At 65.4% G+C, this 48,652-nt stretch carries 52 protein-coding genes and 1 pseudogene; 28 read left to right on the forward strand and 25 right to left on the reverse strand.

What is annotated here, in order from left to right; all coding sequences use genetic code 11:
- The 3 genes from IT472_RS10310 to IT472_RS10320 all read left to right on the forward strand — a co-directional run.
- On the forward strand, positions 1–2,928 hold a 2,928-nt coding region (locus tag IT472_RS10310), incomplete at its 5' end, for a hybrid sensor histidine kinase/response regulator (protein WP_297181410.1).
- Complete coding sequence (locus IT472_RS10315) at positions 2,925–3,899, forward strand: chemotaxis protein CheB (RefSeq protein WP_297181411.1); 975 nt, start codon at positions 2,925–2,927, stop codon at positions 3,897–3,899. The genes IT472_RS10310 and IT472_RS10315, both read left to right, overlap by 4 nt.
- Positions 3,900–3,907: 8 nt before the next feature.
- Positions 3,908–4,381, forward strand: a complete 474-nt coding sequence (locus IT472_RS10320) for a chemotaxis protein CheW (RefSeq protein WP_297181412.1) — start codon at positions 3,908–3,910, stop codon at positions 4,379–4,381.
- Positions 4,382–4,396: 15 nt separating this feature from the next.
- Here IT472_RS10320 and IT472_RS10325 read toward each other — a convergent pair whose 3' ends face one another.
- Both IT472_RS10325 and IT472_RS10330 read right to left on the reverse strand, forming a co-directional pair.
- Positions 4,397–5,128 (reverse strand): 16S rRNA (uracil(1498)-N(3))-methyltransferase, encoded by a 732-nt coding sequence (locus IT472_RS10325; RefSeq protein WP_297181413.1) that lies wholly within the window; start codon positions 5,126–5,128, stop codon positions 4,397–4,399.
- On the reverse strand, positions 5,119–6,555 hold the full coding sequence (locus tag IT472_RS10330; protein ID WP_297181414.1) for an adenosylmethionine--8-amino-7-oxononanoate transaminase: 1,437 nt from the start codon (positions 6,553–6,555) through the stop codon (positions 5,119–5,121). The genes IT472_RS10325 and IT472_RS10330 overlap by 10 nt, the downstream gene beginning before the upstream one ends.
- 29 nt (positions 6,556–6,584) lie before the next feature.
- Here IT472_RS10330 and nudE point away from each other — a divergent pair, with 29 nt between their 5' ends.
- The 14 genes from nudE to IT472_RS10400 all read left to right on the forward strand — a co-directional run bounded on the left by nudE (position 6,585) and on the right by IT472_RS10400 (position 18,485).
- The gene (gene nudE / locus IT472_RS10335) at positions 6,585–7,139 is read left to right on the forward strand and encodes an ADP compounds hydrolase NudE (protein WP_297181415.1); all 555 of its coding nucleotides are present in this window, start codon (positions 6,585–6,587) and stop codon (positions 7,137–7,139) included.
- The gene (cysQ, locus tag IT472_RS10340; protein ID WP_297181416.1) at positions 7,126–7,914 is read left to right on the forward strand and encodes a 3'(2'),5'-bisphosphate nucleotidase CysQ; all 789 of its coding nucleotides are present in this window, start codon (positions 7,126–7,128) and stop codon (positions 7,912–7,914) included. The genes nudE and cysQ overlap by 14 nt, the downstream gene beginning before the upstream one ends.
- A complete protein-coding gene (gene mazG / locus IT472_RS10345) occupies positions 7,911–8,750 on the forward strand; it encodes a nucleoside triphosphate pyrophosphohydrolase (protein WP_297181417.1) in 840 nt (279 codons plus the stop codon). The genes cysQ and mazG overlap by 4 nt, the downstream gene beginning before the upstream one ends.
- The gene (locus IT472_RS10350) at positions 8,747–9,052 is read left to right on the forward strand and encodes a DUF962 domain-containing protein (protein ID WP_297181418.1); all 306 of its coding nucleotides are present in this window, start codon (positions 8,747–8,749) and stop codon (positions 9,050–9,052) included. Before mazG ends, IT472_RS10350 begins: the two co-directional genes overlap by 4 nt.
- Positions 9,053–9,305: 253 nt before the next feature.
- Complete coding sequence (locus tag IT472_RS10355; protein ID WP_297181419.1) at positions 9,306–10,016, forward strand: response regulator transcription factor; 711 nt, start codon at positions 9,306–9,308, stop codon at positions 10,014–10,016.
- Positions 10,017–10,032: 16 nt separating this feature from the next.
- Positions 10,033–11,106: a HAMP domain-containing sensor histidine kinase gene (locus IT472_RS10360; protein ID WP_297181420.1), complete on the forward strand. Its 1,074-nt coding sequence runs from the start codon at positions 10,033–10,035 to the stop codon at positions 11,104–11,106.
- Between the two features lie 149 nt (positions 11,107–11,255).
- Positions 11,256–12,821 (forward strand): efflux RND transporter periplasmic adaptor subunit, encoded by a 1,566-nt coding sequence (locus IT472_RS10365; RefSeq protein ID WP_297181421.1) that lies wholly within the window; start codon positions 11,256–11,258, stop codon positions 12,819–12,821.
- Positions 12,821–13,540 carry an ABC transporter ATP-binding protein gene (locus IT472_RS10370; protein WP_297181422.1) on the forward strand — a complete coding sequence of 240 codons (720 nt, stop codon included), beginning with the start codon at positions 12,821–12,823 and terminating at the stop codon, positions 13,538–13,540. Before IT472_RS10365 ends, IT472_RS10370 begins: the two co-directional genes overlap by 1 nt.
- Positions 13,537–14,772, forward strand: a complete 1,236-nt coding sequence (locus IT472_RS10375; protein ID WP_297181423.1) for an ABC transporter permease — start codon at positions 13,537–13,539, stop codon at positions 14,770–14,772. Before IT472_RS10370 ends, IT472_RS10375 begins: the two co-directional genes overlap by 4 nt.
- Before the next feature lie 170 nt (positions 14,773–14,942).
- Positions 14,943–15,323 (forward strand): diacylglycerol kinase, encoded by a 381-nt coding sequence (locus tag IT472_RS10380; protein ID WP_297181424.1) that lies wholly within the window; start codon positions 14,943–14,945, stop codon positions 15,321–15,323.
- A 34-nt stretch (positions 15,324–15,357) separates the two neighbouring features.
- The gene (locus IT472_RS10385) at positions 15,358–16,107 is read left to right on the forward strand and encodes a TerC family protein (RefSeq protein WP_297181425.1); all 750 of its coding nucleotides are present in this window, start codon (positions 15,358–15,360) and stop codon (positions 16,105–16,107) included.
- Positions 16,108–16,152: 45 nt separating this feature from the next.
- Positions 16,153–17,034 (forward strand): prolipoprotein diacylglyceryl transferase, encoded by an 882-nt coding sequence (gene lgt / locus IT472_RS10390; RefSeq protein ID WP_297181458.1) that lies wholly within the window; start codon positions 16,153–16,155, stop codon positions 17,032–17,034.
- Positions 17,034–17,828: a thymidylate synthase gene (locus IT472_RS10395; protein ID WP_297181426.1), complete on the forward strand. Its 795-nt coding sequence runs from the start codon at positions 17,034–17,036 to the stop codon at positions 17,826–17,828. The genes lgt and IT472_RS10395 overlap by 1 nt, the downstream gene beginning before the upstream one ends.
- A gap of 225 nt (positions 17,829–18,053) precedes the next feature.
- A complete protein-coding gene (locus IT472_RS10400) occupies positions 18,054–18,485 on the forward strand; it encodes a dihydrofolate reductase (protein ID WP_297181427.1) in 432 nt (143 codons plus the stop codon).
- Here the strand turns inward: IT472_RS10400 and IT472_RS10405 are convergent.
- The 12 genes from IT472_RS10405 to IT472_RS10460 all read right to left on the reverse strand — a co-directional run bounded on the left by IT472_RS10405 (position 18,470) and on the right by IT472_RS10460 (position 31,015).
- Positions 18,470–19,396 carry a symmetrical bis(5'-nucleosyl)-tetraphosphatase gene (locus tag IT472_RS10405; RefSeq protein WP_297181428.1) on the reverse strand — a complete coding sequence of 309 codons (927 nt, stop codon included), beginning with the start codon at positions 19,394–19,396 and terminating at the stop codon, positions 18,470–18,472. The genes IT472_RS10400 and IT472_RS10405 overlap by 16 nt on opposite strands.
- Before the next feature lie 13 nt (positions 19,397–19,409).
- On the reverse strand, positions 19,410–19,790 hold the full coding sequence (gene apaG, locus IT472_RS10410) for a Co2+/Mg2+ efflux protein ApaG (protein WP_297181429.1): 381 nt from the start codon (positions 19,788–19,790) through the stop codon (positions 19,410–19,412).
- A 56-nt stretch (positions 19,791–19,846) separates the two neighbouring features.
- Positions 19,847–20,656, reverse strand: coding sequence for a 16S rRNA (adenine(1518)-N(6)/adenine(1519)-N(6))-dimethyltransferase RsmA (gene rsmA, locus IT472_RS10415; protein ID WP_297181430.1), 810 nt, complete (start codon positions 20,654–20,656; stop codon positions 19,847–19,849).
- On the reverse strand, positions 20,656–21,630 hold the full coding sequence (pdxA, locus tag IT472_RS10420; RefSeq protein WP_297181431.1) for a 4-hydroxythreonine-4-phosphate dehydrogenase PdxA: 975 nt from the start codon (positions 21,628–21,630) through the stop codon (positions 20,656–20,658). The genes rsmA and pdxA overlap by 1 nt, the downstream gene beginning before the upstream one ends.
- Positions 21,631–21,635: 5 nt before the next feature.
- The gene (locus IT472_RS10425; RefSeq protein ID WP_343231830.1) at positions 21,636–23,045 is read right to left on the reverse strand and encodes a peptidylprolyl isomerase; all 1,410 of its coding nucleotides are present in this window, start codon (positions 23,043–23,045) and stop codon (positions 21,636–21,638) included.
- Between the two features lie 8 nt (positions 23,046–23,053).
- Positions 23,054–25,354, reverse strand: coding sequence for an LPS assembly protein LptD (gene lptD, locus IT472_RS10430; RefSeq protein ID WP_297181433.1), 2,301 nt, complete (start codon positions 25,352–25,354; stop codon positions 23,054–23,056).
- Between the two features lie 76 nt (positions 25,355–25,430).
- Positions 25,431–26,360, reverse strand: coding sequence for a histone deacetylase family protein (locus IT472_RS10435; RefSeq protein WP_297181459.1), 930 nt, complete (start codon positions 26,358–26,360; stop codon positions 25,431–25,433).
- A gap of 11 nt (positions 26,361–26,371) precedes the next feature.
- Positions 26,372–26,938: a cob(I)yrinic acid a,c-diamide adenosyltransferase gene (locus tag IT472_RS10440; RefSeq protein WP_297181434.1), complete on the reverse strand. Its 567-nt coding sequence runs from the start codon at positions 26,936–26,938 to the stop codon at positions 26,372–26,374.
- Between the two features lie 9 nt (positions 26,939–26,947).
- Complete coding sequence (locus IT472_RS10445) at positions 26,948–27,517, reverse strand: DUF6580 family putative transport protein (RefSeq protein WP_297181436.1); 570 nt, start codon at positions 27,515–27,517, stop codon at positions 26,948–26,950.
- 131 nt (positions 27,518–27,648) lie between these two features.
- Positions 27,649–28,701: a 23S rRNA (cytidine(2498)-2'-O)-methyltransferase RlmM gene (rlmM, locus tag IT472_RS10450; protein ID WP_297181461.1), complete on the reverse strand. Its 1,053-nt coding sequence runs from the start codon at positions 28,699–28,701 to the stop codon at positions 27,649–27,651.
- Positions 28,697–29,260 (reverse strand): nucleoside deaminase, encoded by a 564-nt coding sequence (locus IT472_RS10455; protein WP_297181437.1) that lies wholly within the window; start codon positions 29,258–29,260, stop codon positions 28,697–28,699. Before IT472_RS10455 ends, rlmM begins: the two co-directional genes overlap by 5 nt.
- 9 nt (positions 29,261–29,269) lie before the next feature.
- On the reverse strand, positions 29,270–31,015 hold the full coding sequence (locus IT472_RS10460; RefSeq protein ID WP_297181438.1) for a glutamine--tRNA ligase/YqeY domain fusion protein: 1,746 nt from the start codon (positions 31,013–31,015) through the stop codon (positions 29,270–29,272).
- Between the two features lie 95 nt (positions 31,016–31,110).
- Between IT472_RS10460 and IT472_RS10465 the strand changes: the two genes are divergently transcribed.
- From IT472_RS10465 to IT472_RS10475, 3 genes are read left to right on the forward strand one after another with little or no spacing between them, the layout of a single operon-like run.
- Complete coding sequence (locus IT472_RS10465) at positions 31,111–31,461, forward strand: hypothetical protein (RefSeq protein WP_297181440.1); 351 nt, start codon at positions 31,111–31,113, stop codon at positions 31,459–31,461.
- Between the two features lie 54 nt (positions 31,462–31,515).
- A complete protein-coding gene (locus IT472_RS10470) occupies positions 31,516–31,782 on the forward strand; it encodes a DUF2007 domain-containing protein (protein ID WP_297181441.1) in 267 nt (88 codons plus the stop codon).
- On the forward strand, positions 31,779–32,693 hold the full coding sequence (locus IT472_RS10475; RefSeq protein ID WP_297181442.1) for a DMT family transporter: 915 nt from the start codon (positions 31,779–31,781) through the stop codon (positions 32,691–32,693). Before IT472_RS10470 ends, IT472_RS10475 begins: the two co-directional genes overlap by 4 nt.
- A 1-nt stretch (position 32,694) precedes the next feature.
- Here the strand turns inward: IT472_RS10475 and IT472_RS10480 are convergent, their stop codons facing one another.
- The 4 genes from IT472_RS10480 to ahpC all read right to left on the reverse strand — a co-directional run bounded on the left by IT472_RS10480 (position 32,695) and on the right by ahpC (position 36,547).
- The gene (locus IT472_RS10480) at positions 32,695–33,342 is read right to left on the reverse strand and encodes a hypothetical protein (RefSeq protein WP_297181443.1); all 648 of its coding nucleotides are present in this window, start codon (positions 33,340–33,342) and stop codon (positions 32,695–32,697) included.
- Positions 33,343–33,349: 7 nt separating this feature from the next.
- The gene (gene oxyR, locus IT472_RS10485) at positions 33,350–34,261 is read right to left on the reverse strand and encodes a DNA-binding transcriptional regulator OxyR (RefSeq protein ID WP_297181444.1); all 912 of its coding nucleotides are present in this window, start codon (positions 34,259–34,261) and stop codon (positions 33,350–33,352) included.
- Positions 34,262–34,264: 3 nt separating this feature from the next.
- Positions 34,265–35,845: an alkyl hydroperoxide reductase subunit F gene (gene ahpF / locus IT472_RS10490; protein ID WP_297181445.1), complete on the reverse strand. Its 1,581-nt coding sequence runs from the start codon at positions 35,843–35,845 to the stop codon at positions 34,265–34,267.
- A 138-nt stretch (positions 35,846–35,983) separates the two neighbouring features.
- A complete protein-coding gene (gene ahpC, locus IT472_RS10495) occupies positions 35,984–36,547 on the reverse strand; it encodes an alkyl hydroperoxide reductase subunit C (protein ID WP_297181446.1) in 564 nt (187 codons plus the stop codon).
- 202 nt (positions 36,548–36,749) lie between these two features.
- On the opposite strand from ahpC, the gene prmC reads away from it, so the two are divergent.
- Both prmC and pip read left to right on the forward strand, forming a co-directional pair.
- The gene (gene prmC, locus IT472_RS10500) at positions 36,750–37,583 is read left to right on the forward strand and encodes a peptide chain release factor N(5)-glutamine methyltransferase (protein WP_297181447.1); all 834 of its coding nucleotides are present in this window, start codon (positions 36,750–36,752) and stop codon (positions 37,581–37,583) included.
- Between the two features lie 70 nt (positions 37,584–37,653).
- On the forward strand, positions 37,654–38,598 hold the full coding sequence (gene pip, locus IT472_RS10505) for a prolyl aminopeptidase (RefSeq protein WP_297181462.1): 945 nt from the start codon (positions 37,654–37,656) through the stop codon (positions 38,596–38,598).
- Positions 38,599–38,600: 2 nt separating this feature from the next.
- On the opposite strand, the gene IT472_RS10510 is transcribed toward pip, so the two are convergent.
- From IT472_RS10510 to IT472_RS10520, 3 genes are all read right to left on the reverse strand, one after another.
- On the reverse strand, positions 38,601–39,143 hold the full coding sequence (locus IT472_RS10510) for an NUDIX hydrolase (RefSeq protein ID WP_297181448.1): 543 nt from the start codon (positions 39,141–39,143) through the stop codon (positions 38,601–38,603).
- Between the two features lie 100 nt (positions 39,144–39,243).
- On the reverse strand, positions 39,244–40,146 hold the full coding sequence (locus IT472_RS10515) for a 5'-3' exonuclease H3TH domain-containing protein (protein ID WP_297181449.1): 903 nt from the start codon (positions 40,144–40,146) through the stop codon (positions 39,244–39,246).
- A 16-nt stretch (positions 40,147–40,162) separates the two neighbouring features.
- Positions 40,163–40,732, reverse strand: coding sequence for a nitroreductase (locus tag IT472_RS10520; protein ID WP_297181450.1), 570 nt, complete (start codon positions 40,730–40,732; stop codon positions 40,163–40,165).
- 78 nt (positions 40,733–40,810) lie between these two features.
- Here IT472_RS10520 and IT472_RS10525 point away from each other — a divergent pair, with 78 nt between their 5' ends.
- Both IT472_RS10525 and IT472_RS10530 read left to right on the forward strand, forming a co-directional pair.
- The gene (locus IT472_RS10525) at positions 40,811–41,896 is read left to right on the forward strand and encodes an NAD(P) transhydrogenase subunit alpha (protein WP_297181451.1); all 1,086 of its coding nucleotides are present in this window, start codon (positions 40,811–40,813) and stop codon (positions 41,894–41,896) included.
- Complete coding sequence (locus IT472_RS10530; RefSeq protein WP_297181452.1) at positions 41,893–42,651, forward strand: alpha/beta hydrolase; 759 nt, start codon at positions 41,893–41,895, stop codon at positions 42,649–42,651. Before IT472_RS10525 ends, IT472_RS10530 begins: the two co-directional genes overlap by 4 nt.
- Before the next feature lie 323 nt (positions 42,652–42,974).
- Here the strand turns inward: IT472_RS10530 and IT472_RS10535 are convergent, their stop codons facing one another.
- Genes IT472_RS10535 through IT472_RS10545 form a run of 3 tightly spaced genes read right to left on the reverse strand, consistent with a single transcriptional unit; the run spans position 42,975 to position 44,375 of the window.
- A complete protein-coding gene (locus IT472_RS10535; protein WP_297181453.1) occupies positions 42,975–43,418 on the reverse strand; it encodes a DUF3106 domain-containing protein in 444 nt (147 codons plus the stop codon).
- Between the two features lie 4 nt (positions 43,419–43,422).
- Positions 43,423–43,800 (reverse strand): hypothetical protein, encoded by a 378-nt coding sequence (locus IT472_RS10540; RefSeq protein ID WP_297181454.1) that lies wholly within the window; start codon positions 43,798–43,800, stop codon positions 43,423–43,425.
- Entirely contained in the window at positions 43,797–44,375 is a 579-nt protein-coding gene (locus IT472_RS10545) for an RNA polymerase sigma factor (RefSeq protein WP_343231829.1), read from the reverse strand. The genes IT472_RS10540 and IT472_RS10545 overlap by 4 nt, the downstream gene beginning before the upstream one ends.
- A gap of 146 nt (positions 44,376–44,521) precedes the next feature.
- Here IT472_RS10545 and IT472_RS10550 point away from each other — a divergent pair, with 146 nt between their 5' ends.
- Both IT472_RS10550 and IT472_RS10555 read left to right on the forward strand, forming a co-directional pair.
- Entirely contained in the window at positions 44,522–44,818 is a 297-nt protein-coding gene (locus IT472_RS10550) for an NAD(P) transhydrogenase subunit alpha (RefSeq protein ID WP_297181455.1), read from the forward strand.
- Positions 44,815–46,236, forward strand: coding sequence for an NAD(P)(+) transhydrogenase (Re/Si-specific) subunit beta (locus tag IT472_RS10555; protein ID WP_297181456.1), 1,422 nt, complete (start codon positions 44,815–44,817; stop codon positions 46,234–46,236). The genes IT472_RS10550 and IT472_RS10555 overlap by 4 nt, the downstream gene beginning before the upstream one ends.
- A gap of 81 nt (positions 46,237–46,317) precedes the next feature.
- On the opposite strand, the gene IT472_RS10560 is transcribed toward IT472_RS10555, so the two are convergent.
- Positions 46,318–46,791 carry a hypothetical protein gene (locus IT472_RS10560; RefSeq protein WP_297181457.1) on the reverse strand — a complete coding sequence of 158 codons (474 nt, stop codon included), beginning with the start codon at positions 46,789–46,791 and terminating at the stop codon, positions 46,318–46,320.
- Between the two features lie 269 nt (positions 46,792–47,060).
- On the opposite strand from IT472_RS10560, the gene sufT reads away from it, so the two are divergent.
- Both sufT and IT472_RS10570 read left to right on the forward strand, forming a co-directional pair.
- Positions 47,061–47,615 carry a putative Fe-S cluster assembly protein SufT gene (sufT, locus tag IT472_RS10565; RefSeq protein ID WP_297181463.1) on the forward strand — a complete coding sequence of 185 codons (555 nt, stop codon included), beginning with the start codon at positions 47,061–47,063 and terminating at the stop codon, positions 47,613–47,615.
- A 628-nt stretch (positions 47,616–48,243) separates the two neighbouring features.
- Positions 48,244–48,652, forward strand: a pseudogene (locus IT472_RS10570) (hypothetical protein); the annotation flags it as partial.

Genomic DNA, 48,652 nt, shown 5'->3' on the forward strand with positions numbered 1-48,652 from the left:
CAGGCGGAAGCCGAGCGCGTTGCCGCAGAACAGGCGGAAGCCGAGCGCGTTGCCGCGGAACAGGCGGAAGCCGAGCGCGTTGCCGCGGAACAGGCGGAAGCCGAGCGCGTTGCCGCGGAACAGGCGGAAGCCGAGCGCGTTGCCGCGGAACAGGCGGAAGCCGAGCGTGTTGCGGCAGAACAGGCTGCAGCGGCGGAAGCGGCGCGTCTGGCCGCAGAGCGCGAGGAAGTCGAGCGCATTGCGGCGGCGCGTGCCGAAACCGAACGCCAGGAAGCCGCACGTGTGGCAGCCGAGCGGCGTGAAGCCGAGAGGAAAGATGCCGAACGTCGCGCTGCCGAGTCGGCGGCGATCGCCAAGGCGCGCGAGGAGGCCGCACTGGCTGCCCTGCTCGCGACCGCGACTGCGGCCGAAGACCCGGATGCGCCACTCGATACCAGTGATCTGGACGTCGAGTTGCTCGACATTTTCATCGAGGAAGGCAACGACCTGCTCGATCACTCCGATGGCCTGCTTGCGCAATTGCGTGACAACCAGGACGACAACGAGCTGATCGTCGGGCTGCAGCGCGACCTGCACACCTTCAAGGGTGGCGCGCGCATGGCCGGCATGATGTCGGTCGGTGAGTTGGGCCATGCGATGGAATCGCTGTTGGAAGGCGTGGCCCTCCAGCGTGCAGAACTTGGTGGCGATGGCGTGAAGCTGCTCGAACGCGGCTTCGATCGATTGCGCGACATGGTCACCCGCATCGCGGCACGCCGCGCTGTCGGCCTGCCGGCCATGCTGATCGAGGAGTTCGTTGCGCGCTCCGAAAATCGAGTATTCGAAGCCCCGGAATCGGTTGCTCAGGCTCCCGCGGAAATCGAAACCGGAGGCGAAGCGGCGGCACCGGCAGATCTCGAATTGCCTGCAGCAGGAGCCGAGGCAACGTCGGAACGCGATACGGTTGCCGCGGTCGAATCTACCCCGGAGCCGGCACCTGAAAGCCAGCCCGAGGCAACGAGCGTCCCGGTGCCGAGCAGGGTTGCGGCGCTCAAGCCGTTGTCGGCACCGATCGAAGATCGCACGTTTGCCGCGGACGACGATGCCTCCGTGCGTGCGCCGCAGGAACAGGTGCGCATCCGCGCAGACTTGCTCGACCGGCTGGTGAATTACGCCGGCGAAGTGGCGATCTACCGTGCGCGTCTCGAACAGCAGCTTGCCGCCTTCCGCGCCACCGCGCAGGAAATGGAGCGCACCAACATCCGTTTGCGCGACCAGCTGCGTCGCCTCGACTCCGAGACCGAAGCGCAGATCATGGCGCGCTACCAGCGCCAGAACGACGCCGGCGACGAATCCTTCGATCCGCTGGAGCTGGACCGTTTCAGCACCCTGCAGCAGCTGTCGCGCGGCTTGGCCGAATCGGCCGCCGACTTGCAGAGCCTGCATGATTCGATGGACGACCTCACGCGCCAGTACGAGACGCTGCTGACGCAGCAGTCGCGCGTGAGCTCGGACCTGCAGGAAGGCCTCATGCGCACGCGCATGTTGCCGCTGGATTCGCTGCTGCCTCGGTTGCGCCGGGTGGTTCGCCAGTCGGCTGGCGAGACCGGCAAGCAGGCGGTGCTCAAGGTCGACGGTGCGCAGGGCGAACTCGATCGCAACGTGCTCGAGCGCATGACGGCACCGCTGGAGCACATGCTGCGCAACGCGGTGGCCCATGGCTTGGAGGCCCCGGACAAGCGTGCGCAGGCCGGGAAGTCCCTGGAAGGAGCGATCCGCATCGCGGTCCGCAACGAGGGATCGGAAGTCGTGCTCGAAGTGGGCGACGATGGCGCCGGCCTCAACCGCGAGGCGATCAGGGCACGTGCAGTCGACCGTGGGCTGATCCAGCCGGACACGGTGATGACCGATGCCGAACTCGATCGCATGATCTTCGAGCCTGGCTTCTCAACCGCCGAGACGGTCAGCAGGCTCGCCGGTCGCGGCGTCGGCATGGACGTGGTGGCGAGCGAAGTCCGCCAACTCGGTGGCTCGATCGAAATCCAGTCCAAGCTGGGCGAAGGCACCAACTTCGTCCTGCGCCTGCCGCAGATGCTGGCGGTGACCCAGGCAGTGTTCGTCAAGATCGGCGAAACCGAGTACGCGGTGCCAATTGCATCGGTTCGCGGCGTCGGTCGCATCCCGCGCGAAGACCTGGCAAAGCCGGACGCGGTGTATCGCTACGGTGGCGAAGACTACGCGTTGCATGATCTCGGCGCGCTGGTCGGGGCACCGACGGCGAAGGCGGAAGGTCACTTGCAGATGCCGCTGCTGTTGATCGGTTCGGGTGAGTTGCGCGCGGCGGTGGCGATCGACCAGGTGGTCGGCAGTCGTGAAATCGTGGTCAAGGACGGCGGCCCGCAGCTGTCGTCCCTGCCTGGCGTGTTCGGTGCAACCATCATGGGCGATGGCCGCGTGGTCATCATCCTCGACATCGCGCCGATGGTGCGTCGCTACGCATCGATGGCCCACTTGGAGGCCCCGGTATCGGAGGCCCCGGCCGAAGACCAGCGCAAGGTTCCACTGGTCATGGTGGTGGACGACTCGGTCACCATGCGCAAGGTCAGCGGGCGCGTGCTGGAACGCCATGGTTTCGAGGTGGCGACGGCGAAGGATGGCCTCGACGCGCTGGAGCACATGATCGATCTGGTTCCGGACCTGATGCTGCTCGATATCGAAATGCCGCGCATGGATGGCTACGAGTTGGCCACGGCGATGAAGGCGGATCCGCGTCTGCGCAACGTGCCGATCATCATGATCACCTCGCGCACCGGCGACAAACATCGCCAGCGCGCGGTCGACATCGGCGTCGAACGCTACCTCGGCAAGCCGTACCAGGAGGTCGAGCTGATGCGCAACGTGTTCGAGCTGCTCAAGCTGGAGCGCGTTGGCGACGGTAGCCTGCAATGACAGGCGCAAGGGTGGTCGTGCTGGCCAAGGCCGGTGCTGCGTGTGACCGTGCCGAAGCTGCGGTACGGAAGACTGGCGCCGAGCTGGTTGCCACCTTGGATCCGACCGCGGCTTCGGAAGGCGATGTCAGGGCAAGGGCGCCCGGCGCATTGCTGGTCCTGCTGGATTCGGCAACCGAAGCTGCGCTTGGCAAGTTCGATGATCTGTTCGCCGATCCTGCGTTGGAAGTGCTGTTCGACGATGCTGATGTCGCGGCCCGTCGTACTGGCTGGGAGGAGGCACGGTGGGAGCGGCACCTCAACGCCAAGCTCTCCGGGAGCGATGATGTGCTTCCCGGGATTGCGAGCAAGGATGGGGCTGTCGATTTCGAGGCTGAAATGCGCGAGCTGACGCTGGCGGTTGCCGCGCTTCCCGAAGAACCCCGGGCCCCGGCACATGCACCCGCGCAGGTTCCGGGTGCGGTTGTGATCGTTGCCGGCGTGGGCGGTCCGGATGCCGTGCGCCAGTTGCTCGGCGCACTTCCGGCGGCTTTCCCGCGCGCAATCCTGCTGCGGCAGCGCATCGAAGGGGCGCAATACGATCGATTGGTGCGGCAGATGCAGCGATCTACGCCCTTGCAGGTCGTCCTTGCACAGGCAGGCGATTCGCTCCAGCCGGGAACCGTGTACGTTCTTCCAGACGGTCTTGACGTGGAATCCGGGGACCGTGGCCTGGTGTTCAGTGCGGCCACCGGAGAACCCCGGTTTGCCGCCCTGCGCGCTGCGGACAGTGCGCTGCTTCTGCTCAGCGGTGCGGAATCAGCAATGGTCGACGTCGGCATGACCATGTCCTGGGCGGGCGCCATGGTTCTGGGCCAGGCGCCGGAAAACTGCTTTGATCCCGCCGCGAGTCAGGCGCTGGTTGCGCGCGGCGGGGATTCGCGCAGCCTTGCGATCATGGCGCGCCAACTCCTTGAACGCTGGACCCCCTGAGGTAGCTCATGGCCGACATCTCCCACATCATCCGCGGCGTCCTGATCCAGGTGGCGGGGACGCGCCTGTTGTTGCCCAATGCCGCGATCGCTGAAGTGCTTTCCTACCCCACGCCAGAACCCGTTCCTGGTGCACCGGATTGGCTGCTTGGCCGCATCCGCTGGCGCGGTTGGCGCTTGCCGCTGGTCGCGTTTTCCCGTTTCGCCGGGATCTCCGAGGAGCAGGGTGGATTGGGCAGCAAGGTGATCGTGCTGAAGGCGATGGGCGGTGATACCAAGCGCCCGTACTTCGCGGTGCTGACCCAGGGCTTCCCGCGTCTGGTGACGGTGACTGATGCTGCGCTGTCTCGTTTGGACGAGAGTGGTGATGAGTTGCCGGACGGCGTGCTGTCGCGGGTACGGCTCAACGATGACGAAGCCGTGGTCCCGGATCTCGACGACTTGGAATTGGCCTTGCGCGAAGTGCTGGCTGAAGTGGCCTGACAGCAGGGTTCTGGTTCAGGTCAGGTCGCCGGTCAGGGCTTGCAGGGCGGCCAGCGCAGCAAGCCCGGCAGTTTCCGTGCGCAGTACCCGGCGGCCGAGGCGGATGCCCTCGAATCCCGCAGCGTGCAGCAACTCGAGATCGCGGGGTGACCAGCCGCCTTCCGGACCGACGGCCAGCGTGCAATCACCCGGGGTCGCTGGAAGACTCTCGCGCAGGGAATGTCCGCAACATGGGTCGAGGACGTAACCCCGGCCGGAGCGAAGGCCGGCGGCCCATTCCAACGGCTGGGGAATGGCAACGACCGGCACCTGCGCCCGGCCGCTTTGTTCGCAGGCTGAGATGGCAACTTCGCGCCAGTGCGCAAGGCGCTTGCCAGCCCGCTCTGCGTCCAGTCGCACCTCGCAGCGTTCACTGACCACCGGAAGGATGTGAGCCACGCCCAGTTCGGTGGCCTTCTGGATGATCCAGTCCATCTTCTCGCCGCGCGCGAGCCCCTGCAGCAGGGTGACGCGAAGCGGGGATTCGTTGTCGATGTGCCGGCGAGCGGTGATCTCCGCCTGAGCTCCGCGCTTGCCGACCGCCACGATGCGGGCATCGCAGTCGTGGCCATCGCCGTTGAACAACACGCAAGAATCGCCCACACCCAATCGCAGGACGCGCAGCAGGTGCTGTGCAGTTTGCTCGGTCAAGTTGACCGTTGCTCCAACGGCCAGCGGCTGGTCGAGGTGGCAGCGGGTCAGGCGCATCGGGCGGCCTCGTCCAGGGCGACAGCGGTCGCGTTGGCCAGCAGTGCCAATTGCGCGTGGTCGACGCAATAGGGTGGCATCCAGTACAGCACGTCGCCCAGAGGGCGCAGCAGGACGCCATGATCCAGTGCAGCGCGGTACATGCGCAGGCCGCGGCGCCTGGCAATTTCGACCGCATGTCCATCCTCGCGGTTGTCCGATGCCGGGTTCAACTCGATAGCGAGGATCATCCCTGCTTGGCGCACTTCTCGAACCAACGGGTGGCTGGCCAGTGGTGCGGCCAGTTCGGCCATCCGTGTCGCAGTTGCCCGGTTACGCACGATCACGCCATCGCTTTCGAAGATGTCCAGCGACGCCAACGCCGCTGCGCAAGCGAGCGGATTGCCGCTGTAGCTGTGCGAATGCAGGAAGGCACGTTCGCGTGAGTCGTCGAGGAACCCGTCATAGATCGCTTGGGTTGCCAGGACTGCGCAGAGTGGCAAGAACCCGCCAGTCAGCCCCTTCGACAGGCACAGCAGGTCGGGCTGGATGCCGGGGCCGCTGCAATCGGCCGCGGGAGCCTGTTCGCAGGCGAACAGGGTGCCGGTGCGGCCGAACCCGACCGCGATCTCATCGGCAATCAGGAAAACGCCATGGGTATCGCACAGTTCGCGCACCCGGCGCAGGTAGGCCGGGTGATGCATGCGCATGCCCCCGGCGCATTGCACCAGTGGCTCCAGGATGAAGGCACAGACTTCACCTGGGTGTTCCGTCAGCAAGCGCTCCAAGGCATCGGCGGCGGCGTGGGCGCGCTCGCTCGCGGTGGCCTCATCCGGCGCCCCGAAAGCGTCAGGCGAGGGCGCGAACAGGACCTCCAGCAGCAACGGTGCGTACACCCGGCGATACAGCGGGATGTCTCCCACCGACAGCGCGCCGAGCGTTTCGCCGTGATAGCTGCCGGTCAGCGCGACGAACCGGGTGCGGTTGCGGTCGCCACGATTGTGGAACCAGTGGTAGGCCATCTTCAGTGCGACCTCGACCCCGGACGAGCCGTTGTCGGCATAGAACACCTTGGCCAACGGCGCACGGCCCGGTTCGCGGGGAATGATCGCGAGCAGGCGCTCGGCCAGTTCCACTGCCGGTGCATGCGAACAGCCGGCAAGGATGACCTGCTCCAGGGTCTGGGCCTGGCGTGCGATGGCATGGGCGATCCGCGGCTCGGCGTGGCCGTGCAGGTTGGTCCACCAACTGCTGATGGCATCGAGCACGTGGCGCCCGTCGTGGCCAACCAGCCACGCGCCTTCCGCGCGTGCCACCGTCAGTAGCGGCAATGCCCCTCCACTGGTGTGTTCGCGCATCTGGGTGCACGGATGCCACAGGACCGCGAGGTCGCGCGCGCGCCAGCGCTGCTCCACCGTTATCATGTCGGTATCGTGACCTGCCTTCATCCCGCCATTATCGCCTTCGTTGCGACCCCATGAGCCATCGCCTGCCGATCATCCACGGCATCACCGAGCACGATGCCGGCCCGTACCGGATGGAGCGGCTCGACCTCGAATTCGGCAATGGCGAACGCCGTCGTTACGAGCGTCTGCACGGGCGTGGCCACGGCGCGGTGGCGGTGGTGCCGATGCTGGACGAGGCGACCGTGCTGCTGATCCGCGAATACGCGGCTGGCGTGAACCGTTACGAGTTGGGTTTGGTCAAGGGGCGCATCGATGCCGGCGAGACTCCAGAGCAGGCTGCCAATCGTGAGTTGATGGAGGAGGCCGGCTACGGTGCCCGTGAGCTCCGCGTCTTGCGCAGCCTGACCCTGGCCCCCACCTACATGAGCCACCAGACCCATCTCGTGCTGGCGCGGGACCTGTATCCGCAGCGCTTGCCAGGCGACGAGCCCGAGCCGCCCGAACTGGTGCCGTGGAAGCTGGCCAACCTGGGGGAACTGATCCTGCAGGAAGATTTTTCCGAAGGCCGCACGATTGCCGGCCTGTTCATCGCACGCGAATGGATGCAGCAGCATGCCGATCGTTGACGGACTGCGGGAAGGCGTGATCCGGTTGGCGCGTGAGGCCGCCGCCGAGATCCTGGCAATCTATGGGCACGATTTTGCGGTCGAGGAAAAGACCGACCATTCGCCGCTGACCGCTGCCGACCTGGCCTCCCATCGCTGCCTCGTTGATGGCCTGAGGTCGTTGACCCCGGATATCCCGGTGCTGTCGGAAGAATCCCGCGACGTGGAGCTTGCCGAACGCCGGCAGTGGCGCCGACTGTGGCTGGTCGATCCGCTCGACGGCACCCGCGAGTTCGTGAAGCGCAATGGTGAGTTCACCATCAATATCGCCTTCGTCGAGGATGGCGTGGCGCGCTTCGGCCTGATCCAGCAACCGGTTACCGGCGGACTTTGGCATGGCGACGCGCGCGGCGCGTTCCGTCGGGAGGGCGATCGCGATGTCATCATCCAAACCCGTCGGCCTGCGGTTGCACCGCTGCGTGTGGCCGCCAGCCGTTCGCACCGGGATGCGCGCACTCAGGCCATGCTCGATGCGTTGCCCGGGGCCGAGGTGATCGGTTGCGGTTCGGCGCTGAAGTTTTGCCGGATCGCCGAGGGCGCCATCGACCTGTACCCGCGCTTTGGCCCGACCAGCGAATGGGACACCGGTGCCGGGCAGGCCATCGTGGAAGCTGCCGGCGGGGCAGTACTCGATCCGCAGGGGCGTCCTTTCCGTTACAACCAGCGCGACATCCTGCTCAACGGGGATTTCCTTGCGCTGGGGGATCCCACCCAGTGGGAACGGTTGCAGGCATGAGCCAGACACGCACGATCGATGACCTGCTGGCGATCATGGCCAGGTTGCGTGATCCCGATGGCGGCTGTCCGTGGGATACCCAACAGACATTTTCGACCATCGCGCCGTACACCATCGAGGAGGCCTACGAGGTCGCCGATGCGATCGACCGCGGTGACATGGTGGACCTGAAGGACGAACTGGGTGACCTGCTGTTGCAGGTGGTGTTCCATGCGCGGATGGCGGAGGAAGACGGAGCATTCGCGTTCGCCGATGTCGTCGAGTCGATTTGCGACAAGATGGAACGTCGGCATCCGCACGTGTTCGGTGATGCCAGTTTCGAGGACGCCGAAGCACAGTTGGCCGACTGGGAGGCGCGCAAGCGCGCCGAACGCATCGCCAAGGGCGAGCAGGATGGTTCGGCCTTGGCCGGGATCTCGCGCGGCCTGCCGGAATGGCAGCGGGCGGTGAAGCTGCAGCACAAGGCGGCCAAGGTCGGCTTCGATTGGCCGGGCCCCGGGCCGGTGCTGGAAAAATTGCGTGAGGAAATCGACGAAGTGCGTGCCGAGTTCGACGCAGTCGCGGCCGCGCCCGGAGATGCCGCTGCGCGCGATCGACTGGAAGACGAGATTGGCGACGTGCTGTTTGTCTGCGCCAACCTGGCGCGCCATGCAAAGGTCGATGTGGGCGGCTCGCTTCGACGGGCGAACCTGAAATTCGAGCGCCGGTTCCGGGCGATGGAGGCGCTTGCAGCCGGCGATGGAGGTTTGGCGGGCAAACCACTCGAGGCGCAGGATCGCTATTGGGAGCGGGCCAAGCTGGCCGAGCGCGAGTCCTTGAAGCAGGGCATTTCGTGAGCAAAGGCTACTCAAGCTTCAGCGAGTTCTATGGTTTTTATCTGGGCCAGCATCGCAACCGCACCTGCCGGCGGCTGCATTTCTTCGGCACCAGCCTTTCCATCGGCTTCATCGTGCTGGCGGTCAAGGCTGCGAATCCATGGTGGCTGCTGGCATCAGTGGTCTGCGGCTATGCGTTTGCGTGGGTCGGGCATTTCTTCTTCGAGAAGAATCGTCCGGCCACGTTCAGGAACCCCTTCTATTCCTTCGCCGGCGACTGGGTGATGTACAAGGACATCTTGGTCGGACGGATTCCGTTCTAGGGCTCACGCGAATCAATCACCCGCATGATTGATTCGTGGCCCGCCATCCTTGGCGGGCGGGCGCTGTCTGGGGCTGCACTGAACAAGTCCATCCGGGGCTTGTCAGCGGCCGACCGGCCATGGTCGGTAGACAACGCCAAATTAAGCGTTGCCCTGGGCCAGTGCTGCCCTGGGCGGTGACGGGATGTCCCTTCACGCAGCTTCGACCATGGAGGCAGCATCCTGCAGGGACAGGGACGCCGGGACGACACGCATGCAGGAAAAACAGCAAAGTGGGTTGGTGCTGATCATCGAGGACAACCGCAACATCTCCGAGATGGTTGGGGAGTTCCTCGAAAGCTGCGGCTTCGAGATCGATTACGCCGCCGACGGCGTCGATGGCTATCGCTTGGCTTCGGAGAACACCTATGACGCCATCGTGCTCGACCTGATGTTGCCGCGCATGGATGGGGTCGAAGTCTGCAAGCGACTGCGTGGCGAGGCCCGCAAGGCGACCCCCATCCTGATGCTGACCGCGCGCGATACCCTCGACGATAAGCTGACCGGGCTGTCTTCAGGAGCAGACGATTACCTGACCAAGCCGTTCGCGATTCGTGAACTGGAAGCGCGGTTGCACGCGCTGATCCGCCGTGATCGCCGCCAGATCGGCGCGGAGGCTCTGCGCGTCGGGGATCTGGAACTCGACCCCGGTGCGATGCGTGCCACACGTGCCGGCATCGAACTGCAACTGTCGCCGATCGCCCTGCGCCTGTTGTCGATCCTGATGCGGGAATCGCCCAAGGTGGTGAGCCGGCAGGAGATCGAACGCGAGATCTGGGGCAACGACATGCCCGATTCAGACACCCTGCGCAGCCACCTGTACAACCTGCGCAAGGTCATGGACAAGCCGTTCCCGCATCCCCTCCTGCACACGGTGCAAAGCGCCGGCTACCGGATTGCCGATTTGTCCGGACAGCCGGGCTGAATTCCGGACCGCAGCCATGTCGACTTGGCAATTCCAAGTCCGCAGGATCTTCCTGCTGCAACTCGCCCTGCTCTGTGGGGTGGCTGCCTGCGGGCTGATCGTGCTTGCGCATTACGACGATGTCACCGGGGCATGGTTTCCGCCCGCGGTCTTTGCGGCCGTGGCTCTGGTCATGCTGGCGGTGATCTGGCTTGGGGACCGTGCGGGTCGCCGGGCCATCGCGCCGGTCTGCTGGATCCTGCGTGCTGTCGCGGCCTGGGATCCGCGTCGTCCCAATCCCGATGTCCTCTCGCCTGAGCACCTGCCAAGGGAAATCCGTGGCGACGTGCGCAAGCTTGCCGATGCGCTGCATGGATTCGGCCTGCGCCTTCGCGAACACGCGGTGCGCGAACGCGAGTTCACCCGTGCGGCCAGCCACGAACTGCGTACGCCGCTGACCGTGATCCGGGTTGCAAGTGACCTGATCGGCAACGACTTGGCGTTGTCGGAGACCTCGCGGCGTTCGTTGGAGCGGATCCGGGTCGCAGGTGCAGGCATGGAGGCGATCATCGATGCCCTGCTGCTGCTGGCGCGCAGCGAAGAGACCGAGCCCGAATGCGAGGAGTTTGCGGTCGGTGATGTCCTTGAGCGCGAATTGCAGAGGATTCGCCCGCAACTGGAACAGAAACTGTTGCAACTGAAGGTGGTGCACCATGCCGGTCCGGAACTGCACGCGTCTCCACGGATGCTGCAGGTCGTGTTGGGCCAACTGCTCGACAACGCAGTCCGTTTTACCCCTGCTGGCGAAGTGCGGGTGCACCTGCATTCAGATCGACTGCAGGTCGAGGACACCGGACCTGGCATGGATGCGACGGCGCTGGAACATGCCACTGAACCGTTCTTCCGCGGCAGCGACCTTGGCGAGGGTTCCGGGCCGGGCCTCGGGCTGACCATCGCACATCGGCTTGCACTCCGTTGCGGCTGGCATCTCGTGCTCGAGCGCATGCAAGAGCGTGGCACCCGCGCCAGCCTCCTGTTCCGGCCCGAGACACGGTGCGAGATTTCCCAAGGGCATGCGCCCTGTCAGGAATTGGGCCCGCTTACTGACTGAACGAAGAGCGAAGCGACGCTCTGGACCATTCCTTCCGGCACGGTGCCCGGAAGCAAACGGCAGGTAGCATCCGTGGCCTTGTCAACCTAAGGCGCCCTCGTACGCTACAAGGGGTTTGCCGCCTGTCGTCCGGGAGCCGTGTTTACGTCATGAACAAAGTGCAACGATCCAGCAGCCTGTTCAGCCCGCGTCGGCTAGGCATCCTTGGTTTGGCCGCTGTCGTCCTTGCGGGCGGATGGTACATCTGGCATCGGCGCGCCGATGCTGCCGCGGAAGACGGCTACCGCACCGAGGCGGTGCAGCGCGGCAACATCCGGGTGACGATCTCCTCGACCGGCACCCTGAGCGCGATCTCCACCGTCACCGTCGGCAGCCAGATCTCCGGTCAGGTGACCGATGTGCTGGTGGATTTCAATTCGCCGGTGAAGAAGGGTGACGTGCTGGCCCGGATCGACCCGTCCACCTATCGTGCCCAGCTGGAGCAGGGTGATGCCGCGATCGCCAGCGCACGTGCGCAATTGGCGCAGGCGGAAGCGAGCCTGCGCAATGCCAGCCTCGACTTCCAGCGCAAGCAGGACCTGGTGCAGCAGAAACTGATTGCCCGCAGCGATTTCGATCTTGCCCGCGCTGCGCTTGACCAGGCGCGTGCGCAGGTGAGCTCGGCGCAGGCGCAGATCCGCCAGCAGACGGCTTCGGTGAAGAACACCCAGGTCAACATCAGCCGCGCCGTGATCACCTCGCCGGTGGATGGCGTGGTGCTGACCCGCAAGATCGATCCGGGCCAGACTGTTGCGGCCAGCTTCTCGGCACCGGAGTTGTTCACCATCGCCGAAGACCTGTCGAAGATGCAGATCGAGCTGGCGGTGGACGAGTCCGATATCGGCCAGGTGCAGGTGGGCCAGAACGTCAGCTTCACCGCCGATGCCTTCCCGGATCGCCAGTTCAAGGGCGTGGTCAAGCAGGTGCGGATGGCGGCCACCACCACCAACAACGTGGTCACCTATCCGGTCATCGTCACCGTCGACAACAGTGACGGCACCTTGCTGCCTGGGCTGACGGTGAATGCCGAGATCGAGGTCAGCAGCCGCGAAAACGTGTTCAAGCTCGGCAATGCCGCGCTTCGCTTCAAGCCAAACGAGGATTCCCCGCTCGCCGAGTTGCAGCCGGAAGGTGCGAGCGGTGGCCCGCCGGGTGCAGGGGGTGGCGCCGGCATGGGTCAGGATCTGCAGACGTTGGCGGCGACCTTGGGCCTGAATGCCGAGCAGAAGGCGAACTTCGAGCAGGCACTCGAGGAAATGAAGCAGCGCCAGGCCCAGCGTGCGGCGCAGTTCCAGCAGCCTGGTGGTGGCCAGCAGGGCGGTGGCAATCGCTTGTTCGGCGGAGGCCGTGGCTTCGGTGGGCGCTCCGGCGGCGGCAGCGCCGATCCCAGCATGCTGGCGCAGATGCGTGCACGCATGCGTGATCGCATGAACCAGCAATTCGCCGCGTTCACCGCGGGCCTCGATGCGGCCCAGCGGGGCAAGTGGAGCGCGGGCGTCGATGCACTGCTCAATGCGCGCCGTGTCACCGTTTATCGCCTGGCGAACGGCAAGCCGGAAGCGATTTCGATCAAGATCGGTGCCAGCGACGGCAGCAGTACCGAGGTCTCCGGGCGCGATCTGCACGAGGGCGATCAGATCATTTCCGGTGAGCGCGCGGCAACGGGAGCCAAGTGATGGTTGCCGATGCCACGGTGCCGGTGATCCGCACGCAACGCCTCGGCAAGATCTATTCCGCCGGGACCGAGGCGGAGGTGGTGGCGCTGCACGGCGTCGATTTGACCATCGAGCGCGGCGGCTTCGTGGCGATCATGGGGCCGTCCGGCTCGGGAAAGTCGACCTTGATGAACTTGCTTGGCTGCCTCGACAAGCCGACCTCGGGCAGCTACGAGTGCGATGGTGTCGATGTGTCAACCCTCGACGCGGAACAACTGGCGCAGTTGCGACGCGAGAAGATCGGCTTCGTGTTCCAGGGCTTCCATCTGTTGCCGCGGATGGACGCCACCGACAACGTGGCAATGCCGCTGGGCTATGCGCAGATTGCCCATCACGAGCGCAGGACGCGCGCGCTGGCGGCGCTGGAGGCGGTTGGCCTGGGTGGGCGTGCCGACCATTTTCCGAACGAACTTTCCGGCGGCCAGCAGCAGCGCGTGGCGATCGCGCGTGCCTTGGTCAACCATCCGCCGATCCTGCTGGCGGACGAGCCCACCGGTGCGCTCGACAGCAAGACCGGCGAGGAAATCCTTGCCTTGTTCAAGCGCCTGCGCGATGACGGCCACACCGTGATCCTGATCACCCACGATGCCCACGTGGCGGCGCATGCCGACCGCACCTATGTCATGCGCGACGGCGAGTTGCATGCCATGACCGCAGCGTCGACGGAGCCGCAGCCATGACCCTGCTGGATATCCTGCGCACCGCGTTCTTCGCCCTGCGCGGCAACTGGATGCGCAGTGCGCTGACCTCGCTGGGCGTGATCATTGGCATTGCCGCGGTGATCGTGATGGTGTCGATCGGCCAGGGCACCCAGGCCGAGATTGACAAGATGGTGTCCGGCCTCGGGTCACAGCGCCTCGACATCGGCAGCTCCGGCGGCATGGGACCGGGCGGGGCGCGGATGGCGCAGGGCAGTCGCTGGTCGCTGAACGTCGGCGACGTGGAGGCGATCCGCAACGAGGTGCCGGAGGTGCAGTACGCCGCCGGTTCGCTGCGCGGCGGCGCGCAGATCGTCTACGGCGTCAACAACACCTCGACCCAATGGCAGGGCGTGCAAGCGGATTGGTTTCCGATCAATGACTGGCAGATCGCGCAGGGCAATGGCTTCGACGCGGCCGACTACGGCGGTGGCAGCAAATCGGTGTTGATCGGCGAGACCGTGCGCAAGACGCTGTTCGGTGAGGACAGCGGAATCGGGCAGGCGATCCGGATCGGGCGGGTCCCGTTCACTGTGGTCGGCGTGCTCGGTTCGAAAGGCCAGGGCGGGTTCGGCCAAGACCAGGACGACATCGTGGTGGTGCCACTGGAAACGGCGCGGCGGCGGCTTTCGACCTCTCAGGACATGCCGCCAGGCGCGGTCCAGCAGATCGCCGTGGGTGTCGATGACGCCCGCAACCTCGACAGCGCGCAAAGCGAGATCGAAGGCCTGCTGCGGCAACGGCACAAGATCGAACCGGGTGCTGATGACGACTTCTCCGTGCGTAACATCGCCCAGATCGTCGCCACCCGCACCGCCACCACCAACCTGATGTCCAAGCTTCTCGGCGCGGTTGCCGGCATTTGCCTGATCATCGGTGGCATCGGGATCATGAACATCATGCTGGTCTCGGTGACCGAGCGGATCCGCGAGATCGGCTTGCGGATGGCGGTGGGTGCCGGGCCGTCCGATGTGCGTCGGCAGTTCCTCGCCGAGGCAATGCTGATTTCGCTGGGCGGCGGCGTGATCGGGATCGGGATCGGGGTCGCCGGCGCGCTGATCGTCGGCAAGATCGGCGACCTGCCGGTGCAGCTCGACACCCAGGTGGTGCTGCTGGCCGCCGCATTTTCGATCTGCACCGGCTTGTTCTTCGGCTATTACCCAGCACGCAAGGCCTCGTTGCTGGATCCGATCGAGGCGCTGCGGTCGCAATAGGGCGGGTCTCGATCCGTCGCTCACGCCGCGCCACCACCAGCGGGACGCCGGGTGCCGGGGGCTGGCTTGTGGCAGAATTGCCACGACGACGCGGCTTTCGCCGCCGGTTGCGACCTGTTTGATGCCCTCCCGAACGCCCAACACGCCTTCTGATCGCAGGGTCACCCTGGATGGCTGATGTTCGTGGGCACCTCCCGCGCGGGCCTGCGGGCGTCGTGCGGGCCGCCAAATGGTCGCTGTTGGGCTTGCGTGCGGCATGGCTGCACGAATCCTCATTCCGGCTGGAGGTCTACCTGCTCGCCGTGCTCGGGCCGCTGGGCTGGTATCTGGGGCAAACCGGGGTTGAGCGCACCCTGCTGATCGGCAGCTGCCTGCCGGTGCTGGCGATGGAATTGATGAACTCCTCGATGGAAGCGGTGATCGAGCGGTTTGGCCCGGAACGCCACGAGCTGGCCGGGCGCGCGAAAGACATGGGCTCGGCGGCCGTGTTCGTCCTGATGATGAACGTGGTGCTGGTGTGGGCCTTGCTGTTGCTGCCGCGCTGGACGTGAGGAACACGGTCCGGCGTGCCATGACGAGAATGAAATGGACCTGAGTTTCCTGACCAGCGCCGACGCGTGGCTGACCCTGTTCACCCTGAGCGCGCTCGAAATCGTGCTCGGTATCGACAACCTGGTGTTCATCTCGATCGCGGTCGGGCGCCTGCCGGAACATCGCCGCCCGTTTGCGCGCAAGCTCGGCATCGCCGCTGCCTGCATCACCCGGGTGCTGTTGCTGGTGACGCTCGCCCATCTGGCGCGGATGCAGCAGGATATTTTTTCAGTCGCCGGGATGGGCGTCTCGATCCGCGACATCGTGCTGATCCTTGGCGGCGCCTTCCTGCTCTACAAGGGCACCGCCGAGATCCGCGAGTTGATCAGTGGTGGCGAAGACGAAGATCCCAGAACCACGCAGGCCTCGGCGGTGTTCGGCATCGTGATCCTGCAGATCGCGATCATCGACATCGTGTTTTCGCTGGATTCGGTGATCACCGCGGTGGGCATCGCCGACCACGTGGTGGTGATGGTGCTGGCGATCCTGTCGGCGGTCGCCATCATGTTGCTGGCCGCCAATCCCCTCGGCATCTTCATCGACAACAACCCGACCGTGAAGATGCTGGCGCTGGCCTTCATCCTGCTGGTCGGCGTGGTGCTGATCCTGGATGGGCTCGATGTCCACGTGCCCAAGCCCTACATCTATTTCGCGATGGGCTTCTCGGTGCTGGTGGAATGGCTGAACCTGTTGATGCGGCGCCGAGCCAAGGCCAATTACATCCCCGGTGCCGGTGATTGGTGAGCCGCGCGGCTTACACTATGCGCTGATTCGAACCATTGACGCATGATGCCGATCCTGGACCAGATCGACCCGATCGCCGTTTCGCTTGGGCCGTTGAAAGTGCACTGGTACGGGGTGATGTACCTGCTGGGCTTCGCCGTGGCCTGGTGGCTGGGCGCGCGGCGTGCGCGCGCGGGCCGACTGCCCGGCGTGAACGAGGCGGGCTTCTCCGACCTGATGTTCTACACCATGCTGGGCGTGGTGCTGGGCGGGCGCATCGGCTACATGTTGTTCTATGGCTTTGCCGATCTGATCCGCGACCCGCTGTCGCTGTTCCGGGTTTGGGAAGGCGGCATGAGTTTCCACGGCGGATTGCTGGGCGTGCTGGCGGCGGTCGCCTGGTGGTCGCGCAAGCACCGCCTGCACTTCTTCGACACGGTGGATTTCATCGCCCCGCTGGTGCCGGCCGGGCTGGGGTTTGGCCGGATCGGTAACTACATCGGTGGCGAGTTGTGGGGCAAGCCGACCGCAGGGACCGCCTTCGACGGTTGGGGCGTGGTGTTCCCGCGCGCCTTGCCGGAACCGTTCGCCTCGATGGACCCGGCGGCGCTGAAGGCGCAGTTCGACAGCGGCGTGCTGAACAGCTTCGCCCGTCATCCTTCGCAGCTGTACCAGGCCACGCTGGAAGGTTTGGTGCTGTTCTGCGTGCTGGTCTGGTACTCGCGTAGGCCACGCCCGCGCTATGCCGTGTCCGGCCTGTTCGCGCTGCTGTATGGCTGGTTCCGCTTCCTGGTCGAATTCGTGCGTGAACCCGACGCACAGCTGGGCTATCTCGCCTTCGGTTGGCTGACGATGGGCCAGCTGCTGAGCACGCCGCTGATCCTGCTCGGGCTGTTCTGGCTGTGGAAATCGCGGTCCAGCCCGACCCTGGAGCCGGAGTCGCGCTGATGCAGCAGTACCTGGACCTGCTGCGGCATGTGCTGGAGCACGGCACCGAAAAGGGCGACCGCACCGGCACCGGCACCCGCAGCGTGTTCGGCTATCAGATGCGCTTCGACCTGGGCAAAGGCTTCCCGCTGGTCACCACCAAGAAGCTGCACCTGCGCTCGATCATCCACGAACTGCTGTGGTTCCTGCAGGGCAGCACCAATGTCGCCTACCTCCGCGATCACCAGGTCAGCATCTGGGACGAGTGGGCCGATGCCGATGGCGAGCTCGGTCCGGTCTACGGCAAGCAGTGGCGCAGTTGGCAGGGCGCCGACGGCACGACGGTCGACCAGATCGCCTGGCTGATCGAGGAAATCAGGCGCAACCCCGATTCGCGGCGCCTGATCGTCTCGGCCTGGAACGTGGCCGAGTTGCCGAAGATGGCACTGATGCCCTGCCACAGCCTGTTCCAGTTCTACGTGGCCGACGGCAAGCTCAGCTGCCAGCTCTACCAGCGCAGCGGCGACATCTTTCTCGGCGTGCCGTTCAATATCGCCAGCTACGCCCTGCTCACCCACATGGTGGCGCAGGTCTGCGGGCTGGGCGTCGGCGATTTCGTGCACACGCTGGGCGATGCGCACCTGTATTCGAATCATGACGCGCAGGCGCGCACGCAGCTGGCGCGCGATCCCAGCGCCTTGCCGGCCTTGCGCTTGAACCCGGCCGTGCGCGACATCTTCGCGTTCACTGCTGATGACATCACGATTGACGGCTACCAGCCACATCCGGCGATCAAGGCGCCGGTGGCGGTGTGAGGAGTGGGGATTCGGGATTCGGGATTCGGGATTCGGGATTCGGGAGGGTGGTAATTCGTGATTGGTGATTCGAATGATCAGGGCGGGGGTCTGGCGGGCGGAAACGTCGGTTCGGGCAGTGTGGCTACCGGGCGCTCTTTCCAATCCCCAATCCCCAATCCCCAATCCCGTCTCACCCTCATCGCTGCCCTCGATCGCCACTACGCTATTGGCAAAGACGGTGCCTTGCCGTGGCATCTTCCGGATGATCTCAAGCGCTTCAAGACGCTGACCTTGGGAAAGCCCATCCTGATGGGGCGCAAGACCGCGCAGTCGCTCGGGCGTGCCTTGCCGAAGCGGCGCAACCTGGTGCTGACCCGCAGCGGCCAGGTGCCGTTCGTGGGGATGCAGGCGGTGGCGTCGTTGGAACAAGCCTTGCTGCTTGCCGAAGGCGATGGCGGCGCACTGTGCGTGATCGGCGGTGGCGAGGTGTATGCCTTGGCCTTGCCGATCACCACGCGCTTGCATCTCACCTGGGTGGACACGGTGGTCGAAGGCGCCGATGCCCATTTCCCCCGCCTTGCCCTGCACGAGTGGCGGGAAACATCGCGCGTCCTGCATCCGGCAGATGCCGCGCACGCCTTTGCCTTCGACTTCGTGGATTACGAGCGGCGCTGATCGTCGGCGTGGCGTGGGCCATCGTGGCGCTGGCCGCCTTGGGGTTGCGCAGGCCTGGGTTTGTGGTGTCGATGTTTCGGTATCGGCGCCGGTACGTCGCGGCCAGGGACCTGCACCACGTTCAGACCATCGGCATCCAGCTGCAGGGCGGTCAACTTGCCGCTCCAGACCGCGCCGGTGTCGATGGCGTGGATGCCGTTGCCGATGAACAGGTTCAGCGCGCTCCAGTGACCGCAGACGATCTTGAGATCGCGCTGGGCATGGCCAGGGACGGCGTACCACGGGTACAGCCCCGGGGGCTGGCTGCCTGGCGGGCCTTTCTGCTCGAAGGCGACCCGCCCGCGCGGACTGCAATAGCGCATGCGGGTGAAGATGTTGATGATGGCGCGATCACGTTCGCTGCCTTGCAGGCGCGGCGACCATTCCGGGCCATCGCCATACATGCTCTTCAGCAGCTTCCGGTAGCCGTCACCACGCAGGCGCGCTTCCACTTCGCGCGCGTGTTTCTCCGCCAGTTGGGTGGTCCACTTCGGGGATAGGCCGGCGTGCACCATCATCCAGCCCAGACTGCGATCGACATGGCAGAGCGGGCGGCCGCGCAGCCAGGCCAGCAATTCCTGGGCATCGGGGGCGAACAACACGCCCTGCAGATCCGGGTTGACGCGGCGTTGTTCGTCGGGCGTGCGTTCGGACACCGCCAGCAGGGACAGGTCATGGTTGCCGAGCACGACGTGGCTGACTTCACGCAGCGAATGCACCAGGCGCAGGGTTTCGATCGACTGCCCGCCGCGGTTGACCAAATCGCCACAGAACCACAGCCGGTCAACCGCCGGATCGAAGCGGATCTTCTCCAGCAGGCGCTGGGTCACGTCATGGCAACCCTGCAGGTCGCCGATTGCCCAGACGGCCATCTGTCACCGTCCTTCAGTGCAACGTGCGCGGCACGGACAGGGTGAATGCGGGGATCGGCGTGGCGAAGCGGGTGCCGTCGTCGGCGAGCATGTCGTAACTGCCCTGCATGGTGCCGATGTCGGTTTCCAAGACCGCACCCGAGGTGTATTCGAAGCCCTCGCCCGGGCGCAGCCACGGCTGCTCGCCCACCACACCGTCGCCTTCGACTTCGCGGACTTGACCATTGCCGTCGGTGATCAACCAATACCGGCCCAGCAGCCGTGCCGGCACCGTGCCCCGGTTACGGATGCGAATGGTGTAGGCAAACATGTAGCGACGCTCTTCCGGAATCGATTGGTCGTCCAGATAGCGTGCATCGACATCAATGTCGAACTGGTATTCGTTGTCGCTCATGCCGCCATTCTAGCGGTGGTATGCCTTGGTGCGACGATCCCGGATCGATGTCGTGTTCAGCTGTTGGCGAGCAAATTGGCGAGGCGTACGAATCCGGCCACCTCGACCTGCTCGGCGCGCGCATCCACACGCAGGCCGGCGGCCTCGATGACGGCCGCCTCGGCCACCCCGCCGAGCGCATTGCGCAAGGTCTTGCGGCGCTGGCCGAAGGCGGCGCGGACGACGGCGGCAAAGGTCCCGCGGTTGCGCACCTCGATGCGTTCAGGCGGAAAGGGCAGCATCCGCACCACGGCAGAATCCACCTTCGGTGCCGGCCGGAACGCGCCCGGCGGCACCACGAACAGCGGGGTCACCGTGCAATACGCCTGCAGCATCACGCTGAGGCGGCCATAGACCTTGCTGCCGGGGCCGGCGGCCATGCGTTCCACCACTTCCTTCTGCAGCATGAAGTGCATGTCGCGGATCACCGCGGCGTGGTCGAGGGCATGGAACAGGATCGGCGAGCTGAGGTTGTAGGGCAGGTTGCCGGCGAGCCGGATCGTCCCGTGCGCATCGCCACTGGCCGCAGCCAGCGCCGTGAAATCCACGCCAAGGACATCGCCTTCGATCAGCTGCAGGCGGCCATGTTCGCGCGCAGCGGCTTGCAGCGGGGCATGCAGGTCGCGGTCGAACTCGATCGCGGTCAACGCGCCGTGGCGACGCAGCAGCGGGAAGGTCAACGCGCCCTGGCCGGGGCCAATCTCGACCAGCGCGTCACCCGGCTGCGGATTGATCGCCCGCACGATCTTGTCGATCACGCCGTGATCGTGGAGGAAGTTCTGGCCGAGGTGCTTCTTGGCCTCGCGAGAGAATTCCGGCGTGCTCATCAGGCAAGGCTGCCGCGACGGGCCAACCGGGTGCAGGTGTCGATGGCGGCAAACAGCGAGGACGGATCGGCTTGCCCGGTCCCGGCCAAGTCCAGCGCGGTCCCATGGTCCACCGCCACCCGCGGATAGGGCAGGCCGAGGCTGATGTTCACCGCATGGGCGAAATCGGTGTGCTTGAGCACCGGCAGGCCTTGGTCGTGGTACATCGCCAGCACCGCGTCGAAGCCGCGCAGCTTCTCGGGCAGGAAGGCGGTGTCGGCGGGCAGCGGTCCGACCAGTCGCAGGCCCTCGCCGCGCAGGCGCGCGAGCGTCGGGATGAGGATGTCCCGCTCCTCGCACCCGAGCAGCCCGTCTTCGCCGGCGTGCGGATTCAGGCCAAGCACGGCGATCAGCGGCTCGCGGATCGCAAACTGCGTGCGTAGCGCACGGTCGACGATGCGCAGCGTTCGGGTCAGGGCAGCGGGCGTGATGCGGTCGGCGACCTCGCGCAGCGGAATGTGCACGGTCTGCAGGGCCACGCGCATGGCGGGGTTGGCCAGCATCATCACCACCTCGCAACCCGCGTGCGACGCCAGCAGGCCGGTGGTGCCGGTGTAGGCAATGCCGCCGGCATTGATCGCGGCCTTGTGGATCGGGCCCGTCACCATGCCGTCGAGGTGACCGTCGAGGCAGGCTTGGGCCGCTGCTGTCAGGCTGGCGATGATGCTGGCGGCATTGGCCGGATCAGGCGTGCCGAAAGTCGAGTCAACCGGCAGTGTGCACTCGACGATTTCCAGACTGCGCGGGTCGAGCGGTGCAGAACCGCGGGCGTGCAAAAACAGCGGCAGATCAACCGCCGCGGCTGCGCGTCGTAGCGTGGCGGCGTCGCCGTGGATGACGAGATCGGCGTCCCAGCTGCGTTGTGCCGCCCGCACCACCAGCTCGGGACCTATCCCCGCCGGTTCGCCCGGGACCAGCGCCAGCCGTGGTCGCATTGGGATCAGAAAAGGATGCGGCTTCCTTCCCGGCGCGTTTCGACGGGCGTGACCCTGTGGCGTTCCTCGGGCGTTTCCTGCAATTCGGGGCGGGTGGAACGGCCTTGGGCATCGCGAATGTCGACATAGGCTTCGCTGCGCAATTCATGCAGGTAGCGATCCCATTCCTCTTCCAGCTTGCGGCGGCCGATGGTTTCGCGGATCTGGCCGCGCTGGCTCTCGTTGCCGGCGGCAATCTCGCGGGAGCCCTGTCGCTGCACGATGACCCAACCTTCGTCGGTTCGGAACGGGGCGGATGTCTGGCCATCGGCAAGGGCAGCAACCTGCATGCCGAGCGTGGCACTTTGCGCATCAGCCGAGAACCAACCCAAGTCGCCACCGCGCGTGCGGGAGGCCTGGTCGTCGGAATTCTCCCGTGCCAGCTTGCCGAAATCGTCGCCGCCGGCCAGTCGGGCTGCCAGCGCGTCGATCTTTGCCTTTGCATCGGCATCACTGGTGCTGGCATCCACCTTCACCAAGATCTGGCGGGCAGAGAACTGGGTCACCATTTCTCCCGCAGCAGGGGCTTGGTCGCGGGTGTCGACCAACTGCAACAGCTGGAATCCGCTGGGCCCACGGACCGGCCCGATGATCTGGCCGGGCTGCATCTGCTGGATGGTGCTGGCGAATGCGGGCGGGATCTCGTTGGCGCTGCGCCAGCCGAGGTCACCACCTTCTAGCGCATTGGGGCTGTTTGAATAGCGAACGGCGGCGGCTGCGAAGGTGATCTGGCCACGATCGATTTGATTCTTGATGTCCTCGATTTTCTTGACGGCCGCCTGCACCTGTTCCGGACTGGCGTTGTCCGGGGTGTTGATCAGGATATGGGCAAGGTGGAATTGGTGGATGCTCGTGCTGGCGGCAGTGGCCAGCGCGGCGTCCACCTCGGCTTCGCTCACGTTGATGCGGTTCTGGGCGAAACTCTGGCGCAATTTCTGGCTAATGATTTCATCGCGCAGGTTGGCACGGAAATCGGCCATCGAGGATCCATCCTTCGCGAGCCGCTCACGCAGTTGGTCCGGGGTCATGTTGTTCTGCTGCGCGATGCCGTTCACGGCGTTGTCGATGTCGGCATCGGTGGCCGTAATGCCGCCACTGATGGCTCGCTCGAGTTCGAGCCGCTGCAGGATCAGGCGTTCGAGGACCTGTTGCTCCAGCATGGCGGGTGGCGGCAGGATGTTCGGACGGTCGGCGTATTGGGCGCGGACGTTGGCCACGGCGCGGTCCAGGTCGCTGCGCAGGATCACGTCCTCATTGACCACCGCGGCGATGCTTTCCACCGGTTGGGGCGCAGCTTGTTGCGCCGTGGCGGTACCGGCCAGCAGCAGGGCCAATGACAGGGAAAGGGCGAGGAGGCGCGGCAGGCGCGGGCGAATGGTGGGCATCATGGGCGAATGCTGTCTTGGTCCGGCGAGGGTGGCTGGCCAGTCGCGGCTTGCGGCGGGACCAGGTAAAGATCATCGCGATTGTAGCCGAGGATGGCGCGGCGCAAGGTGCTGCGGGTGTCTTGGCCGGCTCCGCCAAGCCCCTTGAGTTCGAATTCCAGCATCAGGGTATTGTCCAGCCGGCCATCGCGGTTGCGCATGTATCGGCGGGCAACCAGACGGACCGCGATGCAGCAACTGTCCCACTGCACGCCAGCCAGGCCTTCCAGCGTCTTGCGTTCACGCAGTGAGTAGTAATGGCGCCCGACCAAGCTCCAGCTGGCATTGACCGGGTACAGGAAGGAAAAATCGACCTGTTCCAGCAAAGCCCTGCGGTAGCGGTAGTTCAGGTTGATCACGCCTTCGCCCGGGAACATGTAGCGGGCGCGCAGGCTGGCGAGGTCGGTGCGGCGGAACTTGGGATCGCGTTGGTAGGACGCACCCAGGGTCCAGCGGTCGGTGGGGGCGTAGTTGATGTCAGCCACCCAGGCCGAACGGTCCTGCTGGGTGATTGGTTCCCCGGGCAGGTGCACGCGCGAATCACGGAAATAGCGGATCTGGCCGAGGCTGGCCGAGAAACGCTCGCGGCCGTCCGATTCACGGATCATGCGGGTGCTCACCGCCAGCGTGAGTTGGTCGGCGTCGGCCTGTCGATCGGCACCGGAATAGCGGTTGTCACGGAACATCTGCGGCCAGCCGAAGGTCAGCGGCTGGGTGTCGAAGATCGGCATGTCATCCTGGTTGGCGTAGGGCACGTTCAGGTAAAATAACCGCGGCTCGATCGTCTGCAGGTAGTCCTTGCCCTTGTACTGGACCTGGCGGTCGAAGAACAGGCCGGCATCGACGCTGAAGATCGATTGCCCGCGCGAGGGCGAGGCGCTGCCCAGGATCTGGGCCAGCGCTGGGCCCAGCGAATAGCTGGTCTGCCGGAAGGCCAGCGTTGGTCGCACGAACCAGGCGTTGCCTTCGAACGACGCGGCGATCCATGGCTTGATGTCGAGGCGGGATCCCGCTGGGAAGACGGAGTGGCGGAAACGCACTGCCTCGGCGTCGATCCCGAAACTCACCGGGCCTGCCCCCAGTGGATACTCCCAATGTGCCGCGGCGCGCGGCATCCGGTCGTAGGGCAGGATCCAGTCGTTGAGGGTGTAGTCCGCCAGTTGCCAGTGGTCGGCGCTGAGTTGGACGTTCCAGTTGCTGCCGCGACCGTAGAGGCCAATGGAGCTGTAGGCGGTGGATTGCGAGAGTCCGTCGATGCTGTTGGTGAAGTCCTCGAAGTAGCGTGGGTCGCTGATCCAATTGACGCTGGCCCTCGCCTGCCAATGCTCGCCAAAATCCTGCAGGGCGTTGTAATGCACGCGCCAGCGGTCGCGATTGCGCAGGTCGTCGTTCGGCATCCACAGTGCGCCAAGGGTGCCGCTGCCGTGCTCGTTCAAGTAGCGGAACTCGGCACCCAGCAAGACGCCGCGGCGGCTCATGAATCTGGGATTGAGGGTCAGGTCGTAGTTCGGGGCCAGATTGATGTAGATCGGCTGTCGCCAATCGAAACCGTTGCGACCGGAGTTGGAGATCGACGGGTACAGCAAGCCGCTGCGACGGCGATCATCGGTTGGGAACATCAGCCAGGGCAGGTAAAGCACGGGCACGTTGCCCAGCTTCAGGCTGGCGCCATGCGCCACCGCCATTCCGGTTTTCTGGTCGATGTCGATCCGCCGCGCGCTCAATTCCCAATGCCGTGACTCCGGCGCGCAAGTCGAGTACGTGGCGCCATACAGGCTGCCGTTGTCCCCGACCATGCTGGCGCTCTTGGCGGTGCCGTTGCCGCGGCGCGAGAGCAACTGGTAACGGATGTCTTCCAGGGTATGCGACTCGGTGTTCTGGTTGCCTTCGGCATGGTCGGCGCGCAGTCGCATCCCCGGTGCCTGGTAGCGGATGTTTCCTTCCGCGGTGTAGCGACCCTGGGCCTGATCGTAGGTGATCTGGTCTGCTCCGAGGAACTGCGCGCCGTTGCGCATGGTCACGTTGCCACGGAAGATCGGATTGGCGTCGGTTCCGGAGAGTTGGTCGCCTTCGATGTCGGTGGGCTGGTTCTTGCCATCGATGGCCACCCCTTCCGGAACCTGCGTGACTTCAGGGAATGCAGGGATCACGTCCTGGATGGGGCACAGGCCCCAATTCTGTGGAAAGTCGTCGCCGGCGTGCGCCTGCAGCGAGGATGCGATCAACAGGGGCAGGGCAAGAAGGCGCGGGATTGGGCGCACGGGCGGGTTCACAGGCAAATCAGGCGGCTAGCTTGCCGGAAGCGAGGCGTGGCGGCAAACCCCGGTGGCGTTCCGTTCAGCGTGGCTGGCGTGGCGGTTCGAGCAGGGCATCGACATGGACCACGCTGCATTCGGCGAGCGCCTGCAGGTCGTAACCGCCTTCCAGCATGGACACGATCCGGCCATGGGCATGTCGATCGGCGATGGCCGCGAGTTCACGGGTGAGCCAGCCGAAATCGCCGGCCTCGAGCTGCAATCCGGCCAAGGGGTCATTGCGATGGGCATCGAAGCCGGCGGAGATCAGCAGCAGTTCGGGTGCAAAGGCATCAAGTGCCGGCAACAGGCGGGACCGCCAGACGGAACGGAAGGCCGTGCCATCGGCACCCGGCGGCAGCATCACGTTGAACACATTGCCGCAGCCGGTCTCGCGCTCGTCCCCGGTGCCGGGATACAGCGGAGCCTGATGGCTACTGGCGTACAGCACCTGCGGGTCGTGTTCGAAAATCGCCTGCGTGCCATTGCCGTGGTGGACGTCGAAATCGACGATGGCAACGCGTTTCAGCCCGTGGACATCGATGGCGTGGCGTGCCGCCACCGCGACATTGTTGAACAGGCAGAATCCCATCGCGGTGTCGGCGGTTGCGTGGTGGCCGGGTGGGCGCACCGCGCAGAACGCACGGAGTGCGCCACCGCCAACGATGGCATCCACCGCTGCGATACCGGCACCGGCAGCGCGCAAGGCCGCTTCGGCCGAGCCGGGGGAAGCCACGGTGTCTGGATCCAGTCCGACCAGGCCCTCCGGGATCGGCGCGAGGACCACATCCACCAACGAGGCCGCGTGGACGCGCTGGAGCTTGCTGCGGTCGGCGCGTGGCGCCTCCTTCCAGATCAGGTCGGGGAAGGCTGTGCGTAGCGCGGTGAGCACCGCGGCCAAGCGCTCGGGTCGCTCGGGATGGCCGGGGCCGGTTGCGTGCCCAAGGCAGGCCGGATGGGTGAAGGCGTGCAGCGTCGCAGTGCTCACGTTGCCTGTGGTTGCCGACGGCGTTCGTGGTTCCACATGACCTCGCCGTGTCCGCTGGCGCGCGCCAGCACGCGCGACAGCACGAACAGGAGGTCAGAAAGTCGGTTCAGGTAGTGCCGCGGCTGCGGCCGGATATCTTCGGCCTGCGCCAGCGTCACGGTGACGCGTTCTGCACGGCGGACCACCGTGCGGGCGATATGGCAGCGCGCCGCTGCTTCGCCGCCACCGGGCAGGATGAATTCCTTGAGCGCGGGCAGGTCGCGATTGAAACAGTCGATCTGCGTTTCCAGCGCCTCGATGTCGGCATCGAAGATCGCTGCATGGCCGGGGATGCACAGCTCGCCGCCGAGGTCGAACAGTTGATGCTGGATATGCACCAGCAGTTCGCGCACCTCCGCCGGCATTTCCGCCGCGAGCAAAAGCCCGATGCAGGAATTGGCCTCATCGACCGTGCCGTAGGCCTCGACCCGTGTCGAATCCTTGGCGACACGCGAACCGTCGCCGAGGCCGGTGCTGCCGTCATCGCCGGTGCGGGTGTAGATCTTGCTGAGGCGATTGCCCATGCCGGGCGATCAGGCGGTCTGGGTGCGCAGCTGCGGATGGCGACGGCGCAACAGTTCGAAGCCGCCGAACAGCAGCGCCGAATAGAACAGCGTGCCGGCCACGGTCCACTGGAAGAAGGGAATGCCGGCGACGTAGGCGGCGACCAAGCCAGCGGCCGTTTGGGGATACATGGAACCGCCCAACCAAGTGCCGAAATTGGTGACGAGGAAGAACAACACCGAACCTGCTAGCGAATAGCCCAGCACGCGCCCGCCGCTGACCTTGCCGCGCAGACCGAAGCCGAGCACGGTGGACAGGGCGATGCAGGCATACACCATCAGGTAGCCGGCGCTGGCGAAGTAGCTCCAGTAGATCCCGCCGTTCACCAGTCCGAGCACGAGGTCGGATGCGAACATCGCCACCAGCGGCACCACCAGCGCCCAGCCACGCGGAATGAAGTAGGCACCGCCGAACAGTGCGACCGCTTCGATCGGCGAGAAATTCGGCGGATGCGGGATCACGCGACTCAGTGCGGCGGCGAAGATCAGCGCGGCCAACAGCAGCGGGCCGGCGGAGAGGGTCGAAGCAGTACGGTTCATGGCGATGGGTATGTAGCGGCCAGAGAAGGCGTAAGCATAGCGCAAAGCCCGTGCGGGACTGCGTGATCTTCCCTCGCCTTGGCAAGCGCAGGTCGTGCCGATGGGCATGGCGACATGCGACGGGCGACGGCTCAGTTCGATCGGGAAGGCGTGGCGACCACGGTGATTTCCTCGCGGTCGTGGTAGAGCTGCTTGGCACGGATGACCAGCGGTTTCCCGGCCTGCTGCGCGAACAGGTCGAGGCAGAGCCGGGTCTCCTGCCAGCGTTTTTTCATCGGCAGTTTCAGGTTGAAGATTGCCTGCCGGCACCAGCCCTCGCGCAGCCAGGTGGCCATCCGTTCGGCCACCCGCCTGGGTTGCTCGACCATGTCGCAAACCATCCAGTCCAGCGGGTGCGGGGGCTGCCAGGAAAACCCGTCGGCGCGCAGGTGCTGGACCATGCCGGACGCCAGCAGATACGGATGCAGCGGGCCATTGTCCACCGCCGTCACTCGGATCCGGTTGCGGGTCAGCACCCAGGTCCAGCCGCCGGGCGCGGCGCCGAGGTCGGCACCGACCATGCCCTCTTTCAACAAGCGCTGGCGCTCTTCCGCGTCGAGCAACACCAGCAGCGCTTCTTCCAGCTTGAGTGCCGAGCGCGAAGGCGCATCCTTGTGCATTTTCAGGCGCGGGATGCCAAGCGGCCACGGCGCACTATCGGCGGCGTGGCTACGCGCCAGCAAGGCGTGATCGCCGGAGAGCAGGCAGACGTGCAGCCGCGGCAGGCCGGGGTTGTCCTTGGTCGCGAGCAATCCCGCCTTGCGCAATGCCGGGCGCAGCGCGTTGCCAAGGCTGCGGGCGAGGCCCGCCAGCGGCTTGCCGGCACTGGAATCCGGGTGCTCCATCACCAACTCGCCGAAACGCGTCTGTCCCTGTAGCACATCCAGCATCGGTGCGATCCGGTCCTGTGGGGCCAGGCCGCGCAGTTCCGCCAGCAGGTGCAGTTTCTGTCGCGCAAAAATCAGCGATGAAAACGGCAAGGCGCGATCCAGCGATGCACCGTCTTCGCAGAAGAACACCACATGGCCGCTGTCGCGCTCGGTGCGTGCATAGCCGGCAAAGCCCGCCTCCGCGGCGCGGTCGGTCAGCTCCGCCGCGAGTTCGGGTTCGAAGCCCTGCCGGCAGTAGGCAAGCAGGCCGTCAATAATTCGGTCCGCCGAGTTCGCCATAGGCTTTGAGTACCGCGCAGGCGGCTTCGCGCAGCACATCGCGCACGACCTCGATCCCGCGCTGGTTCAATTCGCCCACCCAATCGGTGGGCAGCGGGCCTTCGTCGAACGCGGTCAGTGCCATCACGTCCTCGGCGCGCGCGCCGATCAGTAGGCGGTCGATGCCGGCCCACACGGTCGCGCCATAGCACTGGCAGCAGGGCTGGGCGGAGGTGGCCAGTGTGATCGGGCCGCCGTCCTCGTTCAGGCGGAAGCGTTGCAGGCGCTGCTGCGCCAGCATGAAGGCCATGGTCTCGGCATGCGCCAGCGAACAGCTCTGGCGCACCACGCGGTTCACGCCGACCGCGATCAGTTGGTGTTGCGCGCTGAATACCGCTGCCCCGAATGGACCACCGCTCTGGCGCTCGACGTTGTGCTTCGACAACTCGATCGCGAACGCGACCTTGGCGGCATCGGTCGAGAAATCGCGACCGCTCAGGTCCAGTTCCAGCACCCAAATCGGCAGGGTGATGTGCAGCTGCGCGGGTAGGGGCATCGGCACCGTTCAGCCCTTCTGGGTCCAGGTGTCGCGCAGGGTGACGCTGCGATTGAACACCGGCACGCCGGGTTGGTGATCGTAACGGTCGGCGACGAAATAGCCGTTGCGTTCGAACTGGAAGCCCTGCTCCGGCGTGGCGCCTGCCGCAGCCGGTTCCACATAGCCGGTGACGACCTTGCGCGAGCCGGGATTCAGGTAATCGACATAGGTCTTGCCGCCTGCGTCGTTGTCCGGGTCGGCCACGCTGAACAGACGGTCATATAGGCGGATCTCGGCAGGGACGCCGTGCTTGACGCTGACCCAGTGGATGGTGCCCTTGACCTTGCGGTTGGCACCGTCCATGCCGGGGCGCGAAGCGGGATCCAGTGTGCAACGCAATTCAAAGGCACGGCCCGCTTCGTCCTTCACCACCTCGTCGCAGCGGATGATGCCCGCCCCGCGCAGGCGCACTTCGCCGCCCAGGGTCAGGCGCTTGAAGCCGGGTGGAGGTACTTCTTCAAAGTCCTCGCGCTCGATCCACAGCGCACGCGCGAACGGAACCTGGCGGACACCCTGCGACTCGTCCTTGGGATGGTTGGCGAAGCTCAGGAATTCCTCGTGCGCTTCCGGCACATTGGTCAGCACGATCTTCAGCGGATCGATCACCGCCATCCGGCGTGGTGCGTGGGCGTCGAGGTCATCGCGCAGCGCGCCTTCCAGAATGGAAATATCCAGCAGCGAGTTCTGCTTGCTGATGCCGACGCGATCGACCATCAACTTCAGCGCCGAGGCGGTATAGCCGCGGCGGCGGATGCCCTGCAGGGTGGGCATGCGCGGGTCGTCCCAGCCGTCGACCAGTTTGTCGGTGACGAGCTGCATCAGCTTGCGCTTGCTCATCACCAGATAATTGAAATTGAGCCGCGAGAATTCGATCTGGCGCGGCTTGGCGGCTTCCTTCGGCAGATCCTTGGCGAGCAACGGGTCCAGCAGCTCGGGATGGCCGGCCAGATCCACGTTGTCCACGCTCCAGTCGTACAGCGGGCGGTGGTCCTCGAATTCCAGCGTGCACAGCGAATGGGTGATGCCCTCGATCGCATCGCCGAGCGCGTGGGCGAAGTCGTACATCGGGTAGATCGGCCAGTCGTTGCCGGTGTTCTGGTGTTCGACATGCTTGATCCGGTACAGCGCCGGGTCGCGCAGGTTGATATTGCCGCTGCCCATGTCGATCTTGGCGCGCAGGGTGCGGCTGCCGTCGGCGAACTCACCGGCGCGCATGCGGCGGAACAGGTCGACGTTCTCCTCGACGCTGCGTTCGCGGTAGGGCGAGTTGCGACCGGGTTCGGTGAGCGTGCCGCGATAGGCGCGCACGTCGTCCGCACTCAGGTCGCAGACATAGGCCTTGCCGTCGCGAATGAGCTTTTCGGCGGCGAGATAGTAGACGCCGAAATAGTCGGAGGCGTGGCGCAGACTGTGCCAGTCAAAGCCCAGCCAGCGCACGTCGTCTTGAATGGCACGCACATACTCGGGGTCTTCACGCGCCGGGTTGGTGTCGTCCAGACGCAGATTGCAGACCCCGCCGAATTCCTGGGCGATGCCGAAATCGAGGCAAATCGCCTTGGCATGGCCGATATGCAGATAGCCGTTCGGCTCCGGCGGGAAGCGGGTCTTGATCGCAGCGTGCTTGCCGGAGGCCAGGTCCTCGCGAACGATCTGGCGGATGAAGTCGTTCTTTTCGGGAAGGGCGTCGGCGGGGGCTTCAGAAGTCTGGGACACGGAAACGGGAGAGGCGTGGGTGGCTGCTTAGTTTAGTCGTATCCTCCGTGGGTCGGATTTTCATGCGTGAGAATCGTCACTGCAGGAGTGATGGGATGGCTTGGGCGATCTTCGCCTTCGTATTCGTGGGGTTGCCAACCATCTTCGTTGTGCTGCTCGTGTTGTCTTGGCGGAAAAGTCGCAGCAAGGTGCAGCAGATTGCCGCAGACGAACGGGTGGCGCAGGGTGTGGTGGTGCGAAAGGTCAAATACACTCAGGTCATCTACCGTTTCCGCGACGGGTTGCAGCAGGAGCATGAGGGCTTGAGCGACGTGCTGCGCGAGCATTGGCATCGGCTGGAAACGGGCGGGCCGGTCGAAATCGTCTACTGTGGCAGGCAGCCGGAGGTGTCGATGCTGATGGAGCGTTACCGCATGGCGAAGCCCCTGCTGCAGAACCGGCGTTAGGGAAACCCTGAAAAATCGTGGCTCGACTTATCAGTGCTTCTTCAGGGAATGGTGATGCGCACCGTGTACGAAGCTGAAAACATCATCGACGCCCACCTCGTGAAGCATGCGCTGGAGGCCGAGGGCATTCCGGCCTATGTGCGCGGGGAGTCGTTGACCGGTGGGATCGGGGAGCTCGGCGTGTTCGGCTTGGTCGCGGTGATGGTGCCTGAGGACATCTGGCCGCAGGCGCGGGACTGCGTGCAGTCGTTGCAGCTGGGCTTGGCCCCGGACCTTCGATCCGGGCGCGATGATGGATTGCCCGGCGCATTGCCGGCATGAGCGATCCCCAGCTGCGCGCGGCCAGCCTGGAGCTGTTGATCGGAGCGGCCATCATCGGCAGCAATGGGCTGATGGTGCGCTTGTCGCAGATGCCGCCGATTGCAGTGGCGTTCTGGCGGATGTTGCTGGCGGGGATCCTGCTGGCGACGGTGGTGAGCCTGCGGCATCGTTGGCAACCGCTGTCGCGCAAGGCGTGGCTGTGGCTGCCCTTGCCGATCCTTGCCTTTGCCGTCGATCTGACCCTGTGGCACAAGAGCATCCAACTGGTGGGGCCCGGGCTTGCGACCCTGCTGGCCAACGCCCAGGTGTTCTTCATGGCACTGGCTGGGCTGGTGTTGTTCGGCGAGCGTCTCGGGCCACGCTTCCTGGCAGGGGTGCTGCTGGCCTTCTTCGGCTTGTGGCTGCTGCTGGGAGCCGACTGGGCGACCCTGCCGCCGCAGTACCGCTGGGGGGTGTGGCTGGGGCTGGGCACCGGCGTTGCCTATGCGGCCTACAACATCGGCATCAAACGGTCCCAGCACGCCGCGGCCGAGGGCAAGGCGCGCGCACCGGTCGAACAGGTGCTGTGCATCGCCGCGTTCGGCAGTGCGCTGTGCCTGGGTCTGTTGGGCTGGGCCGAAGGGGAGGTCTTTGCGCCACCGTCGCTGCACGCCTGGGGCATCCTGCTGGTGCTGGCGGCGGTGGGTCACTGCCTGAGCTGGGTGTTGATCTCGCGCTCGATGGTGGTCTTGCCGGTGGCACTGGCAGGCCTGTTGTTGCTCGCGCAGCCGATCGTGGCCTATCTGCTTGATGTGCTGGTGCTGGGCCTGATGCCCACGCCACGGCACTGGGCCGGACTGATGGTGAGCCTGCTCGGCATTTTCGTCGCCGGGATGAAATCGAAACAGCCCAGCGTCGCCCAGGAGGCATGAGCTAGTCGCGGGTGATGGTGCAGGCGTACACCAGTTCGCAGGCGCCATCACCGCTGTCATCACGACGCAATGAGCTGATCCAATGCCAGCCGTCCGCGCGATCGATGCGGACCAACCAGCCATCGATGCGCACGTTGTCGCCTGCCTCGAGGTCCCGCAGCGCGCTGGCCACCTCGTCGCCGGCGGGGATGATGTGCATATTGCTGGCGCTGCGCGTGATTTCAGCGGGCGGGATCGGGGGTGCGCTGCGCCAGCGGTAATGGAAGAAGCGACTGCCCTGGCTGAAGCTGAGTTGGCTCAGGACCGCAGGGTCGCGCATGCGGCCCCAGCCCAGGGCGAGATCCGTCGGCGCGTACTTCGCGCCGTCGTCGAACCAGTAATTTTCAACCCCCAAGACGTGTGCCTCGACGCTGAAGCCGGCCAGGGGCGTGAGCCTGGCGCCTGCGACGGCGGGCAATACCAGCCCCGACGGTGCATCGGTTTGCCGAGGCGGGGCACCTGCGGCAACCCTCGGGGGCAAGGGGCAGCGGGAATTGGCCAGGAGTGTGCGCGTTTCCGGGGACACCTCGCTGCCGGGTGGGTGTGCGAGAAACCAGCCAAGGACCATGCAGGCCACGACAATCAGCAGAAGTGTGCTGCGCTTGGGCATGGGGCGGCTAGTCGGGAGTCCCCTTCAATAGTAGTCCCGCCTGTGCGCGAATCGCGTCCGCAACCTGATCGAGGAATGTCTCCATCGGCGACGTCTTTCGGTAGACGAGGGCGATCTTCCGACTCGGCGCCGGGGCTTTGAATGCCACCGTCCGGATGCTTGCCGGTTGCACCATGGGCTCGCTGACGGCAAGCGCGGGCAGCAGGGTCACGCCAGCGCCGGCTGCGACCATCTGTCGCAGCGTTTCCAGGCTGGTGGCGCGGAAGCCGGATTTCTCCTGCGCACCGGCCAATCGGCAAACATCCAGTGCCTGGTCGCGCAGGCAGTGCCCATCTTCCAGCAGCAGCAGGGTTTGATCGGAGAGATCTGCCATCGACAGCGATTTCCGCCGGGTCAGCGGGTGGCTGCTGGGTGCTGCCAGCAAGAAGGGTTCTTCGAACAGGCACTGTGAATGCAGTTGCTCGTCGTGCACCGGCAGGGCCAGCAAGGCCGCATCCAGTTTGCCTTCGTGCAGGCGTTGCAGCAGGACGTCGCTCTTTTCCTCGATCAATAGCAGTTCCAGTTGCGGGAAGCGCTGGCGCAACTGTGGCACCACATGCGGCAGCAAATACGGGCCAAGGGTCGGGAACACGCCCAGCCGCAAGCTGCCCGCGGCCGGATCGCGGCTGCGCCGGGCACTGGCTTTCATCGCCTCGACGTCGGCGAGGATACGCCGCGCACGCTGCACCATGTCGATGCCGACGGGGGTGAGCATGACTTTGCGCGGTGCGCGTTCCACCAGTGGCACGCCCAATTCCTCCTCCAGTTTCCGGAGTTGGGTGGACAGTGTCGGTTGGCTGACGAAGCAGGCCTCGGCCGCCTTGCCGAAATGGCGCAGGTCGGCGAGCGCGACGAGGTAGCCGAGATCGCGCAGGTTCATCGCTCAGGCTGCCTTGGCCGTTTCCGCCGGTGCCGAGGTCCGGATCAGGTGGTCGAAGGCCGACAGCGCGGCCGTGGAGCCACCGCCCATCGCCACCACGATTTGCTTGTAGGCCTCGGTGGTGGCGTCGCCGGCGGCAAACACGCCAGGCAGGCTGGTGTGGCCGCGTTCGTCGATCACGATTTCGCCGCGCGGCGACAGTTCCAACGCACCCTTCAGCCACTCGGTGTTGGGGAGCAGGCCGATCTGCACGAACACGCCGGCAAGGTCGAGATCACGCGCTTGGCCATTGCTTCGGTCAGTGAAACGCAGCCCGGTGAGCTTGCTGCCATCGCCCAGCATCTCGGTGGTTTGCGCGTTCACATGCACGGCGGTGTTGGGCAGGCTGTACAGCTTGCGCTGCAGGACCGCATCCGCACGCAGTTGGCCGTCGAACTCCAGCACCGTCACGTGTTCGACGACACCGGCCAGGTCGATCGCCGCCTCGATGCCGGAATTGCCGCCGCCGATCACCGCCACCCGCTTGCCCTTGAACAGCGGGCCGTCGCAGTGCGGGCAATAGGTGACGCCCTTGGTACGGTAATCGGCCTCGCCGGGCACACCGGTCTGCCGCCAGCGTGCGCCGGGGGCGAGGATCACGGTCTTGCTGCGCAAGGTCGCGCCGCTTTCCAGTTCGACGCCAATCAGCGCGTTCGCGGCGGAGGCAGGGTGCAGTGCGTTTGCGCGCTGGGTGGTGATCACGTCGACGCCATAGCTGCGCACATGCGCTTCCAGAGAGGCGGCCAGCTTCGGCCCTTCGGTGTATTCGACCGAAGGAAAATTCTCGATCGCCATGGTGTCCTGCACCTGGCCGCCGAAACGCTCGGCGATGAGGCCCGTGCGGATGCCCTTGCGTGCGGCGTAGATCGCGGCTGCCGCGCCGGCCGGGCCACCACCGACGATCAGCACGTCGTACGGCTCACGCGCGCTCAAGGCGTCTGCCGCACGCGCCGCGGCACCGCTGTCAAGCTTGGCCAGGATTTGTTCGATGCTCATGCGGCCCGAGTCGAATTCCACGCCGTTGCGGTACACCGTCGGCACCGACAGGATCTGCTTGGCTTCGACTTCATCCTGGAACAGTGATCCATCGATGGCGACGTGGTGGATGCGCGGGTTGAGCACGCTCATGGCGTTCAGTGCCTGCACGGTGTCCGGGCAGCTCTGGCAATGCAGGGACATGAACGTTTCGAAATGGTGCTCGCCTGGCAAGTCGCGCACGTGCTGCGCCAGCGCCGCGTCGATGCGCACCGGGTGGCCACCCACCTGCAGCAGGGCCAGCACCAATGACGTGAATTCGTGGCCCAGTGGGATGCCGGCGAAGCCCACCTGCACGTCGCTGCCGGTGCGCTGGATCAGGAAGGAGGGCTTGCGCGCATCGTCACCGTCGGCGCGGGAAATCTTCGGCGACAGCGCGGTGATTTCATCCAGCAAAGCGTCGAGTTCACGCGACGTCTCGGAATTGTCCAGCGAGGCGACAAGCGCAATGGGATGTTGCAGTTTTTCGAGATAGGTGGCGAGCTGCGTCTTGAGGCTGGCGTCCAACATGGGGGCTCCTTTGAAGGATTTCAGGTGCGCACACGCGTGCCGCATGACGGCGGCATGGCGTCGAAAGGGCTGGGTGAACGCGATGGCCGGCATCGGTTTCACGCAGCCCTCTCCTTGAGAGAGGGTGCGATGGCGCGCTTAGATCTTGCCGACCAAGTCCAGCGACGGGGTGATGGTCTTGGCGCCTTCCTTCCACTTGGCCGGGCACACTTCGCCGCTGTGGCTGGCGACGTACTGGGCGGCCTGCAGCTTGCGCAGGGTTTCGCTGACGTCGCGGGCGATGGCGTTGTCGTGCACTTCCATGGTCTTGATGGTGCCTTCCGGGTTGATCACGAAGGTGCCACGCAGGGCCAGGCCCGCTTCCGGGATATGCACGCCGAAGGCATTGGTCAGGGCGTGGGTGGGATCGCCCACCAGCGGGAATTGGGCCTTGCCCACCGCCGGGCTGGTTTCGTGCCACACCTTGTGGCTGAAGTGGGTATCGGTGGTGACGATGTAGACCTCGGCACCGGCCTTCTGGAACTCGGCGTAATGCTCGGCGGCATCTTCGATTTCGGTCGGGCAATTGAAGGTGAAGGCGGCCGGCATGAAGATCAGCACCGACCAGTGCCCCTTGAGGCTGGCGTCGGTGACTTCGACAAACTTGCCGTTGTGGAAGGCGTTGGCCTTGAACGGCTGAACCTGGGTATTGATCAGGGACATCGGGACTACTCCTGTGTGGTGGGTGAATGGGTCATTGGGATCAAGATAGGCGAACTCAATCGATATGTAAAATGAATTGTGTGTATGGAAATGATAGGCTACATCTATCAATTAAGGCTGCCTGACACCGACAAGGGTCAATTCATGCCCGACCAAGGAACGCGTCCCGAGATGACGGCTTCATGACGGTTACCATGGGCGCATGCAAGCAGCAAAAACGTCGGTGTCCGAACTTCTGGCGCATGCGCGCACTCGAATCGATGCCGCAGATGCCGAGATCCTGCTTGCGCACGTCTTGGACAAGCCTCGAAGTTGGCTGTTCGCTCACGCGGATGACTTGCCGGAACCGTCAGCGCTCGGCCTGTTTGCCGAGTTGCTGGAACGTCGTGCAACCGGCGAACCGGTGGCCTACCTGACCGGTTCGCGCGGCTTTTGGACGTTGGACTTGGCGGTCACGTCGGCGACCTTGGTGCCGCGTCCGGAAACCGAACTGCTGGTCGAGCAGGCGCTGTTGCGGATCCCCCCGGATGCGCCTTGGCGGCTTGCGGACCTGGGCACCGGTTGTGGCGGGATTGCATTGGCGCTGGCCAAGGAACGACCCGGCGCAACCATGGTCGCCACCGACCTGAGCGACGAAGCGTTGGACGTGGCGCGCGGGAATGCGCAGCGCAACGGGGTCGGCAACATCGAGTTCCGCCAAGGAAGCTGGCTCGAGCCTTTGGGCGAGGACCCATACGATCTCATTGCCAGCAATCCCCCGTATGTTGCCGATGGCGACCCGCATCTGGGCGAGGGAGATCTCCGCTTCGAGCCGGCGCTGGCATTGTCATGCGGCAGCGATGGGCTGAACGCACTGCGCGCGATTGCCGATGGCGCTTCGGCGCGGCTGCGCAAGGGCGGATGGCTGCTGTTCGAGCATGGCGTGGCGCAGGGCGCGGCGGTACGCGCGTTGTTGGTTGGCGCTGGTTTCGTTGACATCCAGACCGTGCAGGATCTCGAGGATCGTGACCGAGTGACCTTGGGCCGCGCACGGTAATCCGGGCCAATTCGATCATGGCGGGCCAAGACCCGCCCTACAATTGGCATTCCTAATGCCGGTCATTCTCATGCGCACGCTGTATCCCGAAATCACCCCCTACCGCAGCGGCACGCTGGCGGTGGACGCCCGCCACACCCTGTATTGGGAGGAATGCGGCAACCCCGACGGCAAGCCGGTGGTGCTGTTGCATGGCGGCCCTGGTGCGGGCTGTTCGGACACGATGCGGCGCTTCCACGATCCGGCCAAGTACCGCATCGTGTTGTTCGATCAACGCGGCTCAGGCCGCAGCACCCCGCATGCGGATCTAACCGACAACACCACCTGGGATCTGGTGCGCGATATCGAAACGCTGCGCGCGCACCTCGGCATCGATCGTTGGCAGGTGTTCGGCGGCAGTTGGGGTTCCACCTTGGCGCTGGCCTATGCCGAAACCCATCCGGGGCGGGTCACCGAATTGGTGCTGCGTGGCATCTTCATGCTGCGGCGCTGGGAATTGGAATGGTTCTACCAGGAAGGCGCTTCGCGCCTGTTCCCGGATGCCTGGCAGCACTATCTGGAGGCCATTCCCGAGGTCGAGCGCTGTGATTTGATCGGGGCCTACCACCGCCGTCTGACCTCACCGGACGAGGCCACCCGGCTGGCTGCGGCCCAAGCCTGGAGCATCTGGGAAGGCGGCACCAGTTACCTGCGGATTCCCGCTGACTACACCACCAGTCATGGCGATCCGCAGTTCGCATTGGCGTTTGCACGGATCGAGAACCACTACTTCGTCAACGGCGGTTTCTTCGAGGTCGAGGAGCAATTGCTGCGCGACGCGCATCGGATCGCCGAGATCCCCGGCGTGATCGTGCATGGCCGCTATGACGTGGTCTGCCCGATCCAGAATGCCTTCGACCTGCACAAGGCGTGGCCGAAGGCGGAATTGGTGATCAGTGCGACCGCGGGACATTCCGCGTTCGAGGCTGAGAATGCGGCGGCGCTGGTGGAGGCAACCGACCGTTTCGCTGGCTGAGCCTACCCGGCCGGCGAGCCGTCCGGATTGCGCTCGATCATCCACAGGCCGGCCCAGAGCTTGAGGTCCAGTTCGTAGCCTTCGGACTGTTTTTGCATCAGCCAACTGGGGACTTCGCGGCGTCGTACGGCGTGCACGGTGATGTCTTCGTTGTCGACGCCACCGCCGTCGCCCACTTTCACCAGATCGCTGGCGCGCACGAAGGCGATGCGCTCGTTGCTCATGCCGGCGCTGGTGGGGCCGGTGAGCAGGACCTCGACGCGCCCTGGTGACCAGCCGGTTTCCTCGATCAGTTCACGGCGCGCAGCGTCGGTCAGCGTGTCCTCGGTGCGGTCGTCACCGACCAACCCGGCTGGCATTTCGATCGTGCGTGCGCCCAACGGCACGCGGTACTGTTCCACGAACAGCACCTCGTCGGCAGGCGTGACTGCGATCACGATCACCGCCATGCCTTGGCCGTGGATCCGCTCGCAGGACTCCCACGTGTCGATCTGGACCAGCCGCAGCCAACGGCCTGTGTAGAGAATGTGTTTGGTGTCTGGCATGGAGTGATGCTAGCGCAGGGCCGGCAAGAGGATGTGCAGTCCGCCCTGGCCTGCAGGGGGGCCGTGACGCTGATTGAAGCAGGCAATGCCCGGCGTGGGTTCAGGAGGCAAGCCCTGCCGCGGCATCCAGCCGTCGGCGCGTCATCGCGCCGAAGCCCATCCAGTCTGCCAGCGCGGCCAGTTCGTCGGCATGGCCGGTGCTGCGCCGGAAATCACCGTCCGGCAGCGGGGCGTCCAGCGCAATGGTGGTGAGTTGGCGCCACAGCAATACCTGTGCGCGCTGTTCGCGCAGGCGCGTGGCCATTTGCGCCGCGCCGCGCAGTCGCAGGAAGGGCACTTCATCGATCCGTTCCAGCAGTGCATCGAGGGTGCCGTAATGGCCCAGCAGGGTGGCCGCCGATTTTGGCCCGATGCCGGTGACGCCGGGGATGTTGTCCACCGCGTCGCCGGCCAGCGCGAGATAATCCGGAATCTGCTCGGCGTGCACCCCGTGCCGCGATTTCACCCCCCCGTGGCCCCAGCGCAGGCCCTTGCCGAAGTCGACCTGCTCGTCGCCCTCGCGCAGCAATTGCGACAGGTCCTTGTCGGCCGAAACGATCACGCTCCGGAAGCCGCGATTGCGCGAGGTCCAGATGGCGCTGCCGATCAAGTCGTCGGCCTCGTAGTTTGCGTGTGCCAGTGTGGCCAGCCCGAGTGCCGTGCACAGCGCCTTGCACCATGCGAACTGGCGTTTCAGCTCCGGAGGCGCCGGGTCGCGGTTGGCCTTGTAAGCCGGATACAGCGCATGCCGGAAGTTGCTGCCAAGGCTTTCATCGAAGGCAACGGCAATGTGGCTGGGGCGCTCACTTTCCAGTAATTCGAGCAGGAAGCGTGCGAACCCCTGCACCGCATTGGTCGGCCAGCCGTCAGGGTCGTGGAATTCCTCCGCTGGCAGCGAATGCCAGGCGCGGAACACGTAGAGCGAAGCGTCGATGAGATGAAGGGTGGGCGGTGGCGTGGGCATGGCGTCGTTCCGTGGTCTACGGCTGCCAGACCCGGAGCAGGTCAGACGGATCCGGGCGAGCGCGGTCGCGGACCGCGATCTGTGGCGTGCCAATGGCCACGGTGCCGATCAGTTGCTCTTCGGTCGTCAACCCCAGCGTGTTCTCGAGGAAGGGGCGGTCGTAGGCCAGCCAGCCGGTCAGCAACTGTGCGCCGAAGCCTTCGGCCTGTGCCGCAAGCAGCAGCATCAGCGTGGTGCAGGAGGCGCTGACCAAGCGTTCGACCGTGGGGATCTTTTCGTCGGGTCCGAGTCGGGCGATGACGGCCACGGTCAGCGGCGGCACGGTGAAGCGGGTGCGCAGCTTGTCCTCCACGGCGGGGTCGCTGTCCGGCGCGCGTTCGCGCAATCGGGCCAACGCCGCGTCGGCCAGCGCGCCGCGCGCCGCGCCGTCGATGCGCAGGAACCGGAACGGCTCCCGCTTGCCATGGTCGGGCACCCGCACCGCGGTCTGCAGCATGCGCAGCAGTTGCTCCGGCGTGGGGCCGGGGGCACCCAGTTGGCGCGTCGGAATCGAGTGGCGGGAGTCGAGATCGGCAAGTGTCAACATGGATTCCTTGGGCCAATGCCTGCCAAGAACGGGGCGCATTGGTTAGGATGATGCCGGATCAGGGCACGGGAGCGGGTGATGGCGGTGAACGTGGGCGTGGCGCGCGAAACGGCAAACGGCGAACGCCGGGTGGCCCTGACGCCGGAAACCTGCAAGAAACTGGTGGCGGCCGGGTGTGCGGTGCGCATCCAGCCGGGGATCGGGGCGGGGGCCTATTTCCCGGATTCCGCTTACGTCGCGGCCGGCGCCGAGCTGGCCGAGGATGCGGTTGCCGAGGCCGATCTGGTGCTGTGCGTGCAGCCCCCGGGCCATGCCGCCATTGCCGACCTGAAGCAGGGTGCGGTGCTGGTCGGCAGCCTGCAGCCACAGGCCGATCCGGCGCGCGCCGAAGCGATCCAGGCCCGCGGCCTGACGACATTTCCCCTCGAGAAACTGCCGCGCACCACCCGCGCACAGGCAATGGATGTGCTCAGCTCGCAGGCCGGCATGGCCGGCTACAAGGCGGTGCTGATCGCTGCGCAACTGGCGCCGCGGTTCTTCCCGATGCTGACCACCGCAGCGGGCACGATCCGGCCGTCGAAGGTGTTGATCGTGGGTGCTGGCGTGGCCGGCCTGCAGGCTGTTGCCACCGCCAAGCGCCTCGGTGCGGCGGTGGAAGGCTTCGACGTGCGCCCGGAAACCCGCGAGCAGATCGAATCGCTGGGCGGCAAGTTCCTCGACCTCGGCGTGTCGGCGGCGGGTGAGGGCGGCTACGCGCGCCAGCTCACCGACGAGGAACGCGCCCTGCAGCAGCAGCGTTTGGCCGATCATCTCAAGGGGATCGACGTGGTGGTGTGCACCGCCGCGGTGCCGGGTCGACCCGCGCCGAAGATCATTTCCGCCGAGATGGTGGCGGGAATGAAACCGGGCAGCGTGATCGTCGATCTGGCCGCCGAGACCGGCGGCAACTGCGCCCTCACCCAGCCCGGGCAGACCGTCGATCGCAATGGCGTGACCGTCGCCGGCCCGCTGAATCTCGCTTCGATGGGTGCCCAGCACGCCAGCGAGATGTACGCCCGCAACGTCTACAACTTCGTCAGCCTCCTGCTCAAGGACGGTGCCCTGCACTTCGACTGGAGCGACGAGTTGCTGGCCAAGACGGTGTGGCCAGAATGCGCGGGATGATCCGCAGGACGCTGGCAGTTGTCGCGCTGGCGATTGTGCTGGTCTATCTTGCGATCTGCGGCCTGCTCTACGTCTCGCAGCGCGGCTACCTGTACTTCCCGGTGCCGCGCCAAGGCAATGCGCCTGCCTTCGTCCTGCACCGCGGCGATGCCGATGTGGTCGTCTCCACCAACGGCGTGGACAGCCCAGCCGCCGTGCTTTTTTTCGGCGGCAATGCCGAGGACGTCTCGCAGGCAATTCCGCTGCTGACGCGTGCGTTCCCCGGCCGCGCCGTCTTCGCGATGCACTACCGGAGTTATGGCGGCAGCACGGGGCAGCCGTCCGAGGTGGCGCTGGTGGCAGATGGCAAGCGTCTGTTCGACCTGCTGGCGAAGGAGCATCCGTCGATGGTGCTGGTCGGTCGCAGCCTCGGCAGCGGGATTGCCCTGCAGGTGGCCGTTGGTCGACGCGTCGAGCATCTGGTGCTGGTGACGCCCTACGACAGCATCTCCGGCCTGGCGCAGCAGCGTTTCCCGCTGTTCCCGGTGCGCTGGATCCTGCGGGACACCTACGAATCCTGGCGCTACGCTGCAAAGATCCACGTGCCGACCACCTTGGTCGTTGCTGGCCGCGACGAAGTCATCCCCAACACGAGTTCGCGACTGTTGGCCTCCCGATTCCCGCGCGGCGTTGCCAGCATCGTCACGTTTGCCGACGCCAACCACAACGACATCTCGGGTTTCGATGGCTATGCCGATGCCTTGGGTCAACGCTGAACAAGTCCATCCAGGACTTGTCCAGCATTGCCTGAATTTCGGTGTTGCCCTGGCCGGGCGGCGCCGCTAACGCAGGGTAGAACAATCCTATCCAGGCGTTGTCAGCCCGCGTCGAGTCGGGTGAGGGTTCCGACTCGACCCACACGAATCCCTCGCTCGCATGATTGATTCTTGCTCGCCAACCATCCATGGCTGGCGAGAACATCTGGATTGATCAGGGGTTCCCGAGCCAAGGCAAGCCATCACCCGCGTCGGCCCGGACCGGGGTGGATCAAGCTCAGGCCTTCCGCGTTTCGGATGCAAGGATGCCCAGATGGGGACGGTCACGGCCGCCGCGAATCGCCCCGCTCTGGTGCCGGATGTGCCTTGAGCCAATCGGCCTTCTGCTGGGGCGTCATCCTGCGCCAGTTGTCCATGAACGCGCGTCGGGCGTCGCGGTCCATGCTTCGGGTGGCGTGGAACAAGGCGCGTGCCTGGGCGCGCTGCTCGGGGTTCATGTCATCCCATCGCTGCATGCCGCGGCGGGCATGGCCGCGTTGGTCCGGCGACATCGTGCGCCAACGCTGGGCGCGATCGAGCATGCGTGCGCGATCTTCCGGGCTGTTGTTCCAGCGGTCCCGCAGTGGCGCAGTCAGTGCGTCGCGCTGGGCCGGTGTCAGTTGATCCCAATTCGGCAGCGGTGCGGGCCTTGGCGTGGCCTGCTGGCCAAGGGCCAGCAGTGGGCACAGCAGCAGGGCCGGGACGACAAGGCGGGCGAAGGCTTTCATGAACTTACTCCTTGGCCGCCAGGACGGCATCGTTGGAGGCGAGCCAGGTGTAGAACTCGGGATCCTCGTCCAGCAGGGTGGCACTGCGTGCCTCGGGCGCATGGCCTGTCGCTGCGACGGTGGGGTTGACGCCAGGGGTCGCTGGGCGCGGGTGGTTGAACTGCAGACCAACGGCGAGAGCCGACAGTGCGGCAACGCTCGCCACCGCATAGCGAAGTCCATGGCGAGGTCGATGGCCCTGTCCACGCAGGGCGGCGTTGCGGCGCTGGGTGAGTTGCGCTTGCACCCGTGGCGACAACTGGGCCACGGCGTCCGCGTGGCGTGCACGGAGGACGGCATCCAACTTCAGGTCGGCGATTCCAGGATCGACAGGGGCGTTCATCGCACATCCTCCAATTGTTTCTGCAGCGCGGCACGGGCGCGCGACAGATGGGTCTTGACCGAGCCTTCGCTGCAGCCCATCACGTTCGCCGTTTCGGTGACATCGAGTTCTTCCAGCACGCGCAGGGTGAAGGCCTCGCGCTGGCGGTCCGGCAGGTCGCGCAGCGCGGCGCGGATTCGCGTCCACGCCTCGCGGCTTTCGTGACTGCGTTGCGGATCGGGGCTGTCGTCGGCCCAGTCCACCGGGTCACCGTCGCGATCGGCGCTGCCCGGCAGCATCCAGCGCAGTCGGAACAGGCCACGCCGGTGCATGTCGGTGATCCGGTTTCGCAGGATGCTCCAGAACAGGGGGCTCCATTCGGTGGCCGGGCGCTCGCGGTAAGCCAGCATCTTCACCATCGCGTCCTGCACGGCGTCGAGCGCGTCATCGCGCTGGCGCAACCCGATTTCGGCAAAACGGAACGCACGCGCGCTCACGTCGCGCAGGAATCCGTCGAAATCCTGTGGCGAGGTCCGGTGTTGCGGCGTGTTCCCGAGTTCCACCGGGGCAAGCTTAGCGATGTCGAGCAGCAGCATGGTGACGGATCCGGCATGGCCCTGGGCGAGCGCCGGCGCTGTCCGGCATCCCGATATCCGGACAACGCGCCCGGTCGCGCCCGGTTGACATGGCGCGCGGGGGCCTGGCTTGTCTATCATGCAGGTGACCAACCGGGAGCGGCGCAGTGGACGACGGATTCGTGGCCTTGTACATCTTCATGCTGGCGGCCATCGCCGGCAACGTGATCATCTCGAGGGTGCCGGTGATCCTGCACACGCCGTTGATGTCCGGTTCCAACTTCATCCACGGCATCGTCCTGATCGGCGCGATGGTGGTGCTGGGGCAGGCGGTGACACCGCTGGAGCAAGGCCTGGGCTTCCTCGCCGTCCTGCTCGGTGCCGGCAATGCCGCCGGCGGCTACGTGGTCACCGAACGCATGCTCGAGATGTTCAAGTCCAGCAAGAAGGAGGGTGGGAAGTGAGCCCGCTCGCCCTGATCAAGCTGAGTTATTTCGTTGCCGCAACCCTGCTGTTGCTGGGGCTGCAGCGCATGGCCAGCCCCAAGACCGCGCGCAGCGGCATCCAGTGGGCGGGCGTCGGCGTGCTGGTGGCGGTCGTCGCCACCTTCTTCCTGCCGGGGATGCACAACCTGCCGCTGCTGCTGGCGGCGATCATCCTGGGCGTGGCCGGCAACTGGTACTGGGGCCGCAAGGTGCCGATCACCGACATGCCGCAGATGGTGGCCTTGTTCAATGGCATGGGCGGCGGCAGCGCGGCGGCGATCGGTGCGATCGAGCTGTGGAAGGCGATCGCCATGGACCACCGGCCGACCGCCGTGCACCTTGGTCTCGCCGCGGTGGGTGCGCTGATCGGCGCGGTTTCGCTGACCGGCTCGGTCATTGCCTGGGCCAAGCTCGATGGCCGCATGGACAAGCGCTACACCTTCCCCGGCCAGCAATGGTTCAACGCGCTGGTGTTCCTGGCCGCGCTCGCGGCGGGTGGGCTCGCGTTGTGGGGCCTGCTTGCCGGTGGCTTCGAGGCACTGCAACTGACCGGCTTTGCGGTGATCGGGTTCTTCGCGCTGGCACTGCTGCTGGGCATCCTGATGACGTTGCCCATCGGCGGCGCCGACATGCCGGTGGTGATCTCGCTGTACAACGCCTTCACCGGGTTGGCGGTCGCGTTCGAGGGCTATGTGCTGGGGAATGAAGCCCTGATCATCGCTGGCATGATGGTCGGCGCGGCCGGCATGCTGCTGACGCGGTTGATGGCCAAGGCGATGAACCGCTCGATCAAGAACGTGCTGTTCTCCAACTTCGGCGGCGGCTCGGCGGCGATGCAGGAAATCGGCGGTTCGATGAAGCCGATCGAGGCCGCCGACGTGGCCTCGATGATGGCCTTTGCCGAGCGCGTGGTGATCGTGCCCGGTTACGGCATGGCGGTGGCCCAGGCCCAGCACAAGATCTGGGAGCTGTGCCAGCGCCTGATCGCACGCGGCGTCAAGGTGAAATTCGCCATCCATCCGGTCGCCGGGCGCATGCCTGGGCACATGAACGTGCTGCTGGCCGAGGCCGGCGTGCCCTACGACCTGATCGCCGACATGGACGACATCAATCCGGAGTTCGCGATGACCGACGTCTCCCTGGTGATCGGCGCCAACGACGTGGTCAACCCGGTGGCCAAGACCGATCCGGCCAGCCCGATCTACGGCATGCCGATCCTCGACGTGGTCAACTCCAAGAACACCATCGTCATCAAGCGCGGCAAGGGCACCGGGTTTGCCGGGATCGAAAACGCGCTGTTCTACGCCGACAACACCCGCATGCTCTACGGCGATGGCGCCGAGATGGCGAACGCACTGGTCAGCGAGTTGAAGGAACTGGATGGCGGCGGGCATTGAAGTTTCGCGGACAAGCCCATCCAGGGCTGGTCAGTTCACGCCACGTCCGGTCCATGCCCGGACGTGGCGCTCACGAAGCAATCACTTGCGTGATTGCTTCGTGGTCGGCCATCCATGGCCGACGGGCAAGGTTGCCGTTGACCTGAGCCCGGACAGCAGGGCCAGCACCAGGCTCGCGCCGTACCAGAGCAGGTCCGTGCGGGTATTGGCCATGCTCACCAGCAGCCACGCGTAGCTTGCACCCATGCGCAAGGCCGATTCGAGCGGCCGCAGGCCAAAATCCTGGCCGATCTGGCCCGCGGCGATCAAGAAATTGGCCAGCACGATCACGGCTGCGGTGGTCAGCACGGCGGTCAGCCCGCGGTGCAGGCCGCGTGGCCAATTGACCAAGCGCTGCAGCACGGCCAGATCGAACGCGCCCAGCAACGCCATCCACGCGAGTTGGTTATCGAATCGCAAGGCCAACAGAACCCAGGCCGCCGCGAATCCCGTCGCACCCAGCAACAGCAAGGCCCAGGCATGCCAGCGAACGGTGGGCGGGGCGATCGAGGGCATGGGCGACGCGCTGGAAGACGGTCGATGATGCCATTCCATTGAAACCCCGATCAATGCCGAAGGTCCTGCGGTGCCGCTGTTTTTTGCCGTAAACGAGCGGCAAGGCGTTGTATCCAGTGGATTGGCGGCCTCGTGCGGGCGATGCCGTGTCGCCGGCGTTGGTCCTTGAATCGTATCAAGGACCCGCCTGTCCTTGTCCTGCAGAGCGGGTGGCGCGGTTGATTCGTACTAGAATGGTACGACTTTTCGACGTCGGACCTTTCTGGATCATGTATTCCCGCAGCAGCGAACCCGTCCGCTTCGAGCGTGATTGCGCCGCCGTGCTCGTTCCGCAGGGCGACCCGGTGACCTTGCCCGCGGGAACCGTTGGCTACATCACCCAGGCTTTGGGTGGCAGTTGGACCGTGTTCGTGGAGGGCAACCTGATGCGCATCGCCGGCGAGGATGGCGACGCAATCGGCAAGGAATCGGCCCAGCCCCTCGAATTGGCCGAGGGGGCCGACGACGCGGCGGTGGAAGCCCTGATGTGGGAGCAACTGCGCACTTGCTTCGATCCCGAGATCCCGGTCAATGTGGTCGAACTCGGCCTGGTCTACCTCGCCGAACTGAGCCACCGCGAGGGCGACGGCGCACGCGTGGCCAAGGTGCGGATCACCCTGACCGCACCGGGCTGCGGCATGGGTGACATCCTGATCGACGATGTCCGCAGCAAGCTGATGCAGATCCCGACCCTCGTCGACACCGATATCGAACTGGTGTTCGACCCGCCGTGGAACCAGTCGATGATGTCTGATCTGGCCAAGCTCGAAACCGGGATGTTCTGAAGCCGGCGGGCGGGTGGCTACACCCGGAGGCGGCGTCATGCAACAGGCACACCTGCGGGCCATTGGGCCCGTGGCTGCCTTGGGCCGCGCCGGTGGTGCCAGGGCGTTCTGCCTGGACGTCGAGCCCGGACGCTGCTTCCGTGACTGCCAACGGCACTGGGCATTGAGGTCTGCGCTTCAGTGCACACAAATACTGTGATGCACTGCCAGGTCGAAACATGAATTCTGCGTTAAATTGTCACAAAGTGACGCATTGCGTCAGCGCAAGAGCATGATGCATTGCAATATCAAGAGCCACGTCAAGCTCGGACATTCGACAAAAGTTGTGGCGCAGGATCGAGTTTGGGTGCGTGAAACCCGCGGTTTTCCTAGACACAGTCAGGCTTATGCCTTCACATTATGGCGGCATAACTCCTCATTCTTGACAGGTCACCACGGTTGGAGCAAACGTCGGCGGTCGCTTCGGGACGGTTCAGGTTCCGGGGCGGTGCCCAGCTTGGCCACGCATGTGGCAACCGCAAGGGAAGAGGCGATGTGCGCCGGAAGCGCAAGGACGTTGATTCAAGCCGTTGTCCAACCCGGCCGCATCCGCGGCAACCCAAATCAACCTTTCAGGGGGATGTCACCAGTGAACCGTACCCAGACCGTCAAGATCCTGTCCGCCGCGATTGCCCTGTCGCTCGCCGCGGCGGGTGCCCAGGCCGCCACCCGTGGCGACCTGCACCAGCGCGACATGAACCAGATGCGCCAGCAGTTCCAATCGTTCGTCGCCAGCCACGGCCAGACCGCCGTGAACATGGCCAACCGTCGCCATGCGGCATTCATGGGCGCAGGCGCGTCCACCAACCTGATGATGCGTGCGGTCAACCGCCTCGACAACGGCGTGCAGAACTACCGCTATGACCAGACCTGGCGCGGCATCCCGATCTTCGGTGAAAACCTGGTGGTCAGCGAAGACGCCCAAGGCAATGTTCGCTCCATGTTCGGCAATCTGGTGAATGGACTGGATCAGGACATCACCAACACCCGCCCGTCGA

This window comes from Thermomonas sp., from assembly GCF_020850895.1.
Lineage (GTDB): Bacteria > Pseudomonadota > Gammaproteobacteria > Xanthomonadales > Xanthomonadaceae > Thermomonas.

Excerpts from the sequence above, each read along its gene's own strand:
- IT472_RS10470 (WP_297181441.1), top strand. The coding sequence starts at position 31,516 with ATGCGCACCGTGTACGAAGCTGAAAACATCATCGACGCCCACCTCGTG.
- nudE (WP_297181415.1), top strand. The coding sequence starts at position 6,585 with ATGAGCCATCGCCTGCCGATCATCCACGGCATCACCGAGCACGATGCC.
- mazG (WP_297181417.1), top strand. The coding sequence starts at position 7,911 with ATGAGCCAGACACGCACGATCGATGACCTGCTGGCGATCATGGCCAGG.
- IT472_RS10525 (WP_297181451.1), top strand. The coding sequence starts at position 40,811 with ATGGCGGTGAACGTGGGCGTGGCGCGCGAAACGGCAAACGGCGAACGC.
- IT472_RS10330 (WP_297181414.1), bottom strand. The coding sequence starts at position 6,555 with ATGAAGGCAGGTCACGATACCGACATGATAACGGTGGAGCAGCGCTGG.
- pdxA (WP_297181431.1), bottom strand. The coding sequence starts at position 21,630 with ATGCGACCACGGCTGGCGCTGGTCCCGGGCGAACCGGCGGGGATAGGT.
- cysQ (WP_297181416.1), top strand. The coding sequence starts at position 7,126 with ATGCCGATCGTTGACGGACTGCGGGAAGGCGTGATCCGGTTGGCGCGT.
- IT472_RS10375 (WP_297181423.1), top strand. The coding sequence starts at position 13,537 with ATGACCCTGCTGGATATCCTGCGCACCGCGTTCTTCGCCCTGCGCGGC.
- IT472_RS10480 (WP_297181443.1), bottom strand. The coding sequence starts at position 33,342 with ATGCCCAAGCGCAGCACACTTCTGCTGATTGTCGTGGCCTGCATGGTC.
- IT472_RS10315 (WP_297181411.1), top strand. The coding sequence starts at position 2,925 with ATGACAGGCGCAAGGGTGGTCGTGCTGGCCAAGGCCGGTGCTGCGTGT.
- IT472_RS10440 (WP_297181434.1), bottom strand. The coding sequence starts at position 26,938 with ATGGGCAATCGCCTCAGCAAGATCTACACCCGCACCGGCGATGACGGC.
- IT472_RS10325 (WP_297181413.1), bottom strand. The coding sequence starts at position 5,128 with ATGCGCCTGACCCGCTGCCACCTCGACCAGCCGCTGGCCGTTGGAGCA.
- prmC (WP_297181447.1), top strand. The coding sequence starts at position 36,750 with ATGCAAGCAGCAAAAACGTCGGTGTCCGAACTTCTGGCGCATGCGCGC.
- IT472_RS10545 (WP_343231829.1), bottom strand. The coding sequence starts at position 44,375 with ATGCTGCTGCTCGACATCGCTAAGCTTGCCCCGGTGGAACTCGGGAAC.
- IT472_RS10320 (WP_297181412.1), top strand. The coding sequence starts at position 3,908 with ATGGCCGACATCTCCCACATCATCCGCGGCGTCCTGATCCAGGTGGCG.
- IT472_RS10560 (WP_297181457.1), bottom strand. The coding sequence starts at position 46,791 with ATGCCCTCGATCGCCCCGCCCACCGTTCGCTGGCATGCCTGGGCCTTG.
- IT472_RS10465 (WP_297181440.1), top strand. The coding sequence starts at position 31,111 with ATGGCTTGGGCGATCTTCGCCTTCGTATTCGTGGGGTTGCCAACCATC.
- IT472_RS10510 (WP_297181448.1), bottom strand. The coding sequence starts at position 39,143 with ATGCCAGACACCAAACACATTCTCTACACAGGCCGTTGGCTGCGGCTG.
- ahpF (WP_297181445.1), bottom strand. The coding sequence starts at position 35,845 with ATGTTGGACGCCAGCCTCAAGACGCAGCTCGCCACCTATCTCGAAAAA.
- lgt (WP_297181458.1), top strand. The coding sequence starts at position 16,153 with ATGCCGATCCTGGACCAGATCGACCCGATCGCCGTTTCGCTTGGGCCG.
- IT472_RS10455 (WP_297181437.1), bottom strand. The coding sequence starts at position 29,260 with ATGCCCCTACCCGCGCAGCTGCACATCACCCTGCCGATTTGGGTGCTG.
- sufT (WP_297181463.1), top strand. The coding sequence starts at position 47,061 with ATGTATTCCCGCAGCAGCGAACCCGTCCGCTTCGAGCGTGATTGCGCC.
- IT472_RS10530 (WP_297181452.1), top strand. The coding sequence starts at position 41,893 with ATGATCCGCAGGACGCTGGCAGTTGTCGCGCTGGCGATTGTGCTGGTC.
- pip (WP_297181462.1), top strand. The coding sequence starts at position 37,654 with ATGCGCACGCTGTATCCCGAAATCACCCCCTACCGCAGCGGCACGCTG.
- IT472_RS10365 (WP_297181421.1), top strand. The coding sequence starts at position 11,256 with ATGAACAAAGTGCAACGATCCAGCAGCCTGTTCAGCCCGCGTCGGCTA.
- IT472_RS10370 (WP_297181422.1), top strand. The coding sequence starts at position 12,821 with ATGGTTGCCGATGCCACGGTGCCGGTGATCCGCACGCAACGCCTCGGC.
- IT472_RS10515 (WP_297181449.1), bottom strand. The coding sequence starts at position 40,146 with ATGCCCACGCCACCGCCCACCCTTCATCTCATCGACGCTTCGCTCTAC.
- ahpC (WP_297181446.1), bottom strand. The coding sequence starts at position 36,547 with ATGTCCCTGATCAATACCCAGGTTCAGCCGTTCAAGGCCAACGCCTTC.
- IT472_RS10445 (WP_297181436.1), bottom strand. The coding sequence starts at position 27,517 with ATGAACCGTACTGCTTCGACCCTCTCCGCCGGCCCGCTGCTGTTGGCC.
- IT472_RS10535 (WP_297181453.1), bottom strand. The coding sequence starts at position 43,418 with ATGAAAGCCTTCGCCCGCCTTGTCGTCCCGGCCCTGCTGCTGTGCCCA.
- oxyR (WP_297181444.1), bottom strand. The coding sequence starts at position 34,261 with ATGAACCTGCGCGATCTCGGCTACCTCGTCGCGCTCGCCGACCTGCGC.
- IT472_RS10520 (WP_297181450.1), bottom strand. The coding sequence starts at position 40,732 with ATGTTGACACTTGCCGATCTCGACTCCCGCCACTCGATTCCGACGCGC.
- IT472_RS10395 (WP_297181426.1), top strand. The coding sequence starts at position 17,034 with ATGCAGCAGTACCTGGACCTGCTGCGGCATGTGCTGGAGCACGGCACC.
- IT472_RS10475 (WP_297181442.1), top strand. The coding sequence starts at position 31,779 with ATGAGCGATCCCCAGCTGCGCGCGGCCAGCCTGGAGCTGTTGATCGGA.
- IT472_RS10405 (WP_297181428.1), bottom strand. The coding sequence starts at position 19,396 with ATGGCCGTCTGGGCAATCGGCGACCTGCAGGGTTGCCATGACGTGACC.
- rsmA (WP_297181430.1), bottom strand. The coding sequence starts at position 20,656 with ATGAGCACGCCGGAATTCTCTCGCGAGGCCAAGAAGCACCTCGGCCAG.
- IT472_RS10355 (WP_297181419.1), top strand. The coding sequence starts at position 9,306 with ATGCAGGAAAAACAGCAAAGTGGGTTGGTGCTGATCATCGAGGACAAC.
- IT472_RS10360 (WP_297181420.1), top strand. The coding sequence starts at position 10,033 with ATGTCGACTTGGCAATTCCAAGTCCGCAGGATCTTCCTGCTGCAACTC.
- IT472_RS10380 (WP_297181424.1), top strand. The coding sequence starts at position 14,943 with ATGGCTGATGTTCGTGGGCACCTCCCGCGCGGGCCTGCGGGCGTCGTG.
- IT472_RS10540 (WP_297181454.1), bottom strand. The coding sequence starts at position 43,800 with ATGAACGCCCCTGTCGATCCTGGAATCGCCGACCTGAAGTTGGATGCC.
- apaG (WP_297181429.1), bottom strand. The coding sequence starts at position 19,790 with ATGAGCGACAACGAATACCAGTTCGACATTGATGTCGATGCACGCTAT.
- IT472_RS10385 (WP_297181425.1), top strand. The coding sequence starts at position 15,358 with ATGGACCTGAGTTTCCTGACCAGCGCCGACGCGTGGCTGACCCTGTTC.